39 protein-coding genes are annotated in these 46,672 nt (G+C 35.6%); 26 read left to right on the forward strand and 13 right to left on the reverse strand.

What is annotated here, in order from left to right:
- Window positions 1-479: 479 nt before the first annotated feature.
- From ACH2CJ_RS03300 to ACH2CJ_RS03315, 4 genes are read left to right on the forward strand one after another with little or no spacing between them, the layout of a single operon-like run.
- Complete coding sequence (locus tag ACH2CJ_RS03300) at window positions 480-1,070, forward strand: hypothetical protein (RefSeq protein WP_394990700.1); 591 nt, start codon at window positions 480-482, stop codon at window positions 1,068-1,070.
- 1 nt (window position 1,071) lies between these two features.
- A complete protein-coding gene (locus ACH2CJ_RS03305; RefSeq protein WP_394990702.1) occupies window positions 1,072-2,178 on the forward strand; it encodes a DUF5712 family protein in 1,107 nt (368 codons plus the stop codon).
- A gap of 38 nt (window positions 2,179-2,216) precedes the next feature.
- Entirely contained in the window at window positions 2,217-4,154 is a 1,938-nt protein-coding gene (locus tag ACH2CJ_RS03310) for a type IV secretory system conjugative DNA transfer family protein (protein ID WP_394990703.1), read from the forward strand.
- A 4-nt stretch (window positions 4,155-4,158) separates the two neighbouring features.
- Complete coding sequence (locus tag ACH2CJ_RS03315; RefSeq protein ID WP_394990705.1) at window positions 4,159-4,464, forward strand: hypothetical protein; 306 nt, start codon at window positions 4,159-4,161, stop codon at window positions 4,462-4,464.
- A gap of 16 nt (window positions 4,465-4,480) precedes the next feature.
- Here ACH2CJ_RS03315 and ACH2CJ_RS03320 read toward each other — a convergent pair whose 3' ends face one another.
- Window positions 4,481-4,750: a hypothetical protein gene (locus ACH2CJ_RS03320; protein ID WP_394990706.1), complete on the reverse strand. Its 270-nt coding sequence runs from the start codon at window positions 4,748-4,750 to the stop codon at window positions 4,481-4,483.
- A gap of 194 nt (window positions 4,751-4,944) precedes the next feature.
- Here ACH2CJ_RS03320 and ACH2CJ_RS03325 point away from each other — a divergent pair, with 194 nt between their 5' ends.
- The 22 genes from ACH2CJ_RS03325 to ACH2CJ_RS03430 all read left to right on the forward strand — a co-directional run bounded on the left by ACH2CJ_RS03325 (window position 4,945) and on the right by ACH2CJ_RS03430 (window position 29,709).
- Window positions 4,945-6,561: a type I restriction-modification system subunit M gene (locus ACH2CJ_RS03325; protein ID WP_394990708.1), complete on the forward strand. Its 1,617-nt coding sequence runs from the start codon at window positions 4,945-4,947 to the stop codon at window positions 6,559-6,561.
- A gap of 50 nt (window positions 6,562-6,611) precedes the next feature.
- A complete protein-coding gene (dinD, locus tag ACH2CJ_RS03330) occupies window positions 6,612-7,400 on the forward strand; it encodes a DNA damage-inducible protein D (protein ID WP_394990710.1) in 789 nt (262 codons plus the stop codon).
- 149 nt (window positions 7,401-7,549) lie between these two features.
- On the forward strand, window positions 7,550-7,774 hold the full coding sequence (locus ACH2CJ_RS03335; protein ID WP_394990712.1) for a hypothetical protein: 225 nt from the start codon (window positions 7,550-7,552) through the stop codon (window positions 7,772-7,774).
- Window positions 7,771-8,505 carry a zeta toxin family protein gene (locus ACH2CJ_RS03340; protein ID WP_394990713.1) on the forward strand — a complete coding sequence of 245 codons (735 nt, stop codon included), beginning with the start codon at window positions 7,771-7,773 and terminating at the stop codon, window positions 8,503-8,505. The genes ACH2CJ_RS03335 and ACH2CJ_RS03340 overlap by 4 nt, the downstream gene beginning before the upstream one ends.
- A 35-nt stretch (window positions 8,506-8,540) precedes the next feature.
- The gene (locus ACH2CJ_RS03345) at window positions 8,541-9,779 is read left to right on the forward strand and encodes a restriction endonuclease subunit S (RefSeq protein WP_394990714.1); all 1,239 of its coding nucleotides are present in this window, start codon (window positions 8,541-8,543) and stop codon (window positions 9,777-9,779) included.
- Window positions 9,780-9,790: 11 nt separating this feature from the next.
- Window positions 9,791-12,613, forward strand: coding sequence for a type I restriction endonuclease subunit R (locus tag ACH2CJ_RS03350; protein ID WP_394990715.1), 2,823 nt, complete (start codon window positions 9,791-9,793; stop codon window positions 12,611-12,613).
- 260 nt (window positions 12,614-12,873) lie between these two features.
- Complete coding sequence (locus tag ACH2CJ_RS03355) at window positions 12,874-13,308, forward strand: hypothetical protein (RefSeq protein ID WP_394990716.1); 435 nt, start codon at window positions 12,874-12,876, stop codon at window positions 13,306-13,308.
- A gap of 74 nt (window positions 13,309-13,382) precedes the next feature.
- On the forward strand, window positions 13,383-15,614 hold the full coding sequence (locus ACH2CJ_RS03360) for a TonB-dependent receptor domain-containing protein (RefSeq protein WP_394990717.1): 2,232 nt from the start codon (window positions 13,383-13,385) through the stop codon (window positions 15,612-15,614).
- Window positions 15,615-15,631: 17 nt separating this feature from the next.
- On the forward strand, window positions 15,632-16,195 hold the full coding sequence (locus ACH2CJ_RS03365; protein WP_394990719.1) for a helix-turn-helix domain-containing protein: 564 nt from the start codon (window positions 15,632-15,634) through the stop codon (window positions 16,193-16,195).
- A 12-nt stretch (window positions 16,196-16,207) separates the two neighbouring features.
- Window positions 16,208-17,272, forward strand: a complete 1,065-nt coding sequence (locus ACH2CJ_RS03370) for a hypothetical protein (protein WP_394990721.1) — start codon at window positions 16,208-16,210, stop codon at window positions 17,270-17,272.
- A 23-nt stretch (window positions 17,273-17,295) separates the two neighbouring features.
- Window positions 17,296-18,750 carry a multicopper oxidase family protein gene (locus ACH2CJ_RS03375; protein WP_394990723.1) on the forward strand — a complete coding sequence of 485 codons (1,455 nt, stop codon included), beginning with the start codon at window positions 17,296-17,298 and terminating at the stop codon, window positions 18,748-18,750.
- A gap of 26 nt (window positions 18,751-18,776) precedes the next feature.
- Window positions 18,777-19,130: a heavy-metal-associated domain-containing protein gene (locus tag ACH2CJ_RS03380; protein WP_394990725.1), complete on the forward strand. Its 354-nt coding sequence runs from the start codon at window positions 18,777-18,779 to the stop codon at window positions 19,128-19,130.
- A gap of 27 nt (window positions 19,131-19,157) precedes the next feature.
- Complete coding sequence (locus tag ACH2CJ_RS03385) at window positions 19,158-20,534, forward strand: DUF2911 domain-containing protein (RefSeq protein ID WP_394990727.1); 1,377 nt, start codon at window positions 19,158-19,160, stop codon at window positions 20,532-20,534.
- A gap of 129 nt (window positions 20,535-20,663) precedes the next feature.
- Window positions 20,664-21,401, forward strand: coding sequence for a heavy-metal-associated domain-containing protein (locus ACH2CJ_RS03390; RefSeq protein WP_394990729.1), 738 nt, complete (start codon window positions 20,664-20,666; stop codon window positions 21,399-21,401).
- Between the two features lie 51 nt (window positions 21,402-21,452).
- A complete protein-coding gene (locus ACH2CJ_RS03395) occupies window positions 21,453-21,908 on the forward strand; it encodes a hypothetical protein (protein ID WP_394990730.1) in 456 nt (151 codons plus the stop codon).
- Between the two features lie 58 nt (window positions 21,909-21,966).
- Window positions 21,967-22,653: a class I SAM-dependent methyltransferase gene (locus tag ACH2CJ_RS03400; protein ID WP_394990732.1), complete on the forward strand. Its 687-nt coding sequence runs from the start codon at window positions 21,967-21,969 to the stop codon at window positions 22,651-22,653.
- A 348-nt stretch (window positions 22,654-23,001) separates the two neighbouring features.
- Window positions 23,002-23,679: a DUF3347 domain-containing protein gene (locus ACH2CJ_RS03405; protein ID WP_394990734.1), complete on the forward strand. Its 678-nt coding sequence runs from the start codon at window positions 23,002-23,004 to the stop codon at window positions 23,677-23,679.
- A gap of 1 nt (window position 23,680) precedes the next feature.
- Entirely contained in the window at window positions 23,681-24,151 is a 471-nt protein-coding gene (locus ACH2CJ_RS03410) for a heme-binding domain-containing protein (RefSeq protein ID WP_394990736.1), read from the forward strand.
- Between the two features lie 61 nt (window positions 24,152-24,212).
- On the forward strand, window positions 24,213-25,265 hold the full coding sequence (locus ACH2CJ_RS03415; RefSeq protein WP_394990738.1) for a sialidase family protein: 1,053 nt from the start codon (window positions 24,213-24,215) through the stop codon (window positions 25,263-25,265).
- A 133-nt stretch (window positions 25,266-25,398) separates the two neighbouring features.
- Entirely contained in the window at window positions 25,399-26,646 is a 1,248-nt protein-coding gene (locus ACH2CJ_RS03420; RefSeq protein WP_394990739.1) for a hypothetical protein, read from the forward strand.
- A 5-nt stretch (window positions 26,647-26,651) separates the two neighbouring features.
- Complete coding sequence (locus tag ACH2CJ_RS03425) at window positions 26,652-27,392, forward strand: hypothetical protein (protein ID WP_394990741.1); 741 nt, start codon at window positions 26,652-26,654, stop codon at window positions 27,390-27,392.
- A gap of 10 nt (window positions 27,393-27,402) precedes the next feature.
- Entirely contained in the window at window positions 27,403-29,709 is a 2,307-nt protein-coding gene (locus tag ACH2CJ_RS03430) for a multicopper oxidase domain-containing protein (protein WP_394990743.1), read from the forward strand.
- Between the two features lie 370 nt (window positions 29,710-30,079).
- Here the strand turns inward: ACH2CJ_RS03430 and ACH2CJ_RS03435 are convergent, their stop codons facing one another.
- From ACH2CJ_RS03435 to ACH2CJ_RS03490, 12 genes are all read right to left on the reverse strand, one after another.
- Window positions 30,080-31,198, reverse strand: coding sequence for an efflux RND transporter periplasmic adaptor subunit (locus ACH2CJ_RS03435; protein ID WP_394990745.1), 1,119 nt, complete (start codon window positions 31,196-31,198; stop codon window positions 30,080-30,082).
- Window positions 31,198-32,466: an efflux RND transporter periplasmic adaptor subunit gene (locus ACH2CJ_RS03440; RefSeq protein WP_394990747.1), complete on the reverse strand. Its 1,269-nt coding sequence runs from the start codon at window positions 32,464-32,466 to the stop codon at window positions 31,198-31,200. Before ACH2CJ_RS03440 ends, ACH2CJ_RS03435 begins: the two co-directional genes overlap by 1 nt.
- Window positions 32,467-32,485: 19 nt before the next feature.
- On the reverse strand, window positions 32,486-33,736 hold the full coding sequence (locus tag ACH2CJ_RS03445; protein WP_394990749.1) for a TolC family protein: 1,251 nt from the start codon (window positions 33,734-33,736) through the stop codon (window positions 32,486-32,488).
- An 80-nt stretch (window positions 33,737-33,816) separates the two neighbouring features.
- Window positions 33,817-35,736 carry an efflux RND transporter permease subunit gene (locus ACH2CJ_RS03450; protein WP_394990751.1) on the reverse strand — a complete coding sequence of 640 codons (1,920 nt, stop codon included), beginning with the start codon at window positions 35,734-35,736 and terminating at the stop codon, window positions 33,817-33,819.
- On the reverse strand, window positions 35,723-36,985 hold the full coding sequence (locus ACH2CJ_RS03455; RefSeq protein WP_394990753.1) for an efflux RND transporter permease subunit: 1,263 nt from the start codon (window positions 36,983-36,985) through the stop codon (window positions 35,723-35,725). The genes ACH2CJ_RS03450 and ACH2CJ_RS03455 overlap by 14 nt, the downstream gene beginning before the upstream one ends.
- A 60-nt stretch (window positions 36,986-37,045) precedes the next feature.
- The gene (locus tag ACH2CJ_RS03460) at window positions 37,046-39,700 is read right to left on the reverse strand and encodes a cation-translocating P-type ATPase (protein ID WP_394990754.1); all 2,655 of its coding nucleotides are present in this window, start codon (window positions 39,698-39,700) and stop codon (window positions 37,046-37,048) included.
- A 292-nt stretch (window positions 39,701-39,992) separates the two neighbouring features.
- Window positions 39,993-42,491 (reverse strand): copper-translocating P-type ATPase, encoded by a 2,499-nt coding sequence (locus ACH2CJ_RS03465; protein ID WP_394990756.1) that lies wholly within the window; start codon window positions 42,489-42,491, stop codon window positions 39,993-39,995.
- Window positions 42,492-42,764: 273 nt separating this feature from the next.
- Window positions 42,765-43,799, reverse strand: a complete 1,035-nt coding sequence (locus ACH2CJ_RS03470) for a type II glyceraldehyde-3-phosphate dehydrogenase (RefSeq protein ID WP_394990758.1) — start codon at window positions 43,797-43,799, stop codon at window positions 42,765-42,767.
- Between the two features lie 11 nt (window positions 43,800-43,810).
- Window positions 43,811-44,869, reverse strand: coding sequence for a class I fructose-bisphosphate aldolase (locus ACH2CJ_RS03475; protein WP_394990759.1), 1,059 nt, complete (start codon window positions 44,867-44,869; stop codon window positions 43,811-43,813).
- A gap of 24 nt (window positions 44,870-44,893) precedes the next feature.
- Entirely contained in the window at window positions 44,894-45,112 is a 219-nt protein-coding gene (locus ACH2CJ_RS03480; RefSeq protein WP_394990761.1) for a heavy-metal-associated domain-containing protein, read from the reverse strand.
- Window positions 45,113-45,146: 34 nt separating this feature from the next.
- Window positions 45,147-46,208, reverse strand: a complete 1,062-nt coding sequence (locus tag ACH2CJ_RS03485; protein ID WP_394990762.1) for a hypothetical protein — start codon at window positions 46,206-46,208, stop codon at window positions 45,147-45,149.
- Window positions 46,209-46,235: 27 nt separating this feature from the next.
- Window positions 46,236-46,463, reverse strand: coding sequence for an SHOCT domain-containing protein (locus tag ACH2CJ_RS03490; protein WP_394990763.1), 228 nt, complete (start codon window positions 46,461-46,463; stop codon window positions 46,236-46,238).
- Window positions 46,464-46,672 lie beyond the last annotated feature (209 nt).

Genomic DNA, 46,672 nt, shown 5'->3' on the forward strand with positions numbered 1-46,672 from the left:
GCCATAGTGAATGCTTAATGTACTGGCTAACCAATAAATAGCTGATGATTTTCCGACACCACCTTTTTGGTTGCCAACTGCAATGATTTTTGTGTTCATGTTTTTTGTGTTGAGTAAATGAGTGTTTGAGTAAATGAGTATTTGAGTAAAATACGATTTGAGTAATTGAGTAAATGAGCGAGGTGCGTAACCTATTTGAGTAAAATAGTAATTGAGCGTTTGAGTAAAATACGATTTGAGTAATTGAGTATTTGAGTATAGCAAAAGTACAAATATATTTTCATTAAAAAATATTATATTATTTATATATGAAATAAAGGTAATCTCTTTTCGTTATTTTAGTCGTAGTTAAGCGTAGCAAGAGGGAGGTTTTTAGCAGAGCTAAACCTTTGATTATCAATAGCATAGCTATTAATGGTGGTGACATTCAAAATGTAAATACTTGATTATTAATTATTTATCTCGCAAATCTGTCGACAATGGCCAAAAATGAATCAAAAATCACCAAAAGAGGAGATATTAGAATTTCGGAAGCAATTTTGGAGAAAACTAAAATAGCCGTTGCCGAACTGAATATTTTATTTGAAAATTATGAGAAAACAAGTTTGACGGAGCATCAAATAACCATCAAAGGACAGATACAAAAGGCAGATAAAACAATTAAAATACCTGAAAAACTAACCTTAAAAGTCTTTGCCGAAGCAGCTTTATTACATTTTATTAAGAACAAATACGACCCAAGATATTATCAAGACGATTCGATTGCCACGGCAATTAATCGCCTTAGAAATCATATTTTGGGTTTTATCGTAACGCAGGAAAACAAGTTAATTCGACCTTTTCAGCAAGATATTATTGCCATGAAAAATGAAATGAGTTTACTCAAAAAAAACATCGAATTTGACACCCAGACCGTAGAAGAAACCGCCTTAGAAACGCAAGGAACTTTGATGGGTTTAGTGCATATCTTGTTTGAAATGCTGGAAATCGAAAAGTCGGAAAGACCCAAATTAGAGAACTTATTACAGAAAAAAGGTATCGAATATATTGAAAATTTGAACAACAAATAAAATGTATTCCAAAGTAATCAACCCTGAAAAAGATGGTCGGATTGCCTTTAATAACAAAGGTAGCTCAGTCCGTTTGGGCAATTATTTGGAAAAAGAATTAGACTTGGCAAAGACTCCACATGGGAATGTTTTCTTTAATAATGAAGGCAGTTTTACGAAAGATGAAATGGTCAAAAGTATTGATATGAATGTCAAAGGTTTGACTGCTGATGATGATAAATTCTATTCTTTGGTGCTGAGTCCATCGCAAGCTGAGTTGGAACATATTAAAAATAATGCCTCGAAACTGAGAGCTTTTACAGCAAATTGCATGGAAAATTATGCTCAAAATTTCAACATAAAAACCAAAGATGGGAGTTTAAAAAAGTTGTCTGAAAAAGACTTGGTTTGGTTTGCCAATATTGAGTACGACCGAACTTTTAAAGGCGATGCCGATGAAGTAAAACGTGGGGAGAAAAAGCAAGGAGAGCGAAAAGAAGGTTTGCAAACGCACATCCATATTACGGTTTCGGCACGGGATAAGTCAATGAAAATTACATTAAATCCACGTACAAAAGACAAACAGCAGAACGCCGCCCGAAGGTTTTCCATTGTCGCTTGGAGCGAAAAGAATCAACAAACTTTCAATAGTAAATTTGGCTATGAGTCACCGAAAAAATCATTTACCAATCAAAGCAAAGAAGCCTGGAATAAAGTAATGAGTGTTGAAAGGACTTTGACAACTTTTGAGCAAAAATATGGCTTGCCCGATGCTGATTATATTAAAATTAGAAGTATGGCAGTTGCCCAAGATTATAGCCAAGATTTTAGAAAAAACTTGAAAGAAATTGGTAAAGAACTCAAAAAAGAGGGTGGTAAAAATGGGCTAAATTCAGAGCAATGGGAGCGATTAGGCAATTCAAAACCTGATGAAAGAAGCCAAAATATGGAGCAAGAAAAGGGAAATTCGTTTGATTTGGTCGGCAGTTTCAAGCAAGGTTTTCATTTTTTCAAAGGAGAAGAATTAGCAGAATTCGATGGAAAAGACTTGAAAGATACATTCCGCAAAGCTGGCTTTCATTTTAGAAAAAGAGTTCAGAAATCAACCGATAATGATATTTCTATTTGAATTCAAATTTTCATTAACAATTATTAAAAACAAAGAAAATGAAAAAGTATAAGATTCTATATTATATGATTGCAATTGCTTTGGTTGCAGTCGTTTTTGGAGAATGGTTTGTAATAACAAACTACGAAACTATGCCCAATTGGTTGATTTTGCAGTATCTCAAATTTGGCTTTTTGTTCAGATTTATCGCATTTATTTCGCTCCCAATGTTACTTTATAACAAGGAAGAATCGCTCATTAATAGATTTAATAAAAAAGAAAATTCTCCCGATAGTTTTACTTTTCGGCAGAAACAATGGCTCATTTTTAGCTATATTTTTTTTGCTTTTTTTGCCCTTTTTTCTATCAATTTAATAGGCATTTCTCCCCTAATTTCGTTATCTTTATACATCATTTTAACCATTTTAGGGCTATCTTTTAGCTTTTTTACAGAAAAACAAGCTAATAAGAAAGTGCAAATCCAAACCGATGACACCATCATTTTTAACCAATATTCAATTAATATTAAAGGAAAAAGTCATGATGGTTCAAAGGAAAAATGGCTAAATATTGTCAATACTTTTCGTGGAATTTTGGGTATAGCCGCCAACGGTGCAGGAAAAACAGTTTCGTTTGTTGAGCCTTGTATCGAGCAGTATGCCTTCAAAGGTTATGCAGGAATTTTGTTTGATTTTAAATTTCCAACACTTTCTAATATTGCTCATTTACATTTTGGCAGAAAAGAAGTTTTGAGTTTGCAAGGCAAAGAATATGAGTTGATTGAAAATCAGACAAAGTTTTATATCATTAATTTCACTGACATTGCTCGTTCGCATCGCATCAATCCTTTGAATCCAAAGTACATTAAAAATCAGATTTATGCCAAAGAATTTGCGGAAGCAATTATTAATAGTTTGCAAAAAGGACAGAATTACAATGACAAGTTTTTTACCCCTTCCGCTATTACATTATTGACGGCAATTATTTGGTTTTTGAAAAAGCATTATCCGCAATACTGTACTTTTCCGCACGTGGTCAATCTAATTGTGGGCGAATCTTACGAAATTTTGATAAAAAAGCTGAGAGAAGACGATGAATGTGCAGGACTTATTCGGAGTATTATTACAGCTATCGAATCCAAAGCAGGTAATCAATTGGCAGGGGTAATTGCCAGTTTACAAATGCCTTTTGGAACAATGAACATTCCTGAATATATGTATGTATTGTCGGGCGATGATACCACGATTGATGTTAATGAAAAGGATTACCCGAAAGTTATTTGCGTAGGAACTGCCCCCGACATTGCCGCCGCTTTATCGCCCATTATTTCTTTGATTTTTACAGTGGCTTTGAAGACAATGAATCAGCAAGACAAACACCATAGTTTTGCTTTAATGGACGAAGCGGCACAAATTTTCATTCCAAATATTGCCGATATTCCTGCCACCGCACGTAGTAATAAGGTATCATTTAATATCGTGGCACAGGATATTTTGCAGTTTGAAAGCATTTATTCAAAACCTGTCTCTGATTCATTAATAGGCAATTTGAATTATCAGATTTACCTAAAAATCGCCAATATAGAAACTGCCAAGCGAGTTTCTGCCACCATTGGTAAAGAAATGGAGGTCAAACGCTCCGAAAGTGTTAGTGCCAATATGGGCGTAAAAGGAGGGAGCAATAATGAAGGATTTAACTTTTCGGAAGCACAAACTGAGGTAATTTTGCCAAACCAAATCATGCAATTTAAAGTCGGTGAAATGGTTGGTATTTGTGAAGAAACTAAGCACCCAACTTTTCATTTGGAGGTAGAAAGAAATATTTTTTCAACTCCAAACGGCACAAATGGAAACTATGATAAAGAGGGCAGATTTCATACTTCTGACAGAAAAATCCCTGCATTTAATCAAAATATTGATGTACACATCATTGCCGAGAAAATCAAATTTGAATGCAAAATGATTTTGGTGAGTGAATCACCGAAAACGAACAAATAAATTTATGAAAAATCAAGAAAAACAACCAATACTCAGTCAATTAATCAATTTAGTTCTCAAAATTGTAAGAGAACAAACGCCAACTAAAGAAGAATTTAAAACACAAAAACCAAAGGCAATTTTCAAGATTTTATTATTGATTTTTGGTGTTTTGTTCTGCCTAATGTTGGCAGGAATAATTTTATGGTTCTATCTTTTGAGGGTCTTTTTAAAGATTTTAGGTAGCATTTTTCTTCTTGGTGCAGGGGCAGATTTTGTTCATAATCGTAGGCAGGATAGGCATTATGAGGAGAATGGAAGGTATTTTTGATGCGTGATGTTGCACTTTATGCAACCGAGTATAAGGAAACATTAGCCCCACCCACCAGCCGCACAAGACTTTGCCTAACACTAAATGCCTTTCCGCACATCCTAAAATCTGTTGGAGGCTCTGCATTAGGGCTTATGCCATTTATTGCGGTCGTTCCTTCCTGCAACAAATCGCAACGCACACAGATATTAGGCTTTACAACGCTACATTTTAGGTCAGGCAATGCCTTTTGGCTACGCACCCACCCGATTATTAAAAAGTCCTCAGGATGTGTTTTTCTCTCCAAAATCTCAATAATTTACGTATTTTTGTAGCTAAAATTTATTAAATTGTTCTAAGAATATTGAATAATTTGTAAACTAATACACGGATAATATTTACAGAAACTAAAAGCGGAGAACAAATTAGAGCGAATAGGTGCAGATAAAGGCGGATATTGGCAAATAATAACAAAACAAAAAGATTAATTAATAAGAAAAGATGTCATTAGACCAAAAGAAACAATTAGAACAACAACTTTGGAACATCGCCAACACCCTACGTGGTAAAATGGATGCTGACGAGTTTCGTGATTACATTCTCGGATTTATATTTTACAAATATTTGTCCGAAAAAATGCAACTCAATGCCAATAAGATTTTAAAAGATTCGGGCGAAGCTATTCAGTACCAAGACATTGACGAAGCCACCGACGAAGGAAAAGAATATCTACAAGCCATCAAAGACGAAACCGTTGAAGGTTTGGGCTTTTTCTTAAAGCCCTCCGAACTGTTTAGCAGTTTGGCAACCAGAGGCAAGCAAACCGAAGACGATGAAGACAACGAAGAAGAAACAAACACCGATAGCCTGGGCGGCGGCCGCTTTATTCTCGGCGACCTTGCCAATGTGCTAAGAAACATTGAGCAAAGCACCGCAGGAACTGACTCCGAAGATGATTTTAATAAACTTTTTGAAGACCTTGATTTAACTTCGTCTAAACTCGGTCGTACCGAAAAAGATAAAAACAAACTAATTTCAAAGGTATTGAGCCACCTCAATAAAATTGATTTTGAACTCGAAAACATCGAATCTGATATTTTGGGCGATGCCTACGAATACCTGATTGGACAGTTTGCCAGTGGAGCAGGAAAAAAAGCAGGTGAGTTTTATACGCCCCAGCAGGTGTCAATGGTACTTTCTAAAATCGTAACTACGGGCAAAACCAAACTTCGTTCGGTCTATGACCCTACTTGTGGTTCGGGTTCGTTGTTGTTGCGAGTAGCAAAGGAAGTGAAAGACGTAGCCTATTTTTATGGGCAGGAGTTGAACCGAACTACCTACAATTTGGCTCGAATGAATATGATTATGCACGATGTGCATTACTCTAAGTTTGATATTAAGCAAGAAGATACGCTCGTTCGACCGCAGCACCTTGACAAACGTTTTGAAGCAATTGTGGCAAATCCGCCATTTTCTACGCAGTGGTCGGCGAGTGCTATGTTTTTGACTGACGACCGTTTTAGTCAGTATGGCAAACTCGCACCGAGTAGCAAAGCTGATTTTGCTTTTATTCAACACATGATTTACCAGTTGGACGATAACGGCACAATGGCAGTTGTGATGCCACACGGTGTATTGTTTAGAGGCGGAGCAGAAGGACACATAAGGCAATATTTGATAGAAGACTGTAATTATTTGGATGCAGTTATTGGGCTACCTGCCAGTATTTTTTACGGCACGAGCATCCCGACAAGTATTTTGGTTTTTAAAAAATGCCGTGAAAACCCCGAAGACATTTTGTTTATTGATGCCAGCCAGCACTTTGACAAAGTAAAAACCCAAAATATTTTAAGCCCCGACAACATTGAGAAGATTGTTAGCACCTACCGAGAGCGTAAAACCGAAGAAAAATACAGCTACATAGCACCACTAAGCGAAGTAAAAGCCAATGATTATAACTTAAATATACCTCGCTACGTTGATACTTTTGAGGCAGAAGACAGCATAAACATTGCCGAAATTGCCCAAAAACTAAAAGATATTGATACCAGTATGGCAGCCACCGACCAAACTATTGCCAGTTTTTGTAAAGAATTGGGCATTGAAACACCGTTTTAAAACAAGGTATTTATTAGATTTTAGAAAAATCATTTTACAATCGTTTTACAATGAAAACAGAAGAAATAAAACAATTATTTTCACAATTTGAAGCTGCTGTTGCCGAAATTGAAGGAATTGAGTGTTGGAGTGCCAGAGAATTACAGGTATTATTGGGATATAGCAAATGGGAAAATTTTGAAAAAGTTATTCAAAAAGCAAAAGATGCGTGTAAAAATGCTGGTGAGCTAACCGAAAACCATTTTCCTGATGTCAGGAAAATGGTTGAAATTGGTTCTAATACAGAAAGGCAAATAGACGATATTGCACTAACCCGATACGCTTGTTATCTGATTGCTCAAAATGGCGATAGCCGAAAAGAGGCAATTGCTTTTGCTCAAAACTACTTTGCCGTGCAAACTCGCAGAGCCGAATTGGTAGAACAAAGACTTTTGGAATATGAAAGAGTAAAAGCCCGTGAGAAACTGAGCCAAACCGAAAAACAGCTTTCGGGTATATTATACGAAAGAGGGGTTGATAATCAAGGGTTTGCCCTTATTCGTAGTAAAGGTGACCAAGCACTTTTTAGGCTAAATACCCAAATGCTAAAAAAGAAAATGGGTGTGCCTGAAAATAGACCCATTGCCGATTTTTTGCCAACGATAAGCATAAAAGCCAAAGATTTGGCGGCAGAAATGACTGGACTAAATGTGCAAAGCAAAGATTTGAAAGGACAAAACCCCATTGAAAACGAACACATTGAAAATAACAAGGCTGTTAGAAGTATGCTCACCCAAAGAGGAATAGTACCCGAAAACTTGCCTACTGCCGAAGATGTAAAAAAATACAACGGAAATTAGATGGTGATGATAAAAAAATCTTGAAAGACACCAAAAAGAAAAAATGACAACACAAACGCCGTTTTGAAAATACGAAACACCGTCTCGTATTTTGCTTTTAGGTTATTTTTCTCGACAAAAATCTTGTATTTTTATAAAAACAAAATATTATGCTAAACGAACAAGAATTGAACTATTTGGAACAACAAATTCCGATTTTAGCAGAAACCGCTACCAAGCAAGCCTATTGGCAAACCCTTGCATCGGGCGATAAAGTAATGATTGCCGAAGATGGAAAACTAATTGAAGTTTCGCCTGATGGAAGTAGAAAAATTATCAAAGAGATTGAAAAACCAATGAAGGTAACGCAACGGTTTTATAAAATTGTACGATGATGGAAATACCAAGAATCAGAATGTTTGCGGGACCAAATGGCTCGGGAAAAAGCACCATAAAAGCGGTTGTTTCTGCCAAATTATTGGGGCATTATCTGAACCCCGATGAGATAGAAAAAGAAATAAAAGCAAACGGTTATTTGGACGTAAGAGGGTATAATATTCAAACAAATGTACAAGAAATTAGGACTTTTTTTGATAAACACCCTTTGATTGATAAAACAGAATTGGGCGAGTTTACCTACGAAATTAAGTATATTCAAGCTGAATTTATTGATTTTTCTAATGTTGGTATTGATTCGTATATGAGTGCGATTCTGACCGACTTTTTGAGACACAAATATTTAGAAACACACCAATCGTTTACTTTTGAAACCGTGATGTCTTCACCCGATAAGGTCGAAATCCTGAAAAAAGCCCAACAATTAGGCTATAAAACTTATTTGTACTTTGTAGCCACCGAAGACCCTTCTATTAATTTACTCCGAATAAACCACCGAGTGAAAACTGGTGGGCATCCTGTACCGACTGATAAAGTAATTACGAGGTATTACCGTTCGCTTGAATTACTTTCAGAAGCAATAAAATACAGCAACCGAGCCTTTATTTTTGATAATTCGGGCGATGCCAAAACTTGGATTGCCGAAATAACCAACGGTACGGATATTGAACTCCAAGTAAATGAAGTGCCGACTTGGTTTAGAAAATACGTATTTGAAAAATTAACCTAAAACTTAGTCTATACATAGTCTATACTTCGTCTATTATGCACACACAAACACCAAAATTACGCTTTCCAGAGTTTTCTGATAAATGGGAAGTGAAAAAGTTAGGGGATTTACTTGAATTTAAAAATGGAATAAATGCTGATAAAGAACAGTACGGAAGTGGTGCGAAATTTATTAATGTACTTGATATTTTAAACAATGATTATATTACCCATGATAAAATTATTGGTAGCGTAAACGTTGATAATCAAACACTTGAAAAATATTTAGTCAGTTATGGTGATATTTTATTTCAAAGGAGTTCAGAAACAAGGGAAGAAGTAGGCACAGCCAATGTTTATTTAGATGAAACAAGAACGGCAACTTTTGGCGGATTTGTAATTAGAGGAAAAAAAATCGGAGAATATAACCCTGTATTCTTAAATAAATTGCTAAAAACAGATAGTGCAAGAGATAATATTACGTCTAAATCGGGTGGTAGTACAAGGTATAATGTTGGTCAAGAAATTTTATCCTCAGTTGGATTATTATTCCCCCAACTCCCAGAACAAACAAAAATAGCCAATTTCTTAATAGCCATTGATGAAAAAATACAAGCCTTAAAACAAAAGAAAACCCTTTTGGAGCAATACAAAAAAGGCATCATGCAACAGATTTTTAGCCAAGAGCTACGCTTTAAAAATGATGATGGTGCTGATTTTGATGATTGGGAAGAGAAAAGTTTAGGGGAGATTTGTAAATTACAAGGAGGTTACGCATTTAAAAGCAATTTATTTAAAAGGGATGGAATTCCAGTAATTAGAATTTCTAATATATCAAATCATAATAATTATATTGATTTTGGGAATATAGTTTACTACGATAAATTAACTAATGCTGATAATTTCATTATTAAAAAGGGAGATTTAATAATAGCAATGTCAGGAGCAACAACTGGAAAATCAAGTATTTATAATTTAGATTTTGATTCATATTTAAACCAACGTGTTGGGTTGTTCAAATCAAAAACAAAAGAATTGTATTATAAATATTTAATACAATTTGTCTTTTCAGAGAGTTTTAATAAACAATTAGAAACTGTTTTAGTGGCAGGTGCTCAACCAAATGTTAGTTCAACTGATATAGAATCCTTTTTTATTCCTTTCCCATCATTACTCGAACAGCAAAAAATAGCCAGTTTTTTAACCGCCATTGATGAAAAGATAGAAAAAGTAAGCCAACAAATAACAGCCACCGAAAAGTATAAAAAAGGACTTTTGCAGCAAATGTTTATATAATAGCACAGAAAATGACACAACCCGAAGGAGAACTTGAAAATAAATTAATTGAGGCGTTAGTCAAGATGGGTTACAAATATGTACCTATCAAAGACGATACAGCTTTAGAGGCTAACCTCAAAAAACAGATTGAGAAACACAACAATATTTTACTGTCAGACAAAGAATTTACCCAAGTTTTAAACCATCTTAATAAGGGCAATGTTTGGGATAAAGCCAAAATTTTGCGTGATAAAATGCAATTGACCAAAGAAGACGGCAAAAGTGTTTATATCGAGTTTATCAATACTGAAGGTTGGTGTCAAAATGAATTTCAAGTAAGCAATCAAATCACGGTCGAAGGTAGTTACCAAAATCGTTATGATGTTACGATTCTGATAAATGGCTTGCCATTGGCTCAAATCGAACTAAAACGCCGTGGTTTACATATAAAAGAAGCCTTTAACCAAGTTAATCGCTATCAGCGACACTCTTATAATGCCAATAACGCACTATTTCAGTACATTCAGATTTTTGTAATTTCAAACGGTGTAAATACCAAATATTACAGCAATAACGCCAAACAACATTTCAATCAAACATTCTTTTGGTCCGACCAACAGAACAAACTCATAACCGATTTATTTGCCTTTACTGACGTTTTTCTCGAACCCTGCCATTTGTCTAAAATGATAACTCGGTACGTGGTATTGGCAGAAGCAAAAAAGATTTTGATGGTACTCCGACCGTACCAGTATTTTGCCGTAGAAACGATTATTGATAGAGTAAAAAACACGAATAAGAACGGCTATATTTGGCACACAACAGGCTCAGGCAAAACCCTAACATCGTTTAAGGCAAGCCAAATACTGATGAATCAGCCAGGAGTTCATAAAGTTGTTTTCGTGGTTGATAGAAAAGATTTAGATTATCAAACCAACATAGAATTTAACAGTTTTTCAGACGGCAGCGTTGATGGCACAGAAAACACAAACAAGCTCGTTCAGCAGTTTACCGATGATACAAAGCTAATCGTTACCACCATTCAGAAGCTACATAATGCTATTTCAAAAAAGATATATTTGGCTCGAATGGAAAAGCAAAAAGATAAACATATTGTCTTTATTTTTGATGAATGCCACCGAACCCAATTTGGTAAAACCCACAAAGCAATCAAAAGTTTCTTTACAAATATTCAAATGTTTGGCTTTACAGGCACACCGATTTTTAAAGACAATGCAGCTTCGTATGATGGTTTAAAGCGTACTACCAAAGATTTATTTGAAGAATGTTTGCATAAATACGTCATTACCGATGCTATCAAAGACAACAACGTTTTAAAGTTTTCGGTCGAATACGTAGGTAAATACAAACAAAAAGACAGCAAAAACGAAATTGATATTAACGTTGAAGCCATTGATACCAAAGAGTTATTAGAGTCTGATATTCGGATAGACAAGATTTCTGATTATATCATAGAAAACCACGACCGCAAAACCCATTCAAAGGCATTTACCGCAATGTTTTGCGTAAGTAGTATTGATATGCTTACAAAATATTACGAAGCTTTTGCCAAGAAAAAAGCCAATGGTAAGCATACTTTGAAGATTGCAACGATATTCAGTTTTACGGCAAACGAAGACGATAAAGATGCAAACGGTTTGTTAGATGCAGATATTTTAGACGATGCAGCACCAGTAAATTTACACAGCCGTGATAAGCTGGATAACTACATTGCTGATTATAATAAAATGTTTGGTACAAAGCACTCAACCAAAGATAGTCAAGCGTTTTATACCTATTATAATGAAATATCTATGCGAGTGCGAAAACGTGAGGTAGATATTTTGATAGTCGTAAATATGTTTTTGACAGGTTTTGATAGTCCGACACTCAGCACACTTTACGTTGATAAAAATTTAAAACATCATGGTTTAATCCAGGCATTTTCACGGACAAACAGAATTTTGGACGAGAAAAAATCACACGGAAATATTGTTTGTTTCCGAAATTTAAAAGCTGCCACCGATGATGCAATAACGCTTTTTTCAAACAAAGATGCCATTGAAGAAATCATATTGAAGCCATACAAAGATTATGTAGCACGTTTCAATCAAGTTTATAAAGATTTATTGGCAGTAGTTCCGACTATTGGTAGCGTTGATGATTTGCCGAGTGAAGTTGAGCAATTGGAGTTTATCAAGCATTTCAGGGAGTTGATTAAAATAAAAAACGTTTTGGGTACGTTTGCAGATTTCAAAGAAGAAGATTTGCAAATACCAGAGCAAGATTATGAAGATTATAAAAGTAAGTATCTCGACCTGCACGATAAAGTTAAGACCAGTACCCAAAAAGAAAAAGTTTCGATATTGGAAGACGTAGATTTTGAATTGGAATTAATTCACCGAGACGAAATAAATGTAGCTTATATTTTAGCTTTATTGGTCAAACTTAAAACAGCCACCCAAGCAGAGCAAGACAAGAAACGCCGAGAAATTACTGAATTATTGGAAGGTCAAGTGCAGCTCCGTAGCAAACGTAAGCTAATCGAGAAATTTATCAATGAGAATATTCCAAACATTACAGACACCAACCAAGTAGAAAATGAGTTTGAAGAATTCTGGAACATTGAAAGAGAAAAAGCATTGAGCGAACTTTGTGAAACCGAGAAGATTGATAATGAAAAATTAAGAAATGTAGTAAGTGAATATCTATTTGCTCAACGCCTACCACTAACCGCCGACATTGATAATATGCTTGAAGTAAAACCAAAGCTATTAGAACGAAAAGCAGTTTTTGCCCGAATTAAAGATAAGATTAATGAATTTATAAATACTTTTATTGAAGGAGTGTAAAATGAAAAAACTAATCACAGTTATATTCCTACTAACAGGAGTCAACACCTTTGCCCAAACCGACACTTTGACCGCCGAGCAAGCAAAAACACTCATTAATAAAGAAGTCATTGTATAAGCAAACGGTGCTGCAACAAGGCTTTTTGAGTAAAAGTACAAGCTCTAAAAATATGGCAACACGAAAATTATATAAACTAAATAGAATAAAATATCACAGATAATATATAAAATGATTGCACATTTGCAATTATTTTCATAGAATGAAACAAATACTTACTCGCATATTGTGTCTTTTCATGGCGTTTCAAGTGCTTTTTGCAAGCACTGGATTTGCAATGATAGAACATTTATGTAAAGTAAAAGGTAGAAAAACTTTCATTTTATCAAGTCCTCCTAAATGTTGTCCACAAAAAATGCTTAAAAAGGAAGAGAAATCTTCAAAAGCAAATTTTAAACGCACAAAGTGTTGTGAAGAACATTATACTTTTGTTCATATTAACACCGCTTCATCAAACGATAATCAAGCTTCACTGAGTATCCCTACTTTAAATGGAGAGTATTCTTCTTGTTCACCTATTTATGCCTTTAACTGGTCGAGTGAACCTGTATCATTCAAAGTAACACATTACTACAACACCGCTCCACCCAATGCAGGTAGAAAACTGCTCATACATATTCAATCCTTCTTAATTTGATGCTATTTATTGAACTTCTTGTGCCTATTTCTCAATAGGCTGTTTTTCTATTGTTCAATAAATTGCATCTTTTTATGTTAAAAAATATCAATAAGATAGTAATACTATTCGTATTATTATTTACTACAACAGCGTATTCGCAAAACTTACAAGGAATTGTATTAGAAAAGAAAATTGACGGAAAAACCGAACCATTGATTGGTGCCGTACTCCGTTGGAAAAATAGTAAAATCGGCACATCTGCCGACATTGAAGGGAGATTTACTATTTCCAAAACCTCTCAAAATCATGAATTAATTATCAGTTCGATTGGCTATAAAACTGATACTGTGATGGTTCATTCGTCTGATTTTCTTACCATTTATCTAAAAACTGAGTCTTCAACCTTACAAGAGGTAGTTGTGAGAAGTGAAGCAAGCGTTATAGACCGTATGAGTCCAATTCATACTGAAATAATTACTACCAAAGCACTTGCCAAAGCTGCCTGTTGTAATCTTTCCGAGAGTTTTGAAACCAATGCGAGTGTATCAGTAAGTTATGCTGATGCCGTTACTGGTTCAAAACAAATCCAATTATTAGGTTTGAGTGGAAATTATGTCCAAACCAATACAGAAAACATTCCGAATATTCGTGGATTAAATACAACTTTTGGCTTAAACTACGTTCCTGGCACTTGGATAACTTCAATAGATGTTGGCAAAGGTGCTGGCTCAGTCGTCAATGGCTATGAATCAATGACGGGACAAATCAATATTGAACTACAAAAACCAGAGTTAGCAGAAAAACTGTACTTAAATACGTATGTCAATAGTTTTGGGCGTGGTGAAATCAATTTGAATTTAGCAAAGAAATTGAATAAAAAATGGTCGGCTGGTTTACTCACCCATGCTTCGACTTTGCAAAATCGTATTGATAAAAACGGAGATAGTTTTTTAGATATTCCACTTTATAATCAATACAATGTAATCAATCGTTGGAAATTTCAGAGTGAAAAAATGATGGCTCAGTTTGGCATCAAAGCCCTATACGAAGACCGTTTAGGTGGACAAACTAATTTCAAACCCGAATTACAAGGCTCTTCATTGGTTTATGGTTTTGGTAGCCAAACAAAGCGAGTTGAGTTTTTCAGCAAAACGGCAAAACTATTTCAAAGTACGCCCTATCGAGGTTTAGGTTTAATTTTGAATGGTACGATTCACAATAATCAATCATTCTTTGGATTACGCAATTATTCTGGTCGCCAGAATACGATTTATGCCAATCTGATTTATCAAGATATTATCAATAACACCAATCATCAATATAAGGCAGGTGCAAGTTATCTATTGGATGATTATAATGAAACATTTACAGGCATCAATCCTCGATTACGAACTGAATCAGTGCCAGGTGTATTTGCTGAATATACCTATACATATCCCGAAAAACTAACAGTTGTAGCAGGTGGTAGAGTAGATTTTCATAACCTCTATGGCACTCGATTCACTCCACGCATTCATGCTAAATATGACATTAGTAAATCGGTACATTTGAGAGCCAGTGCAGGAAAAGGTTGGAGAGTACCAAATCCCTTAGCTGAGAATTATGGTTTATTGGTGAGTTCAAGAGCTATTTCTATCGAAAATAACCTTCGCCCCGAAGAATCTTGGAATTATGGATTGAGTCTATCGAATGAATTTGAATTATTCGGGCAGAAAGCTTCTTTCGTTGTAGATGCTTACCGTACTAATTTTCAAAATCAATTGGTAGTAGATATGGAACAGGCGGGATATTTAAGTTTCTACAATTTAAAAGGTCGTTCTTTTTCTAATAGCTACCAAGCAGAACTAAATTTCGCTCCAATCAAGCGTTTTGATTTCAAATTAGCTTATCGTTGGTTTGATGTAAAAAATGATTTCCAAACAGAAAGCGGAACATTGGCATTAATGACCAAACAATTTCTAAACCGAGACCGTATCTTATTTAATATGGGTTATGCTTTGCCCTATGATAAATGGAAATTTGATTTTACTTGGCAATGGAATGGTTCTCGACGAATGCCAGCCATGTCCGAGCATTCGATGATGTCAATGGGTACAGGTACACTTACCACTGCACCTGCATTCTCAAATATAAATGCACAAATAACTAAGACTTTCTTAAAATGGGATATGTATGTTGGTGGCGAGAACCTCAATAATTTCACTCAGAAAAACCCAATTATTTCATCAAATGACCCTTTTGGAAGACATTATGATGCTGGTATGACTTGGGGACCAGTCATTGGCAGAATGGTTTATGCAGGAATGCGATATAAAATAAAATAACCAAAACATCGAAAATCATGACTTTATATATAAAAAATATGGTTTGCGACCGATGCAAAATGGTTATCGCAGACCTTTTCAAAAAAACAGGAATAACGGTCAAAAGTATAGAATTGGGCGAGATTGAAACATTAGATGAATTAACTCCCGAACAATTACAAACCATTGAGAAGAGATTGAGAACTGTTGGCTTTGAATTAATAGATGATAAACGCAAGCAAATTGTTCAGAAAATCAAAACGATAATCATTGAATTGGTACAAAACCAATCAGAAGTGCTAAAAAAAATCAATCAATCAGCTTATATCGCTGAAAACATTGGTCGAGATTATAAGTATTTAACAACCTTGTTTTCTGAGGTAGAAGGTACTACAATCGAACATTTCTTGATTATTCAAAAAATAGAAAAGGTAAAAGAATTTTTGGTTTATGATGAATTATCATTGAGTCAAATCGCCGATATGATGTTTTACAGTAGTGTGCAGCATTTATCTATGCAGTTCAAAAAAATAACTGGACTTACACCGAGTCATTTTAAACAAATGAAAGCCAATAAACGAATTTCTATCAATCAACTTTAAATAATTTTCAAAATGAAAAAAGTAATTTTCTCACTTCTGATTTTGGGTGTAGTAGCGTGTATGGACATGAGCAAGGTTCAACCTGAACAAAATATCAATTACCCAGCGGCATTTATTGTTAATGGAGAAAGTAGTACGCTATCAGTTATTAACCTCAATACAAATGAAGTATCTACAACAATTCAATTAACAGATGGTTCAAGCACTTCCACACACGGTGCAGGGCATACTGCAACGGCTGGCTTTTTAGCCTATCCCCACCATATTTATATCAATGCAGCAAAATCTCAAATCGCAGTAGCGGCACCAGGTGTTGATTTGAGTGCAGGTCACGCAGGAGGTACTCACGCAGGTACGGGAAAGATAGCGGTTATTGATGCCATAAAAGGCACTAACGTGAAAATTTTCGATGTCCCGATGTCCAATCACAACGCTGTTTTTTCGCCAGATGGAAAAGAGATTTGGACATCTCAAACCGATGGAAAAGTATTGGTTTATGATGCCACTACTTATGCCCTCAAAAATAAAGTAGCGGTTGGAAATGGTTCTGCCGAAGTTACTTTTTCTTATGATGGAACAGTAGCTTTTGTTGCAAATGGCGAGGACAATTCTGTTTCTGCCATTAGCCCTATAACTAAAACTGTTTTAGCAACAATAGCCGTTGGAAAAAATCCTGTTGGAGCGTGGGTTGGTGCTGATAATAGAATGTATGTAGATAATGAAGATGGGCAAACGGTTTCAATTATTGATGTAAAAACATTAAAAATAGTCGAAACCGTTACATTAGGATTTATGCCAGGTTTTGTTGCTTATCAAGCTGATATGAAAGAAATGTGGGTAACAGACCCCACCGCAGGAAAAGTACATTGGTGGACAAAAGGAGCAGATGGTAAAATGGCACGAACAGGCTCTTTTACGACGGGTGCGGGTTCTCATGCTATCGCTTTCAATGCAATGAACGCCTATGTTACCAACCAAGAAGCTGCCAGCGTATCAGTAATTGATGTAATGCAACATAAAGTTACTAAAACACTAACTGTTGGCTTAAAACCCAATGGAATTGTAATTAAACTTTAATTTATTTAACCTATTATTTAAGAATGTACAAGCAAATTAACCGTAGAGATTTTCTCGAAAAGTTAGGATTTGGATTAAGTTCTACCGTCCTAATGTCAAGTTGTATGGGTAATATGGATATGGGAGGCGACCCTGTTCCAGTCAGTGGTGATACTAATTTTAAAAACGCACTTAAAATTCCTGAAACAATCACAAGTCCGAGCAGTATGATTGCCCAAGTTGTGCAAGATACAGTCATGGACGGAAAAAATGCCAAGTATATTGGTTATCGTTCGGGCTTATTAGGACCAACTTTTAGGCTTCAAAAAGGAGCAAATTTCAATGTAAAATTCAGTAATCAATTAGCCGAACATACCAATATTCACTGGCATGGACTCGTAATTCCTGCTGAAATGGACGGACATCCCGACCAAATGGTAATGCCGAACGAAAATTTTAATTACCAATTTACTATTAATCAGCAAGCAGGAACAAATTGGTATCACCCACACCCGCACGGATTAACAGGAAAACAGGTAACACAAGGTTTAGCAGGTTTTTTCATCGTTGAAAGTCCCGAAGAAAAGGCTCTAAATTTACCTAATGGTAACTACGAAGTGCCTTTGGTTATTCAAGATAAACGCTTCAATACAGATGCTACTATCAAGTATAGCCCTACCATGATGGAAATTATGTCTGGCTATATGGGCGATAATATTTTGGTCAACGGTACTGCTTCTCCTTATCTAAATGTTTCAACTCGTTTTTATCGTTTTAGGGTATTAAATGGCTCATCAGCAAGGATTTATAATTTAGCTTTAAGCAATGGAGCAAATTTTTATGTCATTGGAGCTGATAGTGGAATGCTTGAAAAACCTGAATCTGTCAACTCATTGCTCCTTGCTTCTGGTGAAAGAGTCGATATTTTGGTTGATTTTACCAATATAGCCCTCAATACAGAAGTGTATTTGGAAAACAAAACCTTTACAGGTATGGGAACAGCACAAGGAACACAGGCATTTAAGGTTATGAAATTTATTGTCAATAAACAAGAAACAGATACTTTCAAAGTACCGAATAGCTTGATTCCACTTACCAAATTGAGTAATGCCACAAAGAATAGGTCTTTTGCTTTAACAATGGATATGGCAAATATGAGTGGTGGAATGCACAAAATTAATGGTAAAATATATAGTGCTACCCGAATCGACGAAACAGTTCCAGTCGGCTCAACCGAAACTTGGGAGTTTGATAATTCTACTGGTGATGAACCACACCCGATGCACATTCACGGTGTCCAATTTCAAGTCGTAAGTCGAACAGGTGGCAGAAATACCATTTTACCACAAGAAAAAACTTGGAAAGACACGGTTTTGGTTGCTCCATCTGAAAAAGTAAAAGTGATTGTAAAATTTGAACAAAAGGGAAAATTCGTTTTTCATTGCCACAACCTCGAACATGAAGACGATGGCATGATGCTCAATTTTGAAGTAAAATAGTTTTAAACATCAAAACAAACAATACAATGAAAAGGAGATTTTTTTTAACCACTGGATTAGCAATAATTGGTTCTTTGTCAATGGCAAATCTTCAAGAACCACCTGCAAAAGTTAAAATAAAAACATCGGCAATATGCGAGATGTGTAAAGAACGTATCGAAAAACAATTAGCTTTTACAAAGGGAGTAAGCGAATCCAACCTTGATTTAAACGACAAGGTTGTAACTGTAACTTTTAACCCTAAGAAAACAGATGCCAACAAAATCAAGCAAGCCATCAATGATGCAGGGTATGATGCTGATGAAACCCTTACCAATGACAAAAGTTATGAAAAACTCCCATCGTGCTGTAAGAAAGATGGCGAACCAATGAAAAACTAACATTCTTTTAACCAAAATAAAATTGAAATGAAAAAAATAGCAATCATATTATTTCTAAGCATTTCTCATTTGACAAATGCTCAAATTGAACTAAAAACACCACCTCCAAGCCCCGAAGCTGAGTGGAAACAAAAGGTAGGTTTTACAGATATTAGCCTCAAATATGAAAAACCGCTGATGCGTGGTCGTAAAGTGTTCGGTAACTTAGTAGCATTTGACCAAATTTGGCGTACAGGTGCAGGTGAAAGTACACGTATTACTTTTAGCGATGAAATAGAATTTGGTGGGCAAATAGTAAAAAAAGGCACATATTCACTTTTTACGATTCCGAATCCCAACGAATGGACGGTCATATTAAATACAGATACAACAGGACATGGAGCGTTCAGTTATGATGAAAAAAAGGATTTGTTCCGAATCAAAATCAAACCTGAAACGACATCTCGCACTTACGAATCTTTCTCAATTACCTTAGAAGATATTACGCAGTACCATACCGCAAATTTGTATGTCAATTGGGAAAACACTCAGATAAAAGTTCCGATTAAAAGCAACGCTGATGTGGTTGTAATGAACGAAATCAACAGAAAAATCAACGTTGAGAAATTAGAAGATGCCAAATTTTTTAGTGCTTCGGCTCAATACTATCTTACTAATAAAAAAGATTTGAAACAAGCTTTGGCATGGTCAAAGAAATCGGAAGAAATGATTGACGACAATTTTGTTTACGCCAATTTGACTACAAAAATCTTAGAAGAACAAAAAGATTATCCAGCCGCCATTAAATCTGCCCAAAAAGCAATTGACTTGGGTGTTAAAAAGAACATGAAAACCGCAGTTGCCAACTGGCAAAAGAAGGTAGAAGAATGGCAAAAAATGACAGGTGTAACCAACCCAGCCACAAGTCCAATGACTGCCGACAACCATGCTGAACATAGTGGCCATGATATGGCTACGATGAAAAATGAAAAAACACAAGCTAAAACCTCTTTACAACCAATATTAGATGCTTATTATGCCGTTAAAGATGCCTTAGTAAAATCGGATGCGGGTGCATCTGCCAAATTTGCAACTGCATTAGTAACCGCTATGAAAGCGGTTGATATGGGTAAAATGGAAATGAAGCAGCACATGGAGTTTATGAAAGTAAACACTAAAATTATTGCTGATGCTCAGAAAATTGCTGATTCAAATGATTTGAAGAAACAAAGAGAAACATTCCAAAGCCTTTCTGATAATTTCTATGTGATGGCAAAAGGCGTAAAACTATCAAGTGAGCCTATTTATCAGCAATATTGCCCAATGAAAAAAGCAGCCTGGTTGAGTAATGAGAGTGCTGTTAAAAATCCTTACTATGGTAGTTCAATGCTTACTTGTGGAAGTGTGAAAGATACAATTAAATAATTAGGAAAGGGGCGAATTGGAAAAATTTGCCCCTTTTTGCTAATAATTATATAATTCTTATCTAAGATTTTGTAACAATAAAAGTTGTAATTAAGCTGAAATTTGTGTCAGAAAACAAACATGAACAACATGACACATCAATATCAATTATCTGGCTTAACCTGCGATGGCTGTGTTGCCAAAGTAAAAAAACTTTTATCAAGCATAGAAGGAATACAATCAGTGGACATTAATCCTACAAGGGATGAAGCCACTATCAAAATGGAAAATCATATTTCCACGGTAAAGTTAAAATTAGCCTTAGAAGATTATCCAAAGTATCAAATTGAAGAAAAACAGAGAGCAACACCCTTAACAAAATCTTTTGAAGAAAGTGAAAAAACATGGTTTGAAACCTATAAACCTATTTTACTTATTTTTGGATACATAACATCAATAAGTTTATTGGTTCAGTTTAATAATAGTTCTTTCAATCTGATGCAATGGATGAATCATTTTATGGCAGGTTTCTTTTTAGTTTTTTCATTTTTCAAATTACTAAATCTGAATGGTTTTGTAGAAAGCTATCAGATGTATGATGTAATAGCTCGAAAGTTACACGTTTGGGGATATTTATACGCCTTCATAGAGTTAGGGTTAGGACTTGCATTTTTAAGCAATTTTCAACCTTACATTACCAATTTAGTAACATTGATAGTAATGAGCATTAGTATCATCGGTGTTTTACAAAGTGTTTTGAATAAAAAGAAAATTCAATGTGCTTGTTTGGGGGCGGTCTTTAATCTGCCCATGAGTACGGTAACTATCATTGAAGATGCTCTAATGATTACCATGAGTGGTGCAATGCTTTTAATGATGCATTATTAGAGTATTTATTTTACTAACAACAGTTTTACACCAGTTTAAACAATTATTACAATGAAAAATACAATCGCAATTCTCGCATTCTTTTTTATCGCTTCATTAGGTGTATTTGCCCAAAAAACAAAAGACATGATTGCAAAAGTTGATTATAAGGGGCATATCCATTATGAAAAAAAGCAAATCGGTTCGATAACTGCAAAAGGTGGTTTTGACAAATCGGGGAAGCCAATGACAATGGTTAATAGCAATGGAAATATAGTAGATGCCAACGGCAAAGAAATAGGGAAAGCACCTAAAAATGGGACATTTGTTTATTATAACAATGGTGTTGAAGAAAAATATACCATTGGTAAAGCATCACATACGGGTATGTGTGAGGTGAAAAATGCCAAAGGTGAAGTTGTTATGCTATTGCACAATAATTACAAACAACAAGCAGCCTGTGCCGTTCATTGTTTATACGAAAATCATTGTATGCCTTCTGATAAAATGGCAGAACATAAGTATTGAAATACATCTTATAAAAATAAATAGAGGTGAGCTAAATTCACCTCTATTTTAAGCATTTATGGAAAAACAAAAATTTATTCCCGCATTAGGTTATGATTTCTTGACGGCTTATTATGATTTAGCCATCAAATTGACAATGCCCGAAAAGAGATTTCGTAGGCTTCTGGTCGAAGAAATTAGCCCAAAACCAAATGAAAAAACACTGGAATTTGGCTTCGGTACAGCCCAAAATCTTCTTTTGGTAAAACAATCTTGCCCAAATGTTGATTTGCGTGGATTAGATATTGACCCCAAAGTAAAGGAAATTGCTAACTATAAATTAGCAAAAAATGCCCTTGAAATTCCGTTGGAATTGTATGATGGTGTTAGGCTTCCATATTCAGACAAGCAGTTTGATAAAGTATATAGTTGTTTGGTTTTCCATCAATTAGATGCCGAAACCAAACTAAATTGCTTGAAAGAAATTTTCAGAGTCTTGAAGCCTAACGGAATATTGATTATAGCAGATTGGGGAAAAGCAGCTAACCCAATTATGCGTCTGACATTTTGTTTTGTACAACTATTAGATGGTTTTAATACAACTAATGATAATGTTAGAGGTTTAATGCCATCTTTCATGGAAAAGGCTGGTTTTGATAATATTAGTGTTTCGCAATCAATTAATACATTTATAGGTACTTTTTCTTATTTTAAAGCAAGAAAAAATGAGGTTTTTAAAGTGAATTTCAAAAAAAATGTCGAGTAACTTTCTACTTATTAAAAATGTTGTCAGTAATCAATTAACAAAATAGAAAGTAATAAAAGAGATTATCCAGAAAAATGACCAAAATGGAAGGATGAAAAAAAGGTCTAACATATCTGATAGTGAGTTAGACCGCCTTTTCAGAAATGTGGCAAAGAGCCGAGTTATTATTTTTGAAGAAACTGCATGGGTTAGCATACAAAAAATATTAGATAGCTTATTTAAAAACAGATAATAAACGATTCTAAATCAATCAAAATATGAAATTCTTGAAATGGTTATTTAAAAAAATATTTATCAAAAAATGTTGTCAATAGTAATTTAATATTTAGTAACTAAAATTCAATGATAATGAAAAATCTAATGTTTTCAGCCATCGCAATGGCATTCGTATTTACCGCTTGTAATGCAAACAACAACAAAACAAGTGATACAAAGGCCTCACAATTAGCTTTAAGTCAAGAACAAGTTTATGCTTGCTCGATGCACCCCGAAGTAACAGGAAAAAAAGGAGATAAATGCTCAAAATGTGGCATGGAACTAACTGTACCTGTGAAAGAAACACCCAAAGCCACCACCGCCACTGCTCAAAAATCATCTGTCATCAGCGAGATAGTGAGTAATTATTTGGTTTTGAAAAATGCTCTAATCAAAGATGATGCCGCAGGTGCTGCCACCGCAGGTAAAGCAATTGTAACCGCAATGGCGAAAATTGACATGAAAAGTTTATCAACCGACCAAATGAAAGGCTACATGGATGTTGCTGATGATTTGAAAGAAAATGCCGAACACATTGGAGATAATGCAGGAAAAATAGCCCATCAAAGAGAGCATTTTGCTATGTTGAGTAAAGACGTAAATGATTTATTAAAAACCTTTGGTAATAGCGGACCAAAATTGTATCAGGATTTCTGCCCAATGTATAACAAAGGAAAAGGTGCATTATGGATAAGCGAAACCAAAGCAATTCAAAATCCTTATTATGGCAAGACAATGATGACTTGTGGTTCTGTAAAAAAAGAAATTTAATATGAAAAAAATCATCAAAAAAGTATTTCTTTTTAGCTCAATATTTTTTTTGCTGATGCAATTCTATCAACCTGCCCGAAATTCAGACAACGGGCAGGTTATGTCAATTCATTTTGCCAAAGTATATAATGTGCCTATCAAAGTACAACACATTTTACAAATATCTTGCTACGACTGCCACAGCAACAACACGAATTATCCTTGGTATTCTTATATGCAGCCTTCAAGGTTTCTGATGCAGTATCATATAAAAAAAGGGAAAGAGAATCTGAATTTTAGTGAATGGGGAAATTATGGAAAACGAAGGCAAGAAACTAAATTGGATAGAATAGCAAAACAAATAGAATCAAACGAAATGCCATTGGCATCCTATACGATGATTCATCGAAGTGCTAAATTATCTGAACAACAAAAACAAGAAGTAATCAATTGGATGCGGAAAACAATTGATAGCCTATCAACGGAATATTAAAATGCCAAATCATAACCTTATTTTACTATACATAATTCTTCATTCTTAACCATATAATACTATGTTCAATAAAATATTTCTGATGCTTTTTATCAGTATTTCCGCCTGTTATGGGCAACAAATTTTATTCCCAAATAAAGGGATTCAACCTTCCATTTGTATAGGCGAAAACGAATCTATCGAAATGGTTTTCGGGAAAGGTAACGCTTTTTATTACGCTTCTTCGATAGATAAAGGGAGCACTTTCAGTTCGCCCGTACTTGTTGATAGCCTGCAAGGACTACATTTGGGGGTTTCGAGAGGTCCACAAATCGCTTCTTCTCGCCTTTCTACGGTCATTACTTCGATTGATAAAAAAGGGAATTTGTATGCCAATGTACTCAATCATAAAACTGGAAAATGGCAAAATCGTATCACTATCAATGATGTACCCGAAATTGCAAAAGAGGGTTTCAATGCCTTAACAACTGATGGTAAAAATACTTTTTTTGTTATTTGGCTTGACTTACGAGGAGATAAAAAAAATAAAATTTTTGGAGCAATTTCAAAAGATGATGGCAAAACTTGGAGTACAAATAAACTCGTTTATCGTTCGCCCGATTCTACTGTCTGCGAATGTTGCCAGCCTTCTATCATAATGAAAGGAAAACAGATTTTTGTCATGTTTAGAAACTGGATAAAAGGTTCACGAGATATGTATGTAACGGCTTCAATGGACGAGGGGAATACCTTTCAACCAGCTATAAAAATGGGTAATGGCACTTGGAAGTTAAATGCTTGCCCAATGGACGGAGGTGGCATTTCTTTGAATGAAAACGGCAAATTAACATCTATCTGGAGGCGAGAAAATCAATTATTTATAACAAAACTGGGCGAACCAGAGCAACCGCTTGCCGTAGGTCGAAATGCCTCTGTTGCCACAAGCAACCAAAACACATTTATTGCATGGCAGAATCAAGGTAAAATTTGGATTAGTTCGGGGCAAGAAGAACCGTTAAGTTTGGGTTTAGGTAGATTCCCCAGAGTAATATCGCTCAATGAAGAACAAGCATTTTGTGTATGGGAAGATAATATGGCAATAAAAGGAATGGTTTTGGTTGGCAGTAAGAAGTAAAAAAAGTGGTAGCATACATTGAAAAAATGAAATTCTTAAAAAGGTTATTCAAAAAAATGTTTATCAAAAAATGCTAGTAGGAGATTACTGATAGCTTCTTTGCTTATACACTCCGATTAATTAAAGCACGAAAATGAACAATGATTTATCCAAAATAATTACGCAATACAAAACCGATACACAGAGTGTATTTAATACTTGGTTTATTGATAACGACCAACGCTTAAAAGCCTTTCGTACTATCCGAAGGGGAGTTTTACAAGTGGTAGAAGACATCAAAAACAAGACTTTTCCTAATGATTTTAAAGGAAGTTCCTTAGAGTTTGTCTTGAATTGTATTGCCGAACAAAAACAGGTTTTTGTGGGTGTTTCGCACCCGTTTTATTGGAAACCTAAATTAAGAATCCCAGATATTTACGAAAATCAAATTAACAAAACGGCTTTTGGGCAATTTCTTGAGAACTGTATCAATGCGAAATCTGAAGAGCAAATTATCAAAGAAATTGTACGATTAGATGGTCTCAAAATCAAAGGTTTAGGGCCAGCCGTTGGAAGTATTTTGTATTTTTTACACCCAACTTTATTTCCTCCGTTCAATACTGCTATTGTAAATGGTTTCAATACTTTATTTTCTGACAAAAAAAAATTAGGGTCTTGGTCAGAATACTTGAAAATTAGAGAAATTTTGATTGAAACCAATCAAAAACATAAAGCCGAATTATCAAACGACTTAGGGGCAATTGCAGGACTTTGTTTTGAAATCGGAACACAAAAAATGCTCATTGGTAATGATGAGTATTTGAGTGAAGAAGAAAGAAATAAATTAGAAAAAAGTATTGAAAAACGCCAAAAAGAAATCAGAGAAGAGAAACTGGAAGAGAACCTTCATTCAGAAATGCAATTTCATTTATTGAAAATCGGTCAAAGTTTAGGTTATGATGCTTTTGTAGCATCGAATGACCGTTCGAGGTCTTATGATGGTAAAAGTTTTTCGTTTATGAGTCCTGATAAGTTTCCTACTATTGATTGCGACAAAGATACAGCAAACACCATCAAATTGATTGATGTTTTATGGTTCGATAAAGGTACAAACAATGTGATTTGTGCATTTGAAGTAGAAAAAAGCACAAGTATTTATTCAGGAATTTTACGATTAACTGACTTGTCTTATTCAATTGCGGATGGTGATGAAATCTTTTATTTAGTTGTTCCAGAAAGTCGTGAAAAAGATGTGGTTATGCAGCTTTCTCGCCCATCAATCAAACAAATTAAAACTCCCATCAAATACATACTATTTACTGAATTACGCCAAAATTGCGACGCACTTTGTCGATTTGGCGATAGCCATAGAATCATGGAAAAAATCTCAAGGACGGTATAAATAAAATGAAAAAAGCTGAATTTCATAGAAAAACTCGTAAAACTCATCGCTGGATGGGTGTTATCTTAGGTATCCAATTCTTACTTTGGACAGTTGGCGGACTTTATTTTAGTTGGTCAAATATGGATGAAGTACACGGCGACCATCAAAAAGCCCATATTCATCCACTTGAAGCAAATTTGAGTTTGGTAAATCCACAAAACATTATCTCTCAAATCAAAGCAAAAGATAGTATCAACTATATTTTTGAAATGCGTTTAGTTCAAGTTTTAGGTGAGCCTCATTACCAAATCATATACTCGAAAGAGCATGATAGAGGAAAAAAGATACAATTGGCCAATGCTCAAACTGGCATTTTGCGTGCTGCCCTGTCCAAAGATGAAGCAGTTAATATAGCAAAAATTAATTTTTCAGATGATGCCACTGTAAAACAAATAGAATATTTAACCACAACCAATGGACATCATGAATATCGTGAAAGCCCATTACCAGCGTATGCAGTAACATTTAATCATCCATCTAATACGACCGTTTATGTTTCAACCGAGTTGGGGACAGTTCAGAAGTTCAGAAACAATAAGTGGCGAATTTTTGACTTCTTATGGATGATGCACACAATGGATTATCAAACCCGTGATAATCTTTCTAATTGGCTTTTACGAGCTTTCTCAGTATTTGGTTTATTAACTATTTTTTCGGGATTTACCTTATTTTTTGTAAGTCAGAAACCAAAGAAAAAAATCTAAATTTAACAATATGAAATTATTATCATTTTCTTTTCTATTTAGTTCGATTATTGTTTTTGCTCAACACGAGCATCATCAGCCCACTACTTCTCCAAAAGAAACAGCTTTGCCAACAGTTCAGGTACAATCATCGAAACAAAATTATGTTCCCAAAACTGTTCGGTATGATTTATATGTAAAGGACACCATCGTAAATTTCTCTGGAAAAGAAAAACGAGCTATTGCTGTAAACGGACAAATCCCGATGCCAACCCTCACTTTCACTGAGGGCGACACTGCCGAAATTTATGTTCATAACGAACTCAATGAAAGCACTTCATTACACTGGCACGGTTTGTTTTTACCTAACAAAGAAGATGGTGTGCCTAACTTGACACAAATGCCAATCAAGCCACACACAACGCACTTGTATAAGTTCCCTATTATTCAACATGGCACACACTGGTATCATAGTCATTCGGGTTTGCAAGAACAAATCGGAATGTATGGCTCATTTATTATGAATAAAATGGACGAGCCAACAATACCCACAATACCAATAGTTTTGAGTGAATGGACAGACTACAATCCTAATAATGTGCATCGAATGTTGCATAATGCCACAGATTGGTTTGCTATCAAAAAAGGAACAACCCAAAGCTATGGCGAGGCAATCAAGCAAGGTTATTTTAAAACCAAAGTAACCAACGAGTGGAAACGAATGAACGCAATGGATGTAAGCGATGTATATTATGAAAAATTTCTAATCAATGGTAAGAATGAAAGTCAGCTTTCACAATTCAAAGCAGGAGATAAAGTACGTTTGCGAATTTCAAACGGTGGAGCTTCAACGTATTTTTGGCTAAACTATGCTGGTGGAAAAATAACCATAGTAGCCAATGATGGTAATGATGTAGAGCCTGTGGAAGTTGATAGGCTGATTGTTGCAGTTTCGGAAACGTATGATGTAATCGTTACTATTCCAGAAGATAAATCTTATGAATTCTTAGTAACGTCCGAAGACCGTACAAAGTCTGCCTCATTATTTTTAGGTGCAGGAAGTCAAGTAAAAGCCAAACCGATGCCCAAACTCAAATATTTTGAGGGAATGAAAATGATGAATGGCATGATGAAAATGAATGGTGATTTGGACGATATGGGAATGTCAATGAGCCTCAATCAGATGGATATGAATGTAGTGATGTATCCAGAAATTACAGGGGAAGCGAAAAAGCACGATATGAAAAATATGAAAATGGACGATATGAAAGGACATGAAATGAAAATGGATGAAGCACAATATAATAGCAACGGACTTTCAGATATTGTTACGTTAAACTATGCGATGTTGAAATCACCTACAATTACCAATCTTCCCAAAGATGCACCAGTCAAAGAATTACGTTTTGAGTTAAGTGGAAATATGAATCGCTATGTTTGGAGTTTGGACAATAAAGTAGTTTCGGAAGCCGACAAAATTCTAATAAAAAAAGGCGAAAATGTGCGAATTGTGCTATACAATGGCTCAATGATGCGACATCCCATGCACTTGCATGGGCATGATTTTAGGTTATTAAACGGTCAAGGCGAATATGCACCACTAAAAAATATTGTAGATATAATGCCTATGGAAACTGACACCTTAGAATTTAATGCCAATGTAGAAGGTGATTGGTTTTTTCATTGCCATATTCTCTACCACATGATGAGTGGTATGGGTCGGGTTTTTACTTATGAGAATCAAGCCGCAAATCCTCTTATTCCTAATCCTAAATTAGCACAAAGAAAACTTTTTGCCGATGATAGAAAATTTCATTTGATGGCTGAAAACGACTTTGCCACCAACGGAAACGATGGAATGTTGATGCTACAAAATACCCGTTGGAGTATCGGTACTGAATGGCGACTGGGTTATAATGATATGCACGGCTATGAAACAGAAACTCATATTGGGCGATATATTGGTAAGATGCAATGGTTTATGCCATTTATTGGATTTGATTGGCGGTATAGAAAATTTGCAATGGATGAAGTGGAAAAAAACATTTTTGGGCAAACTAATACCAAAAATAACCGTAGTTTATTGAGTTTAGGTATCAATTACACTTTACCAATGTTGGTGCGTTTGCAGTCAGAAGTATTTACTGATGGCAATGTTCGTTTTCAATTATCAAGAGAAGATATACCAATAAGCAAACGCATTAGGGGGATGTTCATGGTAAATACTGATAAAGAATATATGGGCGGATTTGATTATATTTTTTCAAGAAATATAAGAGGAAGGGTTCATTATGACAGCGATATGGGTTTTGGAGTAGGGATTAGTTTGAATTATTGATTAAAAATCAATAATGAACATAAAATCTCCTGCTGTTTAATAGTTATAATTATAATCAAAATTTGGGAAGAATTAATCACATATTTCAATCGTTACAATCCTTTATGATACTTTCCCAGAAATAGAAAGGGTATTCAGAAAGATATTTGGTCCCATTACAATGTATTGCTTCTTATTATTGCATCACTCAAGTGAGCCTTAGCCGCATCAGAGGCATACGCTGATTATCTATCTTATGTTAAATTTTGCTGAACTGTTAAAAAAATACGCCCAGCATTCTTTCGGTCTTCTTGGTTGATTCTATTATTTCATTTATTTTATTCTGTTTAATTTTTTGAAAAACCATTTTAAAAATTTCATTTCAAACGGGTCACATTTTATGCCCCGCCATTGGGTTTGTTCCTTTTTTAAAAAGGTATTCACTTTGTAGTAAATAAGCACCTGAAATGACCACTAAATCACCAGATAGTAAGCCATTTTTTATTTCAATAAAATTATTAGCTTCAGCACCCACTTCTATCATTTTACTTTTAAATGTATTGCCGCCTGTTTTTATCCAGACGGTTGCACCTTTTGAATCTCGAATGACAGCATCAATCGGTAATCTCAAAGAAGTCTGTTTGCCAGTATTAATATAGACATTAGCGGACATGCCTGGCTTTAGTTTATTGTTTTTATTGGGTATTGAAATGCGTAGTAAATTAATCCTTGAATCAGGTATTATTTCAGGATTCACAAAACTGATTTTGCCTTGAATGGCTTCATTTTCAAAGGGCGGAACACGGACAATTATAGCCGTATTGGACTGAATTTGAGCAAATTGTGTCGTAAAAACTTGTGCTTCTGCCCATAAAGTAGATAAATCAGCTAATTGAACAATTGTACCGCCTTCCATCACATTATCGCCTTGTTGAACATTTAAAGCGGTGATGTAACCTGCGTTTGGACTGTAAAATGTGGTTGTGATATTGGCTTTTCCCGCTTGTTCCATCTGCGAAATTTGCGTTTCGCTCATGCCCCACAAGGTCAATTTATGTCTGGCACTTTTTATCAAGGTATTAAAATCAACCATAAGATTGTCGGCAAACACTTTTTGCCTTGATATTGCCGATAAATATTCTTGTTTGGCATTGTTGAGTTCTTCACTGTATAGGTCATAGAGTTTGTCGCCTTTGTTAATATAATCGCCTATATTTTTAAAATACAATAATTCTATCCTGCCCATGACTCGTGAACTGACAGCCGATGTTTTTGTCTGGTCAAAATTTAAAACAGCCGTTAAAACTGTTTGATTATTCATATTGCCTATTCGCAGGGTATCTGTTTCTATATTGCCTAATTGAATTTGTTGGTCCGTCAACTGTATTTCATCATTCTGCAATGTCTTAGTCACATCGCTATTGGCAAGATGTTCTTTGTGTTCCACCTGTTTTTTATCAGTACAGGCGGTTAAAAGAATGAGGTAAAATAGAGGTAGATATTTCATCATTATTTAATTTTAATAAAACTTTCACTGTCCATTAAATAACTGGCATTTACCGCTATTGAATCTTTTTCAGATAAACCTGTAAGCATAAGGATTTTGTTATTAACTGTTATGCCCGTGGTTATTTTTTGGGCAATAAATCCATCTGCCTGTTTTAAAAAAACAATTTTATTTATGCCCAAAGATGTAACAGCTTCTATTGGCAACCAATACGCATTATCAGTATTTAAAGTTAAAAGACCTCTTACTTGGCTACCAATAGGTAGCTTTAAATCACTATTATCAAAATAAACACGTACCGTTGTTGTGTTATTTTCCTTTCTGTAAAAAGGCTCTATAAAATCAATCCGCCCTTGAAAAGAACGTGTAGGAGCTGTTTCAGGTATTATTTTTACGTTTTGCCCTTTTTTAACCAAGCCTTGTTTATCGGTATAAATATTCAATGCTACCCATGCTTTTGCAGGATTGTAAATGGTAAAAAGATTTTGTCCACTTTTAACATACATGCCTTCTTTCAAATCTAATAATTCAGAACTCGGATTAATGTTACCCATAGTCGGCATTGTAGTTTGGGCGTTCATATTATCGGTTTTGCTTGTTGCATTGTGCAAATGCCCTTTGTAATTGCTGTAAATACCGATAGAATAAATCGCTACTTTATATTGAATGACATTCTGCAATTGGTCAAGACTCATGCCTAATAACAACAACCTATCTTTTGCCGCTTGAATCAATGAGGTATTATCGGAATCGTTGGTAAAAAGGAAAAGCAAATTTTGTTGAGCCGTTAATAATTCGGGGCTGTATATATCCATTATTTTTTGTCCCTTTTCTATGGGTTGATATTTGTAGCGGACATATAATTTTTCAATGCGGCCACTTATTCTCGCCGCTATTGTTCCAATCATTCGGGTATCATATTCCACTTTGCCAATTGCATTTATGTCAATAACTGCCTTGTCTTTTTTAATGGTCGTTACAGGAATAGACGATATAACATATTCATTTGTGGGTTTTAATAAGGATTCTAATTGTACATTATGCACATTCTGAACGGTATGTCCTTTGTGGGCATCGGGCATTTTTGATGTGTCGGGTTTGTTCATCTCCATTTGATTGTGTTCACTGTGTTCATCAGGCATTTTCATTGTATCTGGTTTAGTTGTTTCAGATTGGTTGTGTTGTGTATGGTCTTGCTTTTCACGACTGGTACATGCCGTAAAAAGTAGTATCGTAAAAACGAAGAGTGTGTATGTATAATTAACTTTCATTTATTTTACGGGTTTACATTTATTTTATCTCTAAAATACGTTCAAAAGCCACTTGAATTAATAACAATTGTTGCACTTGATTTAAATACTCTATTTGAGTCATATTAAGGGTTTCCCAGGCATCAAATAGCATAAACAATTCTTCCGTATTTTGTTGATAGCCCAATTGCATGGTTTTATAGTTGTTGGTTAAGGCAGGAATAATGTTGTCTTCTAAGAGTTTAATTTGCCTTTTTTTTACTTCAAATTCTGTCCGCATCGCTGCAGCCATACCTGTTAATTCATTTATGACCATTTGTTTTTGAAATCCTAAAGCTTCTTTTTTCCACCGCAGACTTTCTATATTGGCTTTATACATTGGGGCAGACCAACGGGCAAACGGAATTTTGACCATTGCCATTGCTGTAAATTGTAAAGGTTGCCCAGCGAGTCCTATCATGTTTTCAAAGCGAACACCATATTCTGGTTTTAATTTAGACTGCTCTACATTTTGTTTTAATTCGGTTAAATTTATTTCTCGGTCAATGGCTTTAATATCACTTCTGACATTCCCTATTTCAGTACTGTCTAATTGAAAATTGGCGAAATCTTTAATAAAATAAGTTGTATCAATATCAAAAACGGTGTTTTTATCTCTATTCATAACCGTATTAAGGCTAATTCTTTTTTGCTGAATGTCGTTATCCAACATCAATTGCATGCTTTGTAGATTGCCCAATGCGGCTTTTGCTTTATAATACGCACTCAATTTTCCCATATTATTCTTATACAAAAGTTCCGCATTTTGAATCATAAAGGCCAATAGTTTTTCATTTTGACTTAAAACCTTGCTTTTCTTTTTGATAATCATCCACTCATAATAGTTTTTTTTTGCTTCTGTTATCAAATCATTGAGTACCACATTCTTTTTCTCTTTTTCAACTGACGACATGGATTTCATATATTGAAATTCCGCTTCTAATTTTGATTTATTAGGCAGCATTTGCTGGGCAGCAATCATGAATTGCCCCATACCCATTTCGCCCATTTCACCTCGTTTAATATATTTTGGGTTGTAGGGCGTCATAAAAAAACCTGCCCCAACCTCAGGTGGCATCCAACTTTTAGCACCTTTCGCTGCTTCATCCATTGACCGCACATCGGCATCATACATTTTTAAAGTCGGGTGGTTACTCAAAATGGTTTCTTTGATATTTTCCAATGAAACCACTTGGGCATTTGCAGTACCTGCTATGAATAAAAGGTTGATTATAAATATTTTAAGATTCATTTTGTTAATCTTTATTTTGCAAAACACATTTCTTTTAAACACTTTTTTAAAAAATTACCCCTCAGTTTTTTAGCCCAAAATCAATCACTAAATTCTGCAATCACTAATTTTCTATTTTTCTTTAATTCATATTCTCGCACCAACGCATACAAGACGGGCAATACAATCAGTACAAAAAGCGTAGAAGTGACTAAGCCAAAAACAAATGGTATGGCAATGGGTTTCATCACATCGCTTCCCGTACCTGTTGCTAAAAGGACAGGTAAAAGACCAATAATGTCAACGAATACCGTCATTAATTTGGGTCGTAATCTTAAAGCAGCACCTTCGTAAATGGCTTCTTCAATGTCTTCATTTTGTATTGGTTTGTTAGCTTGTTCGTTCTTTTTTACCCGATTGAACAGTGAATTATTCAAGTAAACCAACATCAATACACCTGTTTCAACCGCTACGCCAAACAAAGCAATAAAACCAACGGCTACTGCAACTGAAAAATTGACATGAAAAAAGTACAATGAATAAACCCCACCCACCAAAGCAATAGGTACGCTCGACAAGACAATAAGCACCTCACGGAAGGTATGAAAAGTGAAATAAAGAATAATTGTAATAATGATTAAAACAATAGGCATCAATACTTTTAACCGCTTTTCTGCCCGCACTTGATTTTCATATTGGCCACTCCATTCAATAAAATAGCCTTTTGGTAATTTTTGAATCTGGCTTTCTAACGCCTTTTTTGCATCATTCACTGTGCTGCCCATATCCCGTTCTCTGATGTTAAATAACAATGTACCCCGCAACATTGCATTTTCTGAATTAATCATGGGCGGTCCTTCGGCAATAGAAATATCGGCAACGGCAGATAGTGGAATAGGCCCAACATTACTCGTCACCAACAATCCTTTTAATTGCTCGATATTACTTCTAAAATCTTGTGCAAAGCGGGCATTTACAGAAAAACGCTGCCTTCCTTCAATCGTAGTGGTAATATTCATGCCGCCAATTGAAGATTCTATAACCATATTGACATCATCAACACTTAATCCATAGCGACCTATTTCTTCTTTTTTAATCTTTATTTCAACATATTTGCCGCCCACAATCGGCTCTACGTACAAATCTTTAACCCCAGCCACTCCGACTAATCCTTTTTTTAAGGCTTGTGATAATACATTGATGGTATCCAAATTTTGCCCATAAATTTTCACACCCACATCGGTTCTTATACCCGTAGAAAGCATATTGATACGGTTAATAATAGGCTGTGTCCAACCATTGACGACACCGGGAATTTGCAATTTGCTATTTAATTCATCAATCAATTTGTTTTTAGTCATGCCTTTACGCCATTGAGCTTGAGGTTTCAGTAAAACAATGGTTTCAATCATGCTAATAGGGGCGTTGTCGGTGGCGGTATTTGCCCTGCCCGCTTTGCCAAGAACATTCTCGACTTCAGGTACTGATTTAATGAGTTTATCTTGTACTTGCATAATACGTTTGATTTCTGAATTAGAAATATCAGGCATCGTAACTGGCATGAAAAGCAATGAACCTTCGTCTAAGGGCGGCATAAATTCCGAACCGACTTTCATTATCAAGGGAATACTGGCAACAACTAATAAAACTGACAATGCAATAGTCGTTTTTTTCCATGCAAGACATAAGCGAATTACAGGGTCATATAGCCAAAGGAAAAAACGAGAGACTGGATGTTTTTTTTCCGAACGCATTTTTCCTTTCAATAACATAGCCATTAAAACAGGCACTAAAAAAATGGCAACTAAGGCAGACCCAATCATGGCAAATGTCTTTGTTAATACCAATGGTGTAAACAACTTATTCTCTTGACCTTCTAAAAAAAGGATGGGTGCGAAAGAAACCAGTGTGATTAATATAGAATTGAATACCGCTTTTCCAACTAATATGGAGGAGCTTTCTATCCGTTTTACCCTTTCTTCTTCTGAAATTAAGGGTAATTCATCTTTATTCTGTTTCATCGGCAATAGATTTTAAAGCATTTTCAACCATTACAATACCTGCATCAACTAAATCGCCTACTGCCAAAGCCACACCTGCCAATGACATGATATTGGAAGTAACATTAAACCAACCCATCATAATAAATGAAATTAAGACACTTAAAGGAATGGTAACAATCACAATTAATGCACTGCGAGCATGTAAAAGAAAAATAAAAAGCACAACAGCTACCACAATTATTTCCATAATAACCGCTTCTTTTAAAGTGGCAATAGTGGCTTCAATTAAATCAGAACGGTCATAAGCTATATGAAACTTGACCCCAGGTGGCAAACCTTTTTCAACATCTATCAATTTTATTTTCAATTTATCAATCACATCTTTGGCGTTTTCACCGTAACGCATCACTACTATACCTCCTACTTTTTCGCCTTCTCCATTTTCATCAACAATGCCTAATCGCAATTCGCCGCCCATTTGAACGGTAGCAATGTCTTTAATTCGGATTGGAATTGACCCCTGCGTTTTCAATGGAATTTCTTCAATGTCTTTTATTTGTTTGATATAGCCTACACCTCGAATGATATAGCCCATATCAGCCATTTCGAACTTTCGACCACCCACATCGTTGTTGTTGGCTTTTACTTTTTCAATAATATCCATCAATGGAATATTGTAATAACTCAATTTATGCGGGTCAACCACAATCTGATACTGCTTTTGAAAACCCCCGAAAGAGGCAACTTCACTGACGCCTGGCGAAGTTTGCAAAGCGAATTTGATATACCAATCTTGCAAAGCACGCAACTCACCTAAATCATAATTAGGGGCATCTAAAGTGTACCAAAATATATGACCTAAACCTGTTCCATCTGGCCCCAAAGTGGGTACAACCCCTTGTGGCAATAGCCGTTGAGCATAATTCAATCTTTCTAAAACCCTTGTTCTTGCCCAATAAATATCAACATCATCTTCAAAAATGACAAAAACGAAACTCATTCCAAACATCGAATTAGCCCTAACACTTTTAATCTTTGGAATACCTTGCAGATTGCTCACCAAAGGATAAGTCACCTGGTCTTCCATAATCTGCGGACTACGCCCCATCCATTCTGTAAAAATAATCACTTGGTTTTCCGACAAATCGGGAATGGCATCAACGGGCGTATTTTTAACCGCATAAATGCCATAAGCGGTAATCGCTGCCGCAATTAACAATACAATGATGCGGTTTTTTAACGACCATGATATGAGGTTGCCTATCATTTTTTAATACGTTTTAAATGGTAAATCTTTACCCATAAATATAAAAGCATTTTTAAGCGTTTATTTATTTGATTTGAATAGTTTAAGAACCTTTGCCAATTGAACTGTCACCATAAATGAAAGACCAACTGCAAGAATAACCACCCATTCGTTTAAGTTCATTGGTACAATATTCAATGCTTTACGCACAAATGGTATTTGTAATGCAGCAAACACAATAATAATATTTACCAAAATCGAATACCAAACATATTTATTACGCATCACTTCCGACTTAAAAAAAGTACCTGTTCCCATATTAAAAACATGTAAAAGCTGACAAAGAATAAGAGAAAAGAACAAGATGTTGTTGCATAGAGCCGTATCCCAAACATCATTTTTATGGTACAAATAATGATTTATCAAAACACCTGCGGTACAGACGCTTGCCATGATAATCGCATAAAAAAAGATTAATTTCCAGCGATTTTTATCAATAATGGGTACAGAAGCCTTCAAGGGTTTCAATTTCATCACATTGTCACCTCCTTTTGTTATCCCTAAGGCCAAAGCTGGCAATACATCCGTAATGATATTTATGAAAAGTATTTGAAGTGGCAGCATTTGAAAGTGCAAATTCATAACCGCTGCAACAGCAATGACTAATAATTCACTCAAATTGCAGGACAATAGGAAAGTGACAAATTTTTTAATATTTTCAATAATAACCCGTCCTTGTCGGATAGCCACGACAATGGATTTGAATGAATCATCTTTTAAAATCATGTCCGATACTTCTTGTGCGACTTGCGTTCCACGCTGCCCCATAGCAATACCAATATCTGCCTTTTTTATGGCGGGTGCATCATTAACGCCGTCGCCTGTCATACCGACAACATAGCCTTTTTCTTGAAAAACTTTGACTAAATCGAGCTTGTGTTGTGGATTGACTCTGGCAAATACATCTGTATTCAGCCATTTCTTTTTTTCCTCTTTGGTCAAATCTTCAAAGTGTTTCATTTCTTTGCCAATCATTACCGCTTCACCCGCTTCTGTAATGCCCAATTGTACACCTATATATTGTGCCGTAGTCGGGTGGTCACCCGTAATCATCACCACTTTAATGCCTGCCATTTTGCATTCTTCAATGGCAGCTTTTACTTCAGGTCTTGGTGGGTCAATCATGCCTATTAAGCCTATAAAAACAAGACTATCAGTTGATAAAGTAGTTTCAGTCTTATCTTTACGATAAGCTATGGCAATCATTCGATGACCAGAAGCCGCAAATACTTCTGCTTCTTTTATCCAATAATCTTGTTTACTCTTATCCATCGGCACGGTATCATTTTCCAAAATATGTGTGCATTTTGGCAGCAACTCTTCCAAAGCACCTTTGGCAAAAGTGATATATGAACCCTCGTGTTCATGTAGTGTTGCCATGATTTTTGTTTCGCTTGAAAAAGGAATTTCGTCTTTTTTATTAAATTGGGTGCGTATTGCGGTAATATCTCCGCCTTGTAGTTGGGCAAATTTTAATAAAGCAATTTCAAGTGGGTCGCCTATTTCTTTTGTTTCATTATTAGCTATTTCAAGATTTGCGGTATTGCATAAAATAAAACCCTGTGTGATTAATTTAACTTGCTCTTCATTACCTTCAAAATCAGCATCTTTTTGCCAATTTACTGAGGGGGTCTTAATCAGAACCACTCCCATTTTATTTTGGGTAAGCGTACCTGTTTTATCCGTGCAAATCACATTTGTACCGCCTAATGTTTCTACGGCGGATAGTTTTTTAACAATCACATTGTATCTCGCTAATTTCAACATACCTTGAGCCAACGACATTGTTACCACAATAGGCAAACCTTCTGGAATAGCCGCTACCGCTAAAGCAATGGAAGTTTCCAACATTTCCATAAATTTTTGCCCATTTAGCAATCCTGCGACAAAAATAAGCACGACCAATCCCACCGTTATTTTAATCAACTTTTTACTAAACACCTCTAATTTCTTTTCTAAAGGCGTAGCGGCTTGGTCTGATAAATGGACTAAACTGGCAATTTTGCCTAATTCTGTTTGCATACCCGTTGCACAAACCAATATGTAAGCATTACCTTTAAAAACATAAGTTCCTTTGAAAACCATATTGGTACGGTCGCCTAAAATCGTATTTTCGGGCAATACCCCCATTTTTTTTTCAACAGAAACGGATTCGCCTGTCAAGGCAGATTCATCAATCAGGACTTGTGTGGAACGCACTATTTTACCATCTATGGGAATCAAATCACCTGCATCTACAAATACAATATCACCTTGCACTATTTCTTCGGCATTGATTTCAGTCAACTTTCCCTCTCGCAATACTTTTGCAGGAACAGCCGCCATTTTTTTCAAAGCGAGCATAGAGACTTGGGCTTTAAATTCCATATAAAAACCAATAGCCGCATTAATAAATATGACGCAAACAATGGCAGTTCCATCCAACCATTCTTTGAACCAAAAGGACATACCCGCTGCAAAAAGTAACAATAAAACAATCGGGCTTTTGAATTGACTGAATAAAATCTGAAATGGACTGATGGGTTTTTCTTCGTTGATGGTGTTTAGTCCAAATTGTTCAATTCGCTCTTTTACTTGAATTGGGGTCAATCCTTTCTCCACATCACTTTTCAACGAAACAGTGGCTTCTTCAACTGTAGTTGTATGAAAAGTGAAATTAGTGAGGATGTTTTCCATAGTAAGTTGAATGATGAATCAATGTCGTTTAGTTAAGCCTTTTTTTAATTTTTTTCAAAGTGCCATCGGCACGACCAGCATAATAAAACTGGATTTAAGCCGAATCGTCGGACTGCCAGTTTAGAAAGTTGCCCATCCCTGTCGTCTTCACATCTACCCAAATATAAGATGGGTTATTAAATGGAAATTTTCTGAATAGCTTATTTGCTTTTAATAAATGTTGATACCGATTGCCACGCCCTGACAACAACTATGAAAGCTTTCCCATTTATACGTACATCTTCCCGACTTCTTACTCATCTTTAGTTTTCTGCTCAACTTTGGTTTCAGCTTCCGGAATCCCTTTTTGCGTTTCTTCCCATTCCTGCACAGCCTTAACTTCTTCACGACCTAACTCCTCGTATAATTTGTGTACCCTTGTAACTATCTCAGGCGTTAAGGAAGAAGGCATATCAGTAGTTGCCTCAAGTTTAGTCTGGTCTTTTGTTTCAGGTTTAATTTCAGTTTTTGACTCTGCTTTTATTTCGGGTTTTGCCATAGTATTTACATCATCTTCAGGTTCGGTTTTTTCTTTAGAATCGTCTTTAACTTCAGCCTTAGATTTATCCCCCATTTCTGATGTAGGCTCTTCTTTTGAGTCAGATTTTGCCTCAGCATCAATCTCATGTTCATGATCTGCTTTTTCTTTAGAATCGTCTTTAATTTCAGATTGAGGTTTATTTACCGCTTCAGATTTAGGATCTTCCTTTGTTTCAGTTTTGGCATCACTAATCAATTCAGGTTTTTGTTCGTCATTGTTTTTTTCACCAGAGCCATTCTTTACTTTTAACAGACTTGCATTGATGGCAACTACAATTGTACTCACCGTCATTAAAACCGCACCCATTGCAGGGCTTAGCAAAACCCCCTGCTTATACAACACACCTGCTGCCAGTGGCAATGCAACTACATTATAGCCCGTAGCCCAAATTAAATTCTGTATCATTTTACGGTAAGTAGCTTTGCCAAATAAAATGAGGCTCACAATATCTTTTGGGTTGCTGTTTACCAAAATAATACCAGCGGTTTCTGCAGCGATATCACTACCGCTGCCCACTGCTATGCCAATATCTGCCTGTGCCAATGCTGGTGCATCGTTTACCCCATCACCCGTCATGGCAACAAATTCTTTTTTGCTTTGCAGCTCCTTTATTTTTTCTAATTTTTGGTCTGGTAATACTTCTGCATAAAAACTATCCAGCCCTAAAGTTTCGCTTACACTTTTTGCAACTTTATTATTATCTCCAGTTAATAATATTGATTTGATTTTGTTTTCTTTTAAGGTTTTTATTGCTTCTGCAGATTCAGGCCGTATTTCATCCGACAATGCGATGTAGCCCGCTAATTTATCATTCACCATTACAAATACAACAGTTTCCGTATCGTTGGCAGCAAAGCCTTCAGGTATGGCAATGTTTTTTTCTTTTAAATAACCCGGACTTACCACCAATATTTTTTTACCTTCTACCGTAGCTTCCACACCTTTACCAGTAATCGCTTTAAAATTTTCTGTTGCAGGAATGGTGATAGCTAAATCTTTTACTTTTTGTAAAATACCAGTTGCAATAGGATGTTCAGATTGTTGTTCCAATGCAGATGCCAGGCGGATAATTTCATTTTCATTTAATTCCTTTTGCAGCGAAATAATTTTTGATACTTCAAATTTACCTACGGTCAATGTTCCTGTTTTATCAAATACAATGGTGGTTATTTTTCTTGAATTTTCGAAAGCTGTTCTGTTCTTAATGAGTAAGCCATTTTTTGCTGATAAAGCAGTTGATTTTGCCACCACCAAAGGTACTGCCAACCCTAAAGCATGAGGGCAACAGATAACAATTACAGTTACCATCCTCTCCATGGCAAATGCTAAAGATTGCCCTGTTAAATACCAAAATAAAAATGTACTGATTCCTGCTACGATGGCTATAATTGTCAACCATTTTGCAGCCATGTCTGCCAGTAACTGAGTTTTAGATTTTGATTTTTGTGCATCGTCCACAAGTTTTATAACCTGCGACAGGTAAGAATCTTTTGCGGCATGAGATACCGTTACTTTTATAGAGCCATTTCCATTTATGGCACCAGCAATTACTTTTTCTCCCACCACTTTTTTTACAGGTTTGCTTTCGCCGGTAAGCATACTTTCGTTGAGGTAACTTTCTCCTTCTAATATTATCCCATCGGCTGCCACTTTTTCGCCAGGCTTCACTAAAATAATATCTTTCTCCTTCAGTGTTTCGGTCTTTACATCATGCACCATATTAGGCATAACCATGTGTGCATCGGCAGGCATTAATTGCACCAGTAATTCCAGTTCTTTAGATGCACCTGCTATGGATTTCATTTCTATCCAATGCCCTAAAAGCATTATGAGTATTAGTGTGGAGAGTTCCCAGAAAAAATCCATACCAGTTAATCCAAAAACTATTGCTACACTATATGTATAAGCAACTGTTATGGCAAAGCCAATCAAAATCATCATACCAGGGCTTTTCGTTTTTACCTCATCCACAAATCCTTTTAAAAAAGGCCAACCGCCATAAAAAAATACAACTGTTGACAAGGCAAACAAAATATATTGCGAACCTGTAAATTGCCAATTTACTCCCAAGAACTTTTGAATCATCATTGATAAAAGCATGATAGGAACAGTAAGTATCAGCACTACATAAAACCGATTTTTAAAATCAGCTATCATCATGTTATGGTCGTGACCTTCCATACCCATTTTTGGGTTGCTGCCATGTTGCATTTTACTGTGATCATTTTACTATGGTCCATTTTTGCATCATCTTTTGGTTCCATTTTTTTGTTGAATTATTTTTTAATACATCCATAAAGCGGCATTTGCAATAATTCCCATATTAAGATTTAAAAAAAATGCAAAAACTGGTATTATTAAAATTAAGCTATTGATGGCACTCTTATAAGTCGCTTTTTTTGCAATGTCATATACAGTATCGCAATTAAAATCAAAGCGATTACGGGAAATAAAAAAATTATAGGTTTTAAATTATTCATTTGTTTAAATAAACCCTTCCCGCCTAATTCCTAAGGACTCATTTGTTTTACGTATTGAGTTTTCCGCCTTTGTTTCAAGACCTGTCAAAGCTCGAATAGCATCTATAGTTTCAGGAATGACAATAGCCTGATTGTCAACCAAATAAGCATAAAACAATTCATCTCCTACCACTTTTAGCATATCCTGCCATAGTGCGACCTCATACATATCGCCGTATGGACGATTGAGCGAAAGCATTAATTCCTTAACAGTGTTATTGGCTGTAAGCCCATCGGCGTAATCAATAAATGCCGTGCGGCTTGATGTACCAAAGGCTGCCAAAACTTCTTCTTTTGTTGCTTTTTTTGTGAGTTGAACATTCCAATAGTGCAAGTGACTCAATGTTTCGGGTACTTTTACGGCAACTGTTAGCACATCCAATGAGGGGTCAACGGTTTGAGCATCGGGACCTTGGTGGCTTGGAATATCTTGTTCTGGCACGAGTGTATTCATTATACCATTAAGATGACTTTCCCAAGGGTCAACGGCTCGCCGAAGTAATGTACCTCTTGCTTTACCCAATAAGCCAGCATTTTTGAGGGCAGTAAGTGTTCTGACAATTGAAGTAGTATTGCATGAAACAACTCTTGTTGATTGAAGCCCCAAAGCCGTTGCATAATTATTTTCTGCACTAAATGAATGTCCTGTTGTTTCATGTTTTTCACCACCTTGAACAATAAATTTCAATCCTGCCTTTTTATACAATTCAATGTTTTGTGCTGCAATTTTCTTAGGGGTGCAATCCACTATTATATCGGATATTTTTATAAGTTCGGCTAATGTTCCCTCCGTAGTTATGTTATTTTCCATCATTTGCTTTTGAAAATTGATGTCAAAAGCATAAACAGGATAATTTTTTCTCAAGGCTATCTTTATTCGCCAATCAAAAATGACATCACAAACACCTACAAGTTCCATGTCTTCTTGTAGTTGAACGGCATCAGCCACCCGTTTTCCTATTACACCGTATCCATTAACGGCTACTTTTATTTTTTTCATGTTGTTATGATTTATGCAATCGTTATATTCTTATCTAAATAGACATCTTGAATAGTGTTCAATAAATCTACCCCCTCAGTAAAAGGGCGTTGAAATGCTTTTCTACCCAAAATTAAACCCATTCCACCTGCCCGTTTATTGATAACTGCTGTGATAACCGCTTCTTTTAAATCACTCTCTCCCGAACTTTCACCCCCACTGTTAATAAGCCCAACACGTCCACTGTAACAATTAAGTACTTGATAACGGGTTAAGTCAATTGGATGATCAGTCGTTAGTTTTTCATAAACAAGTGGGCTTGTTTTGCCTTGTTTTGTCGCTAAATAACCGCCATTATTGGTCGGCAATTTTTGTTTTATAATATCTGCTTGAATCGTTACGCCCAAATGATTCGCTTGTCCTGTTAGGTCGGCGGATGTATGATAATCAACACCATCTACCTTAAAAGCATTGTTTCGAGTATAGCACCATAAAATAGTTGCCATACCCAATTCATGTGCTAATTGAAAAGCCTCTGCAATTTCTTTCAGTTGTCGTGTACTTTCTGGACTGCCCCAATAGATAGTTGCACCCACTGATACTGCCCCCATATCCCAAGCGTTTTTAACTGTTCCAAACAGCGTTTGGTCATAGCGATTAGGGATGCTTAGTAATTCATTGTGATTGATTTTGACAATAAAAGGAATTTTATGGGCATACTTACGGCTCATAATCCCCAAAACACCAAAAGTTGAAGCAACCGCATTGCAACCGCCTTCAATGGCGAGTTTAATGATATTTTCAGGGTCAAAATAAAGCGGATTAGGCGAAAAAGCAGAACCTGCACTGTGTTCAATGCCTTGGTCAACGGGAAAAATACTACAATACCCCGTTCCGCCTAACCGTCCATGACTTAATAAGGTTTGCAAACTGCGAAGCACTTGATTGTTGCGATTACTATTAAGCCATATTTCCGAAACATGATTTGTTGAAGGCAGATGAATCGTATTTTTTTCAATAGTCGTACAAGTATGGCTTAATAAATAATCCGCTTTGTCGCCTAATAATTCTATGATTTTTTTATTTTTCATTATAACTTTCGTTTTATTGGGCTACTACATTTCCTGTAATATTTCAGCCTTGAAACCTGCTTTTTGAACAATGGATTTTACATCATTTGCTTCCAAATGCTCCGTTTGAACTGTAAGCACTTTTTGAGGGCTAATGGTATCCACTTCCCATTTTTTAATGTCTGGATTGGCATTTAAAAAAGGCGTTACTGATGCAATACAGCCACCACAATTAATATTTGTTTTTAATTTTATTACTTTCATAATTTGCTTTTTTATTAATTTTACAGTTGAATATTTAAGCTGTTACACAACAACTTGCCTTTCCTTCTTTTGTATTAAGCATTAACTCTTTTAACAATGCAGAAAGGCTGACAGAGGCATACGCAATTAGTTCATCGGCTGCACCATAATAAATGTACAGCGTGTCTTCAACTAAGGTAGTCCCAGTTGGGAAACACACATTATTGACTTCTCCTTTTAGTTCCCATTCTTCTTCGGGTTTAAATAAAGGGTAAGGCAACCGTGCAAGCTCCATGTGTGGATTTTCCAAATCAAGCAATGCCGCACAGGCAGAATAAACATATCCTTCTACAGTATCATAAACTGCATGATAAATCACTAACCAGCCGTTTTCGGTTTCTATCGGTGGACAGCCACCACCTATAAAACTAACTTCGTGGTCATATTTGGGGGAAAGCACTATATGGTCATTAAAATCAAGAAAGTAGCGTTGCCAAAACTCAGTATTAAGCTCTTCTAAATTATTTACTGCAACGATTTGAATATCTGGCTTTATGCGATGCAGGAAGTATAATTTACCGTTTATTCTTCTTGGAAAGAAAACTACATCTTTATCATACACCAATACTTTTTTACCCTGCTTTCCAAGTACACCCGCTCGTTCATTGTAACGGTGATATTTTGTATGAATGATACATTTACATTCAGCGAGACGACTGAACTCATCGTAAGAAATCTGCGGAACTATTAATCCCTTCTTATCGAAATGCTGTAAATCTTTTGATACAGCTAATGCTCCCAAAGCATTTACGCCGTCATAAGCGGTGTAAGTCAGATAAAAAAGGTCATCAATCTTTGTAATACGTGGGTCTTCTACGCCAAGTGATTCATAGTCGAATTGTGGAAAAATTACAGGTAGGTCATAACGTTCTACAATCGAAAAAGGGTTTTTCAATTTGCAATAGCCAATACTTGAATGATTGTCTTTACTCATAGCTCTGTAAAAAAGATGAATAAAACCACCATCGCTTATGACCCCAGGATTTAAAACACCCGCATTTTCAAAACCGAGCGTGGTTTTCTCTAAGAGAATGCCTTCCTTTTTAACCGTTATCATCGTTTATTTTTTTTGCGAGAAACTTGATTATTTCGCCGAATCACTTTCAAGCATTGTTTTCTTCTGCTGATATTCTTCGTTGGTGATTTGACCAGAAGCCAATCGTTTCTTTAAAATATCAAGTGGCGAATCCTTCTTTCTCCGCTGACCAGGAATATTATATGGTGTAGCAAATATCCAAAAAAGCATTACAGCCCAAAAGAACCACCAGATAAAGTGCATCCCCCAAAAATGATAACCGTTGTACATTTCCATAGTTTTTATTTTATTAATTTGAAAAAAATCTCTTTGCAAAACCTTATTTATGAAGTTCTTGCGAAGAAAATTATGCTATTACGTCTTACAAGCCTCAGCACATTTTTTACACGCTTCCATACAAGCCTTGAAATGGTCGCCGTGTTTAGCAAATTCTGCTATACAAGCCTCACAGCTTTGAACCTCTGCCACATAAGTCACAAATATCT

Origin of the sequence: Emticicia sp. (assembly GCF_043780375.1) — a bacterium.
Taxonomy (GTDB): domain Bacteria; phylum Bacteroidota; class Bacteroidia; order Cytophagales; family Spirosomataceae; genus Emticicia.

Bases quoted from the DNA above. Each gene is read 5' to 3' on its own strand.
- ACH2CJ_RS03300 (WP_394990700.1), top strand. From the start codon at position 480: ATGGCCAAAAATGAATCAAAAATCACCAAAAGAGGAGATATTAGAATT.
- ACH2CJ_RS03305 (WP_394990702.1), top strand. From the start codon at position 1,072: ATGTATTCCAAAGTAATCAACCCTGAAAAAGATGGTCGGATTGCCTTT.
- ACH2CJ_RS03310 (WP_394990703.1), top strand. From the start codon at position 2,217: ATGAAAAAGTATAAGATTCTATATTATATGATTGCAATTGCTTTGGTT.
- ACH2CJ_RS03315 (WP_394990705.1), top strand. From the start codon at position 4,159: ATGAAAAATCAAGAAAAACAACCAATACTCAGTCAATTAATCAATTTA.
- ACH2CJ_RS03325 (WP_394990708.1), top strand. From the start codon at position 4,945: ATGTCATTAGACCAAAAGAAACAATTAGAACAACAACTTTGGAACATC.
- dinD (WP_394990710.1), top strand. From the start codon at position 6,612: ATGAAAACAGAAGAAATAAAACAATTATTTTCACAATTTGAAGCTGCT.
- ACH2CJ_RS03335 (WP_394990712.1), top strand. From the start codon at position 7,550: ATGCTAAACGAACAAGAATTGAACTATTTGGAACAACAAATTCCGATT.
- ACH2CJ_RS03340 (WP_394990713.1), top strand. From the start codon at position 7,771: ATGATGGAAATACCAAGAATCAGAATGTTTGCGGGACCAAATGGCTCG.
- ACH2CJ_RS03345 (WP_394990714.1), top strand. From the start codon at position 8,541: ATGCACACACAAACACCAAAATTACGCTTTCCAGAGTTTTCTGATAAA.
- ACH2CJ_RS03350 (WP_394990715.1), top strand. From the start codon at position 9,791: ATGACACAACCCGAAGGAGAACTTGAAAATAAATTAATTGAGGCGTTA.
- ACH2CJ_RS03355 (WP_394990716.1), top strand. From the start codon at position 12,874: ATGAAACAAATACTTACTCGCATATTGTGTCTTTTCATGGCGTTTCAA.
- ACH2CJ_RS03360 (WP_394990717.1), top strand. From the start codon at position 13,383: ATGTTAAAAAATATCAATAAGATAGTAATACTATTCGTATTATTATTT.
- ACH2CJ_RS03365 (WP_394990719.1), top strand. From the start codon at position 15,632: ATGACTTTATATATAAAAAATATGGTTTGCGACCGATGCAAAATGGTT.
- ACH2CJ_RS03370 (WP_394990721.1), top strand. From the start codon at position 16,208: ATGAAAAAAGTAATTTTCTCACTTCTGATTTTGGGTGTAGTAGCGTGT.
- ACH2CJ_RS03375 (WP_394990723.1), top strand. From the start codon at position 17,296: ATGTACAAGCAAATTAACCGTAGAGATTTTCTCGAAAAGTTAGGATTT.
- ACH2CJ_RS03380 (WP_394990725.1), top strand. From the start codon at position 18,777: ATGAAAAGGAGATTTTTTTTAACCACTGGATTAGCAATAATTGGTTCT.
- ACH2CJ_RS03385 (WP_394990727.1), top strand. From the start codon at position 19,158: ATGAAAAAAATAGCAATCATATTATTTCTAAGCATTTCTCATTTGACA.
- ACH2CJ_RS03390 (WP_394990729.1), top strand. From the start codon at position 20,664: ATGACACATCAATATCAATTATCTGGCTTAACCTGCGATGGCTGTGTT.
- ACH2CJ_RS03395 (WP_394990730.1), top strand. From the start codon at position 21,453: ATGAAAAATACAATCGCAATTCTCGCATTCTTTTTTATCGCTTCATTA.
- ACH2CJ_RS03400 (WP_394990732.1), top strand. From the start codon at position 21,967: ATGGAAAAACAAAAATTTATTCCCGCATTAGGTTATGATTTCTTGACG.
- ACH2CJ_RS03405 (WP_394990734.1), top strand. From the start codon at position 23,002: ATGAAAAATCTAATGTTTTCAGCCATCGCAATGGCATTCGTATTTACC.
- ACH2CJ_RS03410 (WP_394990736.1), top strand. From the start codon at position 23,681: ATGAAAAAAATCATCAAAAAAGTATTTCTTTTTAGCTCAATATTTTTT.
- ACH2CJ_RS03415 (WP_394990738.1), top strand. From the start codon at position 24,213: ATGTTCAATAAAATATTTCTGATGCTTTTTATCAGTATTTCCGCCTGT.
- ACH2CJ_RS03420 (WP_394990739.1), top strand. From the start codon at position 25,399: ATGAACAATGATTTATCCAAAATAATTACGCAATACAAAACCGATACA.
- ACH2CJ_RS03425 (WP_394990741.1), top strand. From the start codon at position 26,652: ATGAAAAAAGCTGAATTTCATAGAAAAACTCGTAAAACTCATCGCTGG.
- ACH2CJ_RS03430 (WP_394990743.1), top strand. From the start codon at position 27,403: ATGAAATTATTATCATTTTCTTTTCTATTTAGTTCGATTATTGTTTTT.
- ACH2CJ_RS03435 (WP_394990745.1), bottom strand. From the start codon at position 31,198: ATGATGAAATATCTACCTCTATTTTACCTCATTCTTTTAACCGCCTGT.
- ACH2CJ_RS03440 (WP_394990747.1), bottom strand. From the start codon at position 32,466: ATGAAAGTTAATTATACATACACACTCTTCGTTTTTACGATACTACTT.
- ACH2CJ_RS03445 (WP_394990749.1), bottom strand. From the start codon at position 33,736: ATGAATCTTAAAATATTTATAATCAACCTTTTATTCATAGCAGGTACT.
- ACH2CJ_RS03450 (WP_394990751.1), bottom strand. From the start codon at position 35,736: ATGAAACAGAATAAAGATGAATTACCCTTAATTTCAGAAGAAGAAAGG.
- ACH2CJ_RS03455 (WP_394990753.1), bottom strand. From the start codon at position 36,985: ATGATAGGCAACCTCATATCATGGTCGTTAAAAAACCGCATCATTGTA.
- ACH2CJ_RS03460 (WP_394990754.1), bottom strand. From the start codon at position 39,700: ATGGAAAACATCCTCACTAATTTCACTTTTCATACAACTACAGTTGAA.
- ACH2CJ_RS03465 (WP_394990756.1), bottom strand. From the start codon at position 42,491: ATGCAACATGGCAGCAACCCAAAAATGGGTATGGAAGGTCACGACCAT.
- ACH2CJ_RS03470 (WP_394990758.1), bottom strand. From the start codon at position 43,799: ATGAAAAAAATAAAAGTAGCCGTTAATGGATACGGTGTAATAGGAAAA.
- ACH2CJ_RS03475 (WP_394990759.1), bottom strand. From the start codon at position 44,869: ATGAAAAATAAAAAAATCATAGAATTATTAGGCGACAAAGCGGATTAT.
- ACH2CJ_RS03480 (WP_394990761.1), bottom strand. From the start codon at position 45,112: ATGAAAGTAATAAAATTAAAAACAAATATTAATTGTGGTGGCTGTATT.
- ACH2CJ_RS03485 (WP_394990762.1), bottom strand. From the start codon at position 46,208: ATGATAACGGTTAAAAAGGAAGGCATTCTCTTAGAGAAAACCACGCTC.
- ACH2CJ_RS03490 (WP_394990763.1), bottom strand. From the start codon at position 46,463: ATGGAAATGTACAACGGTTATCATTTTTGGGGGATGCACTTTATCTGG.